Source organism: Cobetia sp. 3AK (assembly GCF_029846335.1).
Taxonomy (GTDB): Bacteria; Pseudomonadota; Gammaproteobacteria; order Pseudomonadales; family Halomonadaceae; genus Cobetia; species Cobetia marina.
In genome coordinates, this window is the sequence record NZ_JARWKR010000014.1 from 1 (window position 1) to 57,671 (window position 57,671).

General features: G+C 62.3%; 51 protein-coding genes and 1 pseudogene. 33 read left to right on the forward strand and 19 right to left on the reverse strand.

Annotated elements, in window-relative coordinates:
• Positions 1–195 (forward strand): UDP binding domain-containing protein (locus QD228_RS15965; protein WP_279876038.1); only part of this gene is annotated, 195 nt, incomplete at its 5' end.
• Between the two features lie 236 nt (positions 196–431).
• Positions 432–2,384 carry a glutamine--fructose-6-phosphate transaminase (isomerizing) gene (gene glmS / locus QD228_RS15970; RefSeq protein ID WP_279876039.1) on the forward strand — a complete coding sequence of 651 codons (1,953 nt, stop codon included), beginning with the start codon at positions 432–434 and terminating at the stop codon, positions 2,382–2,384.
• Between the two features lie 124 nt (positions 2,385–2,508).
• Here the strand turns inward: glmS and QD228_RS15975 are convergent, their stop codons facing one another.
• Both QD228_RS15975 and QD228_RS15980 read right to left on the reverse strand, forming a co-directional pair.
• Positions 2,509–2,820, reverse strand: a complete 312-nt coding sequence (locus QD228_RS15975; RefSeq protein ID WP_279876040.1) for a hypothetical protein — start codon at positions 2,818–2,820, stop codon at positions 2,509–2,511.
• The gene (locus tag QD228_RS15980) at positions 2,820–3,581 is read right to left on the reverse strand and encodes a sulfite exporter TauE/SafE family protein (protein WP_167592983.1); all 762 of its coding nucleotides are present in this window, start codon (positions 3,579–3,581) and stop codon (positions 2,820–2,822) included. The genes QD228_RS15975 and QD228_RS15980 overlap by 1 nt, the downstream gene beginning before the upstream one ends.
• 500 nt (positions 3,582–4,081) lie before the next feature.
• Here QD228_RS15980 and QD228_RS15985 point away from each other — a divergent pair, with 500 nt between their 5' ends.
• From QD228_RS15985 to QD228_RS16060, 16 genes are all read left to right on the forward strand, one after another.
• Complete coding sequence (locus QD228_RS15985; RefSeq protein WP_077374088.1) at positions 4,082–5,086, forward strand: glycosyltransferase family 2 protein; 1,005 nt, start codon at positions 4,082–4,084, stop codon at positions 5,084–5,086.
• Positions 5,083–6,264: a glycosyltransferase family 4 protein gene (locus QD228_RS15990; RefSeq protein ID WP_279876041.1), complete on the forward strand. Its 1,182-nt coding sequence runs from the start codon at positions 5,083–5,085 to the stop codon at positions 6,262–6,264. The genes QD228_RS15985 and QD228_RS15990 overlap by 4 nt, the downstream gene beginning before the upstream one ends.
• A gap of 113 nt (positions 6,265–6,377) precedes the next feature.
• The gene (locus tag QD228_RS15995) at positions 6,378–7,487 is read left to right on the forward strand and encodes a glycosyltransferase family 4 protein (RefSeq protein ID WP_077374081.1); all 1,110 of its coding nucleotides are present in this window, start codon (positions 6,378–6,380) and stop codon (positions 7,485–7,487) included.
• 1,028 nt (positions 7,488–8,515) lie between these two features.
• Positions 8,516–8,806, forward strand: a complete 291-nt coding sequence (locus tag QD228_RS16000; protein WP_139345440.1) for a hypothetical protein — start codon at positions 8,516–8,518, stop codon at positions 8,804–8,806.
• Positions 8,807–8,845: 39 nt separating this feature from the next.
• A complete protein-coding gene (locus QD228_RS16005) occupies positions 8,846–9,967 on the forward strand; it encodes a polysaccharide export protein (protein WP_103751396.1) in 1,122 nt (373 codons plus the stop codon).
• A 5-nt stretch (positions 9,968–9,972) separates the two neighbouring features.
• Complete coding sequence (locus QD228_RS16010; protein WP_084208242.1) at positions 9,973–12,192, forward strand: polysaccharide biosynthesis tyrosine autokinase; 2,220 nt, start codon at positions 9,973–9,975, stop codon at positions 12,190–12,192.
• 54 nt (positions 12,193–12,246) lie between these two features.
• Positions 12,247–13,557 carry an exopolysaccharide biosynthesis polyprenyl glycosylphosphotransferase gene (locus tag QD228_RS16015; protein ID WP_240499685.1) on the forward strand — a complete coding sequence of 437 codons (1,311 nt, stop codon included), beginning with the start codon at positions 12,247–12,249 and terminating at the stop codon, positions 13,555–13,557.
• Positions 13,558–13,653: 96 nt separating this feature from the next.
• Entirely contained in the window at positions 13,654–14,796 is a 1,143-nt protein-coding gene (locus QD228_RS16020; RefSeq protein ID WP_077374068.1) for a DegT/DnrJ/EryC1/StrS family aminotransferase, read from the forward strand.
• A 3-nt stretch (positions 14,797–14,799) separates the two neighbouring features.
• Positions 14,800–15,633 (forward strand): WbqC family protein, encoded by an 834-nt coding sequence (locus QD228_RS16025; RefSeq protein WP_084208243.1) that lies wholly within the window; start codon positions 14,800–14,802, stop codon positions 15,631–15,633.
• Positions 15,624–17,102: a lipopolysaccharide biosynthesis protein gene (locus QD228_RS16030; protein ID WP_279876042.1), complete on the forward strand. Its 1,479-nt coding sequence runs from the start codon at positions 15,624–15,626 to the stop codon at positions 17,100–17,102. The genes QD228_RS16025 and QD228_RS16030 overlap by 10 nt, the downstream gene beginning before the upstream one ends.
• Entirely contained in the window at positions 17,092–18,213 is a 1,122-nt protein-coding gene (locus QD228_RS16035) for a glycosyltransferase (RefSeq protein ID WP_077374058.1), read from the forward strand. The genes QD228_RS16030 and QD228_RS16035 overlap by 11 nt, the downstream gene beginning before the upstream one ends.
• Positions 18,210–19,226 (forward strand): phosphoribosyltransferase family protein, encoded by a 1,017-nt coding sequence (locus tag QD228_RS16040; protein WP_279876043.1) that lies wholly within the window; start codon positions 18,210–18,212, stop codon positions 19,224–19,226. The genes QD228_RS16035 and QD228_RS16040 overlap by 4 nt, the downstream gene beginning before the upstream one ends.
• Positions 19,227–19,278: 52 nt before the next feature.
• Positions 19,279–20,076 (forward strand): glycosyltransferase family 4 protein, encoded by a 798-nt coding sequence (locus QD228_RS16045; protein ID WP_077374051.1) that lies wholly within the window; start codon positions 19,279–19,281, stop codon positions 20,074–20,076.
• Between the two features lie 8 nt (positions 20,077–20,084).
• Positions 20,085–21,203: a hypothetical protein gene (locus tag QD228_RS16050; protein ID WP_077374048.1), complete on the forward strand. Its 1,119-nt coding sequence runs from the start codon at positions 20,085–20,087 to the stop codon at positions 21,201–21,203.
• Between the two features lie 118 nt (positions 21,204–21,321).
• Positions 21,322–22,494, forward strand: coding sequence for a glycosyltransferase family 4 protein (locus tag QD228_RS16055; protein ID WP_279876044.1), 1,173 nt, complete (start codon positions 21,322–21,324; stop codon positions 22,492–22,494).
• Positions 22,495–23,353: 859 nt separating this feature from the next.
• Entirely contained in the window at positions 23,354–24,460 is a 1,107-nt protein-coding gene (locus QD228_RS16060) for a glycosyltransferase family 4 protein (protein ID WP_084208248.1), read from the forward strand.
• A 28-nt stretch (positions 24,461–24,488) separates the two neighbouring features.
• Here the strand turns inward: QD228_RS16060 and QD228_RS16065 are convergent, their stop codons facing one another.
• The 3 genes from QD228_RS16065 to QD228_RS16075 all read right to left on the reverse strand — a co-directional run bounded on the left by QD228_RS16065 (position 24,489) and on the right by QD228_RS16075 (position 27,912).
• A complete protein-coding gene (locus QD228_RS16065) occupies positions 24,489–25,745 on the reverse strand; it encodes an FAD-dependent oxidoreductase (protein ID WP_176494388.1) in 1,257 nt (418 codons plus the stop codon).
• A gap of 201 nt (positions 25,746–25,946) precedes the next feature.
• On the reverse strand, positions 25,947–26,519 hold the full coding sequence (locus QD228_RS16070; protein WP_279876045.1) for a carboxymuconolactone decarboxylase family protein: 573 nt from the start codon (positions 26,517–26,519) through the stop codon (positions 25,947–25,949).
• 64 nt (positions 26,520–26,583) lie between these two features.
• Positions 26,584–27,912 carry an aspartate aminotransferase family protein gene (locus tag QD228_RS16075; RefSeq protein WP_279876046.1) on the reverse strand — a complete coding sequence of 443 codons (1,329 nt, stop codon included), beginning with the start codon at positions 27,910–27,912 and terminating at the stop codon, positions 26,584–26,586.
• A gap of 165 nt (positions 27,913–28,077) precedes the next feature.
• Here QD228_RS16075 and QD228_RS16080 point away from each other — a divergent pair, with 165 nt between their 5' ends.
• The 4 genes from QD228_RS16080 (at position 28,078) to eat (ending at position 33,099) form a co-directional block, all read left to right on the forward strand.
• A complete protein-coding gene (locus QD228_RS16080) occupies positions 28,078–29,010 on the forward strand; it encodes a MurR/RpiR family transcriptional regulator (RefSeq protein ID WP_279876047.1) in 933 nt (310 codons plus the stop codon).
• Positions 29,011–29,305: 295 nt separating this feature from the next.
• Positions 29,306–30,712: an ethanolamine ammonia-lyase subunit EutB gene (locus QD228_RS16085; protein ID WP_279876048.1), complete on the forward strand. Its 1,407-nt coding sequence runs from the start codon at positions 29,306–29,308 to the stop codon at positions 30,710–30,712.
• Positions 30,709–31,596: an ethanolamine ammonia-lyase subunit EutC gene (eutC, locus tag QD228_RS16090; RefSeq protein WP_279876049.1), complete on the forward strand. Its 888-nt coding sequence runs from the start codon at positions 30,709–30,711 to the stop codon at positions 31,594–31,596. The genes QD228_RS16085 and eutC overlap by 4 nt, the downstream gene beginning before the upstream one ends.
• 96 nt (positions 31,597–31,692) lie before the next feature.
• Complete coding sequence (eat, locus tag QD228_RS16095) at positions 31,693–33,099, forward strand: ethanolamine permease (RefSeq protein WP_279876050.1); 1,407 nt, start codon at positions 31,693–31,695, stop codon at positions 33,097–33,099.
• Positions 33,100–33,192: 93 nt separating this feature from the next.
• Here eat and thiE read toward each other — a convergent pair whose 3' ends face one another.
• Entirely contained in the window at positions 33,193–33,816 is a 624-nt protein-coding gene (gene thiE, locus QD228_RS16100; RefSeq protein ID WP_084208256.1) for a thiamine phosphate synthase, read from the reverse strand.
• Complete coding sequence (thiM, locus tag QD228_RS16105) at positions 33,806–34,633, reverse strand: hydroxyethylthiazole kinase (protein WP_338080383.1); 828 nt, start codon at positions 34,631–34,633, stop codon at positions 33,806–33,808. Before thiM ends, thiE begins: the two co-directional genes overlap by 11 nt.
• Positions 34,634–35,135: 502 nt before the next feature.
• Between thiM and QD228_RS16110 the strand changes: the two are divergent.
• Together QD228_RS16110 and QD228_RS16115 are read left to right on the forward strand one after the other, a co-directional pair.
• Positions 35,136–35,777 (forward strand): annotated as a pseudogene (locus QD228_RS16110) (endonuclease/exonuclease/phosphatase family protein); the annotation flags it as partial.
• A gap of 30 nt (positions 35,778–35,807) precedes the next feature.
• Complete coding sequence (locus tag QD228_RS16115; RefSeq protein WP_279876061.1) at positions 35,808–36,104, forward strand: helix-hairpin-helix domain-containing protein; 297 nt, start codon at positions 35,808–35,810, stop codon at positions 36,102–36,104.
• Between the two features lie 162 nt (positions 36,105–36,266).
• On the opposite strand, the gene yghX is transcribed toward QD228_RS16115, so the two are convergent.
• On the reverse strand, positions 36,267–37,154 hold the full coding sequence (gene yghX / locus QD228_RS16120; RefSeq protein ID WP_176494380.1) for a YghX family hydrolase: 888 nt from the start codon (positions 37,152–37,154) through the stop codon (positions 36,267–36,269).
• A gap of 220 nt (positions 37,155–37,374) precedes the next feature.
• On the opposite strand from yghX, the gene QD228_RS16125 reads away from it, so the two are divergent.
• From QD228_RS16125 to QD228_RS16135, 3 genes are all read left to right on the forward strand, one after another.
• Positions 37,375–37,551: a hypothetical protein gene (locus tag QD228_RS16125; protein WP_157109441.1), complete on the forward strand. Its 177-nt coding sequence runs from the start codon at positions 37,375–37,377 to the stop codon at positions 37,549–37,551.
• A gap of 181 nt (positions 37,552–37,732) precedes the next feature.
• Positions 37,733–38,146 (forward strand): Lin0512 family protein, encoded by a 414-nt coding sequence (locus tag QD228_RS16130; RefSeq protein WP_077374004.1) that lies wholly within the window; start codon positions 37,733–37,735, stop codon positions 38,144–38,146.
• Entirely contained in the window at positions 38,143–38,520 is a 378-nt protein-coding gene (locus QD228_RS16135; protein WP_191237380.1) for a Lin0512 family protein, read from the forward strand. Before QD228_RS16130 ends, QD228_RS16135 begins: the two co-directional genes overlap by 4 nt.
• A 144-nt stretch (positions 38,521–38,664) precedes the next feature.
• Here the strand turns inward: QD228_RS16135 and QD228_RS16140 are convergent, their stop codons facing one another.
• Positions 38,665–39,696, reverse strand: a complete 1,032-nt coding sequence (locus tag QD228_RS16140; protein ID WP_279876051.1) for an HlyD family secretion protein — start codon at positions 39,694–39,696, stop codon at positions 38,665–38,667.
• Positions 39,697–39,718: 22 nt separating this feature from the next.
• Entirely contained in the window at positions 39,719–41,257 is a 1,539-nt protein-coding gene (locus QD228_RS16145; RefSeq protein ID WP_279876052.1) for an MFS transporter, read from the reverse strand.
• Positions 41,258–41,381: 124 nt separating this feature from the next.
• On the opposite strand from QD228_RS16145, the gene QD228_RS16150 reads away from it, so the two are divergent.
• Positions 41,382–42,131 (forward strand): IclR family transcriptional regulator, encoded by a 750-nt coding sequence (locus QD228_RS16150; RefSeq protein WP_279856100.1) that lies wholly within the window; start codon positions 41,382–41,384, stop codon positions 42,129–42,131.
• A 150-nt stretch (positions 42,132–42,281) separates the two neighbouring features.
• On the opposite strand, the gene QD228_RS16155 is transcribed toward QD228_RS16150, so the two are convergent.
• On the reverse strand, positions 42,282–42,977 hold the full coding sequence (locus tag QD228_RS16155; protein WP_279876053.1) for a haloacid dehalogenase type II: 696 nt from the start codon (positions 42,975–42,977) through the stop codon (positions 42,282–42,284).
• 290 nt (positions 42,978–43,267) lie between these two features.
• Positions 43,268–43,786: a lactoylglutathione lyase family protein gene (locus QD228_RS16160; RefSeq protein WP_077373992.1), complete on the reverse strand. Its 519-nt coding sequence runs from the start codon at positions 43,784–43,786 to the stop codon at positions 43,268–43,270.
• Between the two features lie 221 nt (positions 43,787–44,007).
• Between QD228_RS16160 and QD228_RS16165 the strand changes: the two genes are divergently transcribed.
• A complete protein-coding gene (locus tag QD228_RS16165) occupies positions 44,008–44,883 on the forward strand; it encodes a LysR family transcriptional regulator (protein ID WP_279876054.1) in 876 nt (291 codons plus the stop codon).
• Positions 44,884–44,909: 26 nt separating this feature from the next.
• Here QD228_RS16165 and QD228_RS16170 read toward each other — a convergent pair whose 3' ends face one another.
• From QD228_RS16170 to QD228_RS16190, 5 genes are all read right to left on the reverse strand, one after another.
• The gene (locus tag QD228_RS16170; protein ID WP_141392023.1) at positions 44,910–45,878 is read right to left on the reverse strand and encodes a LysR substrate-binding domain-containing protein; all 969 of its coding nucleotides are present in this window, start codon (positions 45,876–45,878) and stop codon (positions 44,910–44,912) included.
• Positions 45,879–46,112: 234 nt separating this feature from the next.
• On the reverse strand, positions 46,113–46,589 hold the full coding sequence (locus QD228_RS16175) for a GFA family protein (RefSeq protein WP_077373983.1): 477 nt from the start codon (positions 46,587–46,589) through the stop codon (positions 46,113–46,115).
• Between the two features lie 124 nt (positions 46,590–46,713).
• Positions 46,714–47,040 carry a gamma-glutamylcyclotransferase family protein gene (locus QD228_RS16180; RefSeq protein WP_077373980.1) on the reverse strand — a complete coding sequence of 109 codons (327 nt, stop codon included), beginning with the start codon at positions 47,038–47,040 and terminating at the stop codon, positions 46,714–46,716.
• Between the two features lie 261 nt (positions 47,041–47,301).
• A complete protein-coding gene (locus tag QD228_RS16185) occupies positions 47,302–47,901 on the reverse strand; it encodes an HD domain-containing protein (RefSeq protein ID WP_077373977.1) in 600 nt (199 codons plus the stop codon).
• The gene (locus tag QD228_RS16190) at positions 47,901–49,070 is read right to left on the reverse strand and encodes a TauD/TfdA family dioxygenase (RefSeq protein ID WP_279876055.1); all 1,170 of its coding nucleotides are present in this window, start codon (positions 49,068–49,070) and stop codon (positions 47,901–47,903) included. The genes QD228_RS16185 and QD228_RS16190 overlap by 1 nt, the downstream gene beginning before the upstream one ends.
• Positions 49,071–49,829: 759 nt before the next feature.
• Between QD228_RS16190 and QD228_RS16195 the strand changes: the two genes are divergently transcribed.
• The 4 genes from QD228_RS16195 to QD228_RS16210 all read left to right on the forward strand — a co-directional run bounded on the left by QD228_RS16195 (position 49,830) and on the right by QD228_RS16210 (position 55,998).
• On the forward strand, positions 49,830–51,566 hold the full coding sequence (locus QD228_RS16195) for a transporter (RefSeq protein ID WP_255304538.1): 1,737 nt from the start codon (positions 49,830–49,832) through the stop codon (positions 51,564–51,566).
• 116 nt (positions 51,567–51,682) lie between these two features.
• Positions 51,683–52,261, forward strand: coding sequence for an acyltransferase (locus QD228_RS16200; RefSeq protein ID WP_176494370.1), 579 nt, complete (start codon positions 51,683–51,685; stop codon positions 52,259–52,261).
• Positions 52,262–52,624: 363 nt separating this feature from the next.
• Entirely contained in the window at positions 52,625–54,475 is a 1,851-nt protein-coding gene (locus QD228_RS16205; protein WP_279876056.1) for a heparinase II/III family protein, read from the forward strand.
• Between the two features lie 461 nt (positions 54,476–54,936).
• On the forward strand, positions 54,937–55,998 hold the full coding sequence (locus QD228_RS16210; RefSeq protein WP_157109442.1) for a hypothetical protein: 1,062 nt from the start codon (positions 54,937–54,939) through the stop codon (positions 55,996–55,998).
• A 171-nt stretch (positions 55,999–56,169) separates the two neighbouring features.
• Here the strand turns inward: QD228_RS16210 and QD228_RS16215 are convergent, their stop codons facing one another.
• Both QD228_RS16215 and QD228_RS16220 read right to left on the reverse strand, forming a co-directional pair.
• On the reverse strand, positions 56,170–57,141 hold the full coding sequence (locus tag QD228_RS16215) for a methylenetetrahydrofolate reductase (protein ID WP_279876057.1): 972 nt from the start codon (positions 57,139–57,141) through the stop codon (positions 56,170–56,172).
• Positions 57,138–57,602, reverse strand: a complete 465-nt coding sequence (locus QD228_RS16220) for a methylenetetrahydrofolate reductase C-terminal domain-containing protein (RefSeq protein WP_279876058.1) — start codon at positions 57,600–57,602, stop codon at positions 57,138–57,140. Before QD228_RS16220 ends, QD228_RS16215 begins: the two co-directional genes overlap by 4 nt.
• Positions 57,603–57,671 lie beyond the last annotated feature (69 nt).

The following is a 57,671-nucleotide window of genomic DNA, read 5'->3' on the forward strand; positions in this document are numbered from 1 at the left end:
GGCGCGGATGCGCTGGTGATCTGCACCGAGTGGAAGGAATTCCGCACGCTGGATGCCGGCTGGCTCAAGACCCAGCTGGCCTTCCCGGTGGTGGTGGATGGCCGCAACCTCTTCGAACCGTCCGCCATGAAATCTGCCGGCCTGATGTATTACGCGGTCGGCCGTGGCGACACCCTGGCGCTGACGCGCGACTGACCCAGGCGGCGGCCTGCGACACGTGCGGTTGCAAGCCGTCGTCGCGGCATCCCGACTCAGTCTTTGACTCAGCCCTCTGGCTCAGTTCTGTGGCTCAGTTCTGTGGCTCAGTTCTCTGACTCAGCCTCTCGGCAAGGCGGTCGCGTCCGTGACCTCTGCAAGGGCACCGCCTTGCCCCCCATTCGTTCGAACCGCTCCGTGCCTGGCACGGGGCGGCAGCAGACAAGGAGCTTTCCATGTGTGGCATCGTTGCCGGCCTGGCTCAGCGTGACATCAGCAAGATTCTCATCGAGGGGCTGCATCGCCTCGAATACCGGGGTTACGACTCCGCTGGCGTGGCCGTGATCGACCCCGCCGGTGAACTGCGCCGTGCGCGTGCCGTCGGCAAGGTCCGCGCGCTGGAGGACGAGCTGCGTGAAGCGCCGCTGTCCGGTGCCATCGGCGTCGCCCATACCCGCTGGGCCACCCACGGGCGTCCGGCCCAGCACAACGCGCACCCGCACCTCTCGAGCGAGCGCGTGGCCGTGGTGCACAACGGCATCATCGAGAACCACGAGGCGCTGCGCCGTGAGCTGGAGCAGGAGGGCTATGACTTCACTTCCGAGACGGACACCGAGGTGGTCGCGCATCTGGTCGACCGCGAACTGCGCGCTGGCCGTGCGCTGCCGGAGGCGGTCAATGTGGTCACCGCGCGTCTGGATGGCGCCTTCGCGCTGGCGGTGATGGAACAGCAGAATCCCGAGCTGCTGGTCGGCGCCCGTCAGGGCAGCCCGCTGGTCGTGGGTGTGGGAATCGAGGAGCACTTCATCGCTTCTGACCCGCTGGCACTGCTGCCGGTCACCGACCGCTTCATCTATCTGGATGAGGGCGACATGGTGGCCATCAGCCCGAGCGGCATCCAGGTGCTGGAACGCGGCGCCGAGCAGGATGAGCTCACGCCGGTGACCCGCGAAGTGGTGCGCTATGAGCACAGCGTCGAAGCGGCGGGCAAGGGTGAGTATCGCCACTTCATGATGAAGGAGATCATGGAGCAGCCCACCGTGCTGTCGCGTACCCTGGCCGAGCGTCTCGACCCGCAGGGCGTACGCCTGGAGGCCTTCGAGGTCTCGCGCCATTCCTTCCTGGCCGCGGATGACGGCGCCGAGAAGGGCAGGGAAGTCGTCGATGTCGAGCGACTGACGCAGCTGCTGGCCGATGTGCGTCAGGTGCAGATCATCGCCTGCGGGACCAGCTATCACGCCGGCATGGTGGCGCGTTACTGGCTGGAAGAGGTCGCCGGCATTCCGGCGCAGGTCGAGGTGGCCTCGGAGTTCCGTTACCGCGAGCGTGTCGCGGCCCCGGGTACGCTGTTCATCACCCTGTCGCAGTCCGGCGAGACCGCCGACACGCTGGCGGCCCTGCGGGATATCCAGAAGCTCAACCGCGAGGGGCCGCAGGCAGGGCATTACCTGGCGAGTCTGGCCATCTGCAACGTGGCGGGAAGCTCGCTGGTTCGTGAGTCGGATCTGTCACTGCTGACCCATGCCGGGCCGGAGATCGGGGTGGCTTCCACCAAGGCCTTCACCACCCAGCTGGTGGCGCTGATGCTGACCACGCTGGCCCTGCGCCAGAGCCGTCGACAGCCGCAGGACGAGGAATATGACCTGCTCACGCGTCAGCTGCTGATGCGTCTCAAGGACCTGCCGCATGTCATCGAACAATCGCTGGGGCTGAACGGGGAAATCGCCCAGTTGGCCGAGAAGTTCATGCATCGCCATCACACCCTGTTCCTCGGGCGCGGCAGCCAGTACCCGATCGCGATGGAGGGTGCGCTCAAGCTCAAGGAAATCTCCTATATCCACGCCGAAGCCTATGCGGCGGGTGAGCTCAAGCACGGCCCGCTGGCCTTGATCGATGAGGACATGCCAGTGGTGGCGGTCGCGCCGATGGATGACCTGATGGAGAAGCTGAAGTCCAACCTTCAGGAAGTCCGCGCGCGTGGCGGCCAGCTGTTCGTGTTCGCCGACCCGGAAGTCAGCCTCAAGGCCGGTGAGGGCGTGCACGTCGTCACCGTGCCGGGGGTGTGTCGCTTCCTCGCGCCGATCGTCTATGCAGTCCCGCTGCAGCTGCTGTCCTATCACGTCGCCGTCCTTAAGGGCACCGATGTCGATCAGCCGCGCAATCTCGCCAAGAGTGTCACGGTAGAGTGATCCCGCGCGGGCACTGAGTCGTGTCCCGCATGAAGACGAAAGGGACTGCCCATGGGCAGTCCCTTTTTTCGTGTGCGCGCATCATGCCGCCGGCGGTTGCCTGACGCTGCCTGCTTGATGCAGCTCAGTCCGGCAGGACCCATGACGACAGACGGCGCCACCAGCTGCGCCGCCCGGCTGTGGTGTCCGTCTCGCAGGTATTCGTCTCGCAGGTGTCCGGGGGCTCGGGGGTGGGGCCCTGATGACGAATGCAGAAACGATCTCCCCCCGGCCCCGTGATCCAGCGTGAACTGCCTGAGCTGACACGCCCCGCCTTGACGTCATCGTCGAGTTTCCTGCCCGCCGCCTTGATGGCCTCCAGTGTGCCTGGCGCCAGTTCGATGAAGCCTTCCTCTCCTGGCGCTTCCTCGGCCTGTGACGGTGGAATCTCGCGCATCAGATCAACCCCTTGAGGATCAGATTGCCACTGGAGACCAGCAGGATGGCGTAGGCCACCTGGCGCAGGTGATGGTCACTGAGCGGGGGTGGGAAGCGGCGTGCGAGCTCCGTGAAGGCGATGACCACGAACACGCCTGCGGCACCGATCATCAGCAGCTCACTCAGGTGCTCGCCGGCGCGTCCGGGAGAGATGATCGAGAGTCCCATGCGCATGGCGCCCCCGACCAGAAAGACAGCGAACAGGGTGCAGCGGATCGCCACCAGCGTCATCGGCTGGCGGTAGAGCATTACCACCAGCGGCGGCCCGTTGGCGGCGAACAGCCCGCCCATCAGGCCCGAGAGCCCGCCGGCGGCATGGAAGTGCCAACGGGGAGACAGCGTCTCACGCGGCTTGGGTTGCATCAGCAGCGCCAGGCAGGCGATCAGGATCACGCATCCCAGCAGCATGCCGAGCAGGGGCGCGCGCTCCTCTCCCAGCCAGGTGGCCAGGTAATAGCCGACCGGCAGCAGCGGCAGGCTGGTGACCAGCAGTCGCCGCGCGAGGCGCAGATCGATTTCCCGCCAGTGACCCCGCAGTGCCATGCAGTTGTTGAACAGGCTCAAGAGGGCGCAGAGCAGGGCGGCGCTCTCGATGGGCAGGACATCGAGAGTGGCCAGCAGGCCCATGACGATGAGCCCGAAGGCAAAGCCGGTGAGAGTCTGGATGTAGCTGGCCAGTGCCAGGCTCAACAGGATGGCAGCGAGTTGCCAGAGGGTCATGGTGACTCCGTTGGGTGGCCCCGTTCGGCGCGAGGGGAGGGTGGAGGCATTGCGCTGCCATGATAGCGCGGGCCAGCCGCAAAAGGGCGACAGTCTCGTGGCTGCCAGCCGGCGAGGGTGAGTCATGTGAGCTTTCGCGGATGAAGCGTGTCAGCAGCTCGGCCCATCCTGCTCAAACTTGCATAGGTAATTTAGTGGTCTTGAATTGCTTAGCTTACGCATGAGATGCAAGGAGTTTGCGACATGAACCCTCATGAATTCGGTTTTTGGCGACAAGTCGCCTTGTTTGAATATCAGCAGCTTATTAGTCTGTGGTGAACAAGGGGGCATGAAGTGTCGCCATTTGCGGCCACATGATGTCGCTGGTGGCTTGGGCCGGGCTTTGGCAGGGCAAGCCAGCCGACAGATTCATTGGCCTCCTTGCTTGATGCCTGGCAGTGATGAACACGGCCTGAGCGTGAGCCCCTGATGGACAAGCACCGCCACATGGATATCCGGGCATGGAACGCAACGCAGCACAATCTCCTTTCTTCACCATCGTGACGCCGAATCACAATTCGGGTGACGGGCTCGAGCGCTGCATCGCCAGTCTCGCGGCCAACGACACCGCTTACGAACACATCATCATCGATGATGCCTCTTCGGATGATTCCTTTCTGCGGGTGGAGCGCAGTCACGCCGCCCGGCCACCGACCTCATTGGTACTGCGCCGCAATGCCGAGAATCTCGGGCCCGGGCCGACCCGCAACCATGGCCTGAGTCTGGCACGTGGCCGCTATGTGCTGTTCTGCGATGCGGATGACACCTTCGTGGCCGGCGCCCTGGATACGCTCAAGGCGCAGATCGTGGCCTTCGATTGCCCGCAGGTGGTGGTGTTCCGTTATTGCCTGCAGGGGCCACAGGGAGAGCGGGAGAGCACGCCACTGTGCAGCCAGCCCCTTGAGCGCACCCAGATGCAGGCCTTCACCGATTTCATGCACGACCGCATCGTCTCCGCTCCCTGGGGCAAGGCGATCCGTGCCGATCTCGCCTGCGCCCTGAGCTTTCCTGACCTTCCTGTTTCCCAGGATGGTCTCTACAACCTCGAGCTGTTCGGTCGGGCGGCACGCGTTCTCTATCTGCCCCAGGTGCTGTATCGCTTCGACAAGCGCAGCGACGGTTCTCTGACTCGCAAGCCCTTCGGCAATCGCGAGCTGGCCCGATTTCACCGCAGCTGGCAGGTGTTCGATTCCCGCTACCGCGAGCAGTTCGCGGCCGCCCACGGCCTGGCACTGCTGGAGATTCGCGCCCTGCGCTTCGTCGGTGTGAGCTTCATCATGCGCCAGGCCATCAACAAGACCCACGACGATGACCAGGTGAGGCAGGTGGTGATGTCTCAGCTGCGCCAGTCATCCTGGGCGGCATTGCGTCAGCTGTCGTTGAAGGAAAAGGCGTTGCTGATGAGCTATGCGTTCAGTCCTTCCCTGTCCCGGCAATTGATTCGGCGGAGCCAATACGCGTCATGAGCACTCGCAAGCATATCCTGTTCTACACCGGCGCCCAGTCGCGCACCGGCGGCACCGAGCGTGCCTGCGCCGATACCGCCAACATGCTGGCGGCCAGCGGTGACTATCAGGTGGAGGTGGTCAGCGAGCATGGCCCTGCCGACAGCCCCTATCCCCTGCACGAGGATATCGTGCATGAATCGCTGTATCCAAAACGTCAGCATCTGGGGGCGCTGCGCGGCGTGCTGCTGTTCCTGCGGCTTTTCTGGATGGTGCTGCGCAAGCGACCGGACGTGGTGATCGTGGTCGAGAGCATCGGTTTCCTGCCATTCTTGCTGCCCAGCTATCTGCTGCGGCGCACGCGCTATCTCTGCTGGGAACACTTCAATGCCACCTCGGATCTCGGCGTGCCACGGCGCAATGCCGCGCGGCGTCTCGCGGCCAGGCGGGCCGATCGTATCGTGGTGCTTTCCCATGAGGACCGCGAATACTGGGAGCAGCTGCTCCCCCAGTCCACCGAGCGTCTGAGCGTCGTGCCCAACCTCAATCCGCTGGAGCACGAGATCCTCCAGCGTCAGGCCCGGCTGCAGGACGCCGCCGCCGCGCCGCCCGCAGTGGCGCCTTCTGAGACCGTCGCGCCGAAGGTGGCGGTGGCGGTGGGGCGTCTGACGCACCAGAAGGGCTTTGATCTGCTGCTGGAGGCCTGGGCGGCGATTCCCGCCGAATCGCGTGATGGCTGGGTGCTGCGCATCGTCGGCGAGGGCGATGCACGCGAGGCGCTGGAGGCGCAGGCGGAGCGGCTTGGCATCACGCGCCAGCTTCAGATGCCCGGCCAGTGCAGCGACATCCGGCGCGAGTACGCCGCGGCAGACCTGTTCGTGCTGTCGTCACGCTTCGAAGGCTTCGGGCTGGTACTGGTCGAGGCGCTCAGCTGTGGCGTGCCCTGCATCAGCTTCGCCTGCCCGGCCGGGCCCCGCGAGATCCTCAAGCATGGCATCAATGGCTATCTGATCGAGCAGGGCAATGTGGCAGCGTTCAGTCAGCAGTTGGGCGCCGTGCTCGGTGATGATGAAGTGCTTGCGCGCCTGCGTGCCAATGTCGATTACGGCCTGGAGCGGTTTTCGCGCCGTACCGTCGAGGCCAGTTGGCAGGCCGTGCTGGAGGGACTGGAAGCCCCGGCACTGCTGCGTGTCATCTGACCTCCATCAGGCACCAGACATGTGACTTGCGAGCCCCCCTTTCGGGGCTCGCGTTCGCGCTATCGGATACGAATCTTCAGGTACGACAGCAGGAGGCTATCGCCGTGAGAATCATGCATGTCATCTCGACCCCCGCATCAGGAGGTGCCGAGGTCTACGTCAAGGACCTGAGCCTTGCCATGGTCGCGGCGGGGCACAGCGTTCATGTCACGTTTCTGGAAACCGCTGAGCAGTGCGGGCGAGATCTGGACTATGAAAGGCACTTCCTGGCCCAGCTGAGTCAGGCGGGCATCAGTCATTCGTTTCTGGGCGCCGACACGCGTCGCCGTCCCTGGCGGGGCGGCACGCGGCTGCGCGCGGAAGTGAATCGATTCGCCCCGGATGTGGTGCATTGCCATCTCTACTACGCGCTGATGTTCGCCTTCCTGCTGCCACGAAAGCTTGCGGTGATCATGACCGTGCACAGTATCGAGCTGGGGGCGCCCAACTGGCTGTTTCGACTGTTCGATCGTCGCGTCAGCGCCTATGTCGGCATCTGTCACGCCTGCACGCGCAAGCTTGCGCCGCTGGTCAGGCGGCCAGTGGTCCAGATCGACAATGCCGTCTCGGGGGCGCGCCTCAAGCACAGCGGCTGGCAGATGACGGCGCTGGATACCCCGGTGAAGCTGGCAGCCATCGGACGTCTCACCGAAGCCAAGCAGTATCCCTTGATGCTCGAGAGCTGCCGCCGCCTCAAGGCACAGGGGTTGAATGTCACGCTCAGCATCGCCGGGGAGGGGCCGCTCAAGGCCGAGTTGGTCACGCAGATCCGTGACGCCGGGCTCGAGGATCAGGTCACCTTGCTGGGCAACATCTCGGATGTGGCGGGGCTTCTGGCCTCATCGGACATCTTCCTGATGTCGTCTGCCTGGGAAGGACTGCCGATCTCGCTGCTGGAAGCCACGCTGAGCGGGCTGCCGGTGCTGGTCACTAACGTCGGTGGCTGCGCAGAAGTCGTGCATCGGGTCGGCAACGGGCTGGTGGTGGATGAGCAGACGCCGGCGCGCTATGCCGATGCTCTCACCCGCCTGGTGGCTGACGAGGAGCTGCGACGCAGCTGTGCGCGCAACGCGCGACGCCACGGCGGTAGCTACCACATCAACACGGCGCTGGCCGGGCATCTGGAGCTCTACACCAGCCGGCTGCAAGGCGAGCTGGATGCGGCACCCGAAGTCTCGGTCTGAACGCGCAGGGCGAGGGTGGCGAATGGGAGAAGAGTGCGCATGGGGCCCTGCGGGTCTGAAGAATGAGCCTGCGGTGCGGACCTGAAAGGTGCGCTTGAAAAGCGGGCTTGAGATGCGAGGTCTGGTGCTGGACATGGCAGTCAGAAGAGTGGGCAATCGATGCGATGATCGGTTGCCCTTTTTCTTGTCCTGGAAATGGGGAATGGCGCTATGCGGCCACCTGAATGAGACGTCTCATGCCAGATGATGGGGAGTGCTGGGTCATGAGGTTCATGCGGATGTCAGTCAGGTGTGGCATCAGGATGAGTGGCTCTCAGCGGTTGGCGATTCATTCATGTCATCGCTCTACTAATACTTGAGATGAGAGAAAGCAGTCTAAAGTGAAGTGCGGCAATACAATCGTCGTGAAAGAGAGTTTACGCCTTGCTGTTGTGGTCGATTAATTTATTATCAAGTCCGTAATCAGACATTGAAAATCAAGCAGATCGCCACCTCATGAAATATCGATGATGTCACGCCGATTAAGACGTGATTATTCACGATTCATCGTAGGTGAGAGGGTGATTTGATGATGGTCAAGTGCCGAATCCATCACGAAATCCCTGTGACGTTCTGATCGCTGCTGTCAGTCTCGATGGCGCCAGTTCGTGGCATGGGAGAAGAGAATGGAAAGGCCGACAGGAAGTCAGGCAGGTACGAACTGGTCGCAAGTTGCTGTATTTCATTGTGTCTCACTACTCCAGAATACGTGAATGTCATCTTCTCCTGATGCCGGATGCAGAGGGTTCGCCCTTGCTCATCCGGTGATGCAATGCGGAGATTGACGTTTCACGATTCACCCAGGCCTTCTCGTGATGCGTTGTTGATACTCGGGAAAGTGTCGAGAGATCTCTGAAATACCGGCGAAAATGAGTCCTCATTTTCGTTCTGATGCCCTCCTGTAATGGCTGATCATGCTATCAGTCATCCTTCAATGACGATACTGATGATGTCGAGCATGAGAGTCATGAGTCATCGATGAAGATGCCGTGATTATCTTTCATGTCGTCATGATGAGTTGTGCTGATTCTTCGGGCCGTGTCATGGATCAGGATGGTCTGATGCCGTTGGATGATTTTCATGATCCGGTACATGTCGGGATTGGGTCGATCCTGACAGGTCACCGTTCGTTCAACGGCGCGCTGGCGGAGGCAGGGAATGATTCGCGCCTGTCTCGCAAGGGAACGTCACAGAATTTCCACGTGCTGCAGGGGAGAAAGCCGATTCCTCGGGGCGGTAGCGTGTCCGGATACACGATGAATGCGCCGATCAGGATGTGATCGAGCAGAGCGCAGGGCTTACAGGGGATGACAGAGGTTATGAAGAGATCGACCAGATCGACGCTACGGGGAGTTTCCCTGGCGATAATGCTGGCCGCCTTGGGAGGCTGTGCCTTCGCCCCTGGCGGCCATATGGACTATGAGGTCGAGACGGCGCCGCTGTCGGACCATGTCACGGTCAGCCCGATCACGCCGGCCTTGATCAGCAGTTATCGCGCACTCCCGGCTCAGACAGCCCCGGCCGATGACGCTCTGGTGGATGACATCAAGCGCTACGTCTACCGCGTGGGTGGCGGTGACATCCTGGCCATCAATCTGAGCACGCCGCTGGATCTGGCCCAGGAGACGGGCGTTCAGCGCCAGACGGTGGAAGCGCTGACCTACATCGTGCAGCCGGATGGCACGCTGTATTACCCCTACGTCGGGCGCATCAACGTCAAGGACATGACCGTGGATGAGGTGCGCGCCTCGCTGGTGCGTGGCCTGTCACGCTTCATCACCGACCCGCAGGTCAACGTCTCCGTCGCCCAGTTCCGCTCGCAGCGCGTCTATCTGAGCGGTGCGGTCCGTGAGCCGGGCTTCGTGCCGGTCACCGATGTGCCCCTGACCCTGATCGATGCCATCAGTGCCAGTGGTGGCGTCACCGAACTCGCCAATACCCACGACATCACCCTGACCCGCGACGGCCACCAGGAGCACCTGAGCCTCTATCAGCTGCTGCAGCAGGGCAACATGCGTGAGAACCGCCTGCTGCACGATGGCGACGTCATCAATATCCCGGTGGCGACCGACCAGAACGTCTTCGTGCTGGGGCAGGTCCTCAAGCCCGGCAACATGCCGGTGGGCAACGAGCGTCTGAGTCTGACCGATGCCCTGTCACGCGCCGGTGGCGTGGATGAGGACCGTGCCGACCCCTCCGGTGTCTTCGTGGTCCGGGAGAACGGCCCGGACGCTGACAAGCTCGCCACCGTCTATGTGCTCGATATCTCCGATGCCACCTCGCTGATGCTGGGGGCACGCTTCCCGCTGCAGCCCAGGGATGTGGTCTATGTCACCGCGGCGCCGGTCAGCCGTTGGAACCGCGTGCTGAGTCAGTTGCTGCCGTCGGTCACCAGTACCGGGGCCTTCGTCTCGGTCATCGACGACATCGAGGGAGATTGAGGTCCATGAATCAGTTCACTTCTCCCATGCCGCCATCTTCCGGTGACGCTGGCCGGGACGCGACGCGTCGCCTGGACTTCAGCACCCTGCTGGCACTGCTCTGGCATCGTCGCTGGTGGTTGATCGCCAGCACCGTGCTGTTGACGCTGATCGGCATCTATGTGGTCGGCAGCCAGCAGCGCATCTATCTGGCTGACTCGCTGATCCAGATCGAGGACAAGGGCGGCAGCGCCAGCCTGCTGGGCACGCTGACGGGTCAGTCCGGAGGCCCCGAGGAGGGCAGTACCAGTGACGAGCTGGAGATCCTGGCCTCGCGGCTGGTGCTCGGGCAGGCCGTGGCGCGTGAGCGTCTCAACATCGTCGTCACACCGGTGCGCTACCCCGTCATCGGCGACTGGCTGTCCCATCGCGGAATGCGTCTGCCGGAGAGTCTCGGCGGCAATGAATATGCCTGGGGGGATGACGTCCTGAAGGTCACCACGCTGGAGCTTGGCGGCCAGTGGCAGGGACAGACGCTGACCCTGGAAGTGGTCGATGAGCAGCACTATCGCCTGCTGGACGCCGAGGGCAACCTGCTGATGCATGGCACGGTGGGCGAGAATGCGCTGTCCGGTGACATCAAGGTCTTCGTCCAGCGCATGGAGGCCAGCCCCGGGGCGCGCTTCGCGCTGACCAGCATCTCGGACCTCAGTGCCATCAACTCCATCAAGTCGCGTTTCACCGCCGAGCGCAACGGCAGCGATACCGGCGTGGTGACCCTGAGTCTGTCCGGCAGCGACCAGCAGGCCATCGTCAGCACCCTGGACACCATCACCGACGTCTTCCTGCAGCAGAACATCGAGCGCGAATCCGCCGAGGCCGACAACCAGCTGGGCTTTTTGGGTGACCAGATCCCGACGCTGCGCGGCCAGCTCGATGAGGCGGAATCCGCCCTCAACGACTATCGCCGCCGCCGCGATTCCGTGGACCTGACCGCCGAGAGCCAGCAGGTGATGGAGAACCTGGTGGGGCTGGACAACCAGCTGACCGAGATCAAGCTGCGACTGGCGGAGCTGTCGCGTGCCTACACCCATGAGCACCCGGCCTATCGGGCACTGGTGGCGCGTCGTGACTCCCTCAATCAGGAAAAGGCGCGGGTCCAGAAGCAGGCGGAACAGCTGCCGGCGGCGCAGCGCGAAGCGCTCAATCTGAACCGCAACGTCAATGTCAGCCAGGAAATCTACGTCGCGCTGCTCAACAAGCGCGAAGAAGTGCGCCTCAAGAAGGCCGGTACGGTCGGCAACGTGCGGATTCTGGATCCCGCCGTCCTGCAGCCTGGCCCCATCTCGCCGAGAACCTCGCTGATGATGGTGGTCTTCGCGATGGCCGGTTTCCTGCTGGGCGTGCTGGGCATCCTGCTGCGGCATTCCATGCGCAAGGGCATCGACAGCGCCGAACAGATCGAGTCCCTGGACCTGCCGGTCTACGCCACCATCCCGCTCTCGCCGCTGCAGCAGGGCATGATGCGTCGCGTGCGCCTCAAGGGCGAGAAGTCCGGGCGCGAGATCTATCAGGGCGTACTGGCGACCTCGCAGCCTTCCGACATCAGCATCGAGGCGCTGCGCAGCCTGCGCACCAGCCTGCACTTCGCGCTGCTGGACAATCAGCGCAAGTCGGTGATGTTCACCGGCCCGAGTCCGGGCATCGGCAAGAGCTTCGTGAGCCTCAACCTGGCCGCGGTGAGCGCCGAGGCCGGCCAGCGCGTGCTGCTGATCGATGCCGACATGCGGCGCGGACATCTTCACCACGCCTTCCAGCGCACCTCCGAGCAGGGCGGCCTCTCGGATGTCCTCAGCGGCGCAAGTCCTCTGGAAGAGGTCATCTATCACACGCGCATCGACAACCTGGACTTCCTGGGCCGTGGGGTGGCGCCACCGAATCCGTCCGAGCTCCTGATGCAGGAAAACTTTGCCCAGTTGCTGGAGCAGCTGGGAGAGCGCTATGACCTGATCATCATCGATACCCCGCCGGTACTCGCCGTCACCGAGGCGCTGATCATCGGGCGCCATGTCGGCGCGAGCCTGATGGTGGCGCGTTTCGGCATGAACCAGGTGCGTGAGCTGGAACATGCTCGCAAGAAGCTCGAGAACAACGGCATCCACGTCAAGGGCGCGATCTTGAATGCCATCGAGCAGCAGGCCGGGGATAAGCAGCACTACGGGTATTACAACTACAGCTATACCTGATGCCGTGTCGCGGCACGGCTCTCATGACGCTTGAATCACGGAGGAGATGGCACGATGAGCGGTTTACCCTTATCGATGGAGCACCAGCGTCGTTACTCGCATCATTACGAGCGCTTGATCGCCAGCAAACGCCTGCAGCTGGTCTTCGGCATGCTGGTGGTGGTGATCGCGCCGGCACTCTACCAGGCGGGGCTCAACGAGCTGGTACCCGGTGACCACGGCTGGTGGCTGACCAGCGATGCCCAATGGCACGCCATGATCGGCACGGGGGTGGCCTATACGCTGTCCATCACCGCCGTCAATCGCCTGTCGCGCCTGCCGGGGACCCGCTCCTACCTCTACGTGGTACCCACCATCGTCATCTGCTATCTGATGCTGATGCTGGCGCTGGGGGTCTTCGATCTCGACTACTCGCGCCATCAGGTCGGCCTGTCCTTCCTGCTCGCCGTGAGCCTGTGCACGGCCTACTACTACATCGACACCCATGTCCGGCGCATGCGCTTTGCCGTGGTGCCGTTCGGCAAGGCGCCGGCGCTGTGTCAGCGTCGCGAGGTCGAGTGGCTGACGCTCAAGGGGCCGGACCTCGTGGGCATGCGGCGCATCGATGGCGTGGTGGCAGACCTGCGTGCCGAGATGCCCCGTGAGTGGGAGAGCTTCCTCGCTGACTGCACCATCCACCGCATTCCCGTCTATCACGCCACCCAGGCCCACGAGATGATCACCGGCCGCGTGCTGCTCGATCACCTCTATGCCAATGAATTCGGCTCGCTGATGCCGCGTGAGGATTACGAGGTCATCAAGCGCTGGATGGACTTCAGCGTGGCGCTGGTGCTGCTGCCGCTGCTGGCACCGGTGATGCTGCTGACCGCGCTGGCCATCCGACTGGACAGCCCGGGCCCCGTGGTCTTCCGTCAGCCACGCATGGGCTTTCATTGCCGTCCCTTCACCGTCTACAAGTTTCGCAGCATGTATGACGGCATGAAGGGGGCCGGCTTCACCCAGGAAGGCAGTGACCCGCGCATCACCCGGGTCGGGCGCTTCATCCGCAAGTGCCGTCTCGATGAACTCCCGCAGCTGTTCAACGTGCTCAAGGGTGACATGAGCCTGATCGGGCCGCGTCCGGAATCGATGAATCTGGCGGACTGGTATCGCAAGGATGTGCCGTTCTTCCATTACCGCCATGTGGTACGCCCGGGCATCACCGGCTGGGCGCAGGTCGAGCAGGGCTATGCCGCGGAAGTCGAGGGCATGATCCGCAAGCTTGAATACGACTTCTTCTACATCAAGCACTTTTCCTTCTGGCTGGATCTGCTGGTGGTGATTCGCACCATCCGGATCGTGATCAGCGGGAACGGGTCGCGCTAGCCGACCCTCCTTCCTCCGGTTACCCCTGGCACTCGCGACCTGACAGGGGCCCATGAGCTACCACCCATTGTCTGATGCACGAAAGGAGTCGAGATCATGATCACGGTGACGCGCCCCTATTTTCCCGAGCGGAAGAATTTCGATCGTTATGTGGATGCCATCTTCCAGAGCCGCTGGTTGACCAATCATGGCCCGCTGGAGCAGGAGCTGACCCGGCGCCTGGAGACCTATCTGGGCGTCAAGCATCTGCTGCTGGTCAGCAATGGCACCCTGGCACTGCAGGTGGCCTATCGCGCGCTGGGGATCAACAACGTGGTCGGGCAGCGCGAACCCGCCGAGGTCATCACGACTCCCTTCACCTTCATCGCCACGGCCAGCAGTCTGAAGTGGGAAGGGATGCAGCCGGTCTTCGCGGACATTGATCCTGCCACCCTGTGCCTGGACCCCGCACAGGTCGAGGCAGCCATCACGCCGCGTACCCGCGCCATCGTGCCGGTGCACGTGTTCGGCAACGCCTGTGACGTGGAAGCCATCGATGCGCTGGGGGAAGAGCACGACCTCAAGGTCATCTATGACGGCGCCCATGCCTTCGGCGCGACCTACCGTGGCAACAGCCTGCTGTCGTACGGGGATGCCAGCACCCTGAGCTTCCATGCCACCAAGCTGTTCCACAGCATCGAGGGCGGCGCGATCATCTTCAAGCGCAAGGAAGACCTGGAGCGTGCCCGCAAGATGATCAACTTCGGCATCACTGGCCCCGAGTGCATCGAGGAGCTGGGCATCAATGCCAAGATGAACGAGTTCCAGGCCGCCATGGGGCTGTGCGTGCTCGACGAGATCGAGGGCAACCTCGAGAGCCGCGCGCTGGTCTGGCATGCCTATGCCCAGGCGTTTCAGGGCAACGTGCAGCTTCAGGCACGTCAGCCGGGCGTCAGCCTCAACTACGCCTATTTCCCGATCATTCTGGAAAGCGAAAGTGTCCTGCTGGAGGTGATGCAGCGTCTGGAGCGGGAAGGCTACCAGCCGCGGCGCTATTTCTGTCCGTCGCTGGAGTCACTGGCATTTCTGGGGCGACCGGCGGCAGACCTGCAGGACGCGGACTTCCAGCAGCCCGAGATCGTGCATTCCAGAGACATCGCCAGCCGTATCCTGTGTCTGCCGTTGTTCTCGGGACTTCAGGTCAGCGAGATTCTCGCCGCGGTGCGCGTCATCGTCGATCGGCATCAGAAGGCAGCCTGAACGATGAACATCGCGATCATGCAACCCTACCTGTTGCCGCATCTGGGCTACTTCCAGCTGATGCACGCCTGTGACGAATTCCTCATCTATGACGACGTCGCCTACATTCCGCGTGGCTACATCAACCGCAACAGCGTGCTGCTGGGCGGCAAGGCCCATCGCTTCACGCTGTCGGTGCCGGATGCCTCACCCAATCGGCGCATCAGCGAGCTGTCGTTCGCACCGACCCCCCAGTCACTGTTGACCACTCTGCACCATGCCTATGCCAAGGCGCCGCATTACGCAGAGGTCATGCCGCTGCTGCAGACGATTCTCATGCATGAGGATCGCCGCATCGGGGCACTGTGCCAGTTCAGCTTCGAGACGATCTGCCGCTATCTGGGGCTCGAGTGTCGCTTCGCGCTGACCAGCGAGATGGACTACGAGCGCAGCCAGTCGGCGCAGGACCGTCTCATCGAACTTTCCCGCCAGCGCGGCGGGCGCGGCTACGTCAACAGTATCGGCGGGCGCAAGCTCTACCGGGGGGAGGCCTTCGAGCAGGCAGGGCTGCGTCTGTCCTTTCTCTCCAGCCATCCGCGTGATTACCGCCAGGCAGCGCCCGGCGCGCGTGAGGGCGAGTTCGTCGGCAGTCTCTCGATCATCGATGTGCTGATGTGGTGCTCACCCGCTGACGTCGTCTCGCGGCTGGCGGAGTACACCCTGCTGTCGGGAGATGCACCCTGGGGGCCCGCCGCTGAGGGCATGGATCAGCTCTGGCAGCCGTCGCTTGCAGAGCCTGCTTCGCGCCCGCGCGCCTCTTCACGAGAAGCAGCCGGAGGCGTCGCCGCGTGTCACTGACCCACAAGACGACCATCGGCATCCTGTGGAATTTCATGGATCAGCTGTTGCGCCGTGGCATGGCCAGCATCGTCACCTTGCTGCTGGCCCGTCTGCTGCTGCCGGAAGACTTCGGGCTGCTGGCCATGGTGCTGGTCTTTCTGACCATCGCCTCGGCCATGATGGATTCGGGCCTGCAGCAGGCCATCCTGCGTCTGCCGACTCTCGGCCCGCGTGATGCCAGCACCGCCTTCTTCAGCAACATCGGCTTCGGGGTGGTGGCCTATGCGCTGCTGTACTTCAGCGCCCCGTTGATTGCCGATTTCTACGCTGAACCACGACTTGTCGTGCTGGTGCGTATCGGCGGGCTGGTGGTGTTGATCAACGCCTTCGAGGTGATCCAGGGCGCGATGCTCAACCGGGCGCTGGATTTTCGCACCCGCATGAAGGCCGGCATCCCCGGCAGCGTGATCTCGGGCAGCGTCGCGGTGTTGCTGGGCTGGCTGGGCTTCGGGGTCTGGGCGCTGGTGGGCCAGATGCTGACGGCGGCCTTCGTGACCACGGCACTGATGTGGTGGTGGGGCAGCTGGCGTCCGCACCTGACCTTCGACATGGACGCCTTCAAGGCCATGTTCAGCTTCGGCTACAAGATGTTCCTGTCGCGCATGCTGGACGTGGTGTTCGTCAATCTCTACGTGCTGGTGATCGCCAAGCTGTTCGCGGCTTCGGTGGCGGGACTGTTCTTCTTTGCGGATCGCCTCAAGGAGCTGGTGCTCAATCAACTGGTCGCCGCGATCCAGAACGTGACCTTCCCGGCCCTGGCCAGCATCCAGCATGACCCGGTGCGGCTGAAGGATGCCTATCGACGCATTCTGCAGCTGATGGTCTATCTGCTGTTCCCCGGGGTGCTGCTGATGGCGGCGCTGGCCCGTCCGCTGTTCGAGGCACTGTTCCCCGACCGCTGGCTGGACGCCGTGCCCTATCTGCAGTTGATGTGCATTGCCGCCGTCATGTATCCGCTCAGTTCGCTCAACCTCAATGTGCTCAAGGTCAAGGGGCGCTCGGACCTGTTCCTGGGGCTTGAGGTGATCAAGAAGCTGCTGATCTGCGTGGTGCTGGCGCTCACCTGGCAACACGGCGTGATCGCGATCCTGATCGGTCAGATCGTGGTGGCGGTGCTGTCCTACATCCCCAATGCGTGGTTCTCGCGAACGCTGATCGATTACAGCATCCGCGAGCAGTGCGTCGACTTCCTGCCGAGCCTGATGCTGTCATCGATCATCGCGCTTTGCTGCTGGCTGGCGGTGGAGCATCTGGCGGCATCGCCAGACTGGTCTCCGTGGGCGGCGCTGCTGGGACTGGGATGTCTCTCCGGCGCAAGTTACCTGTTGCTCTCTTGCCTGCTGCGCTTTCCGGCCTGGCAGTCGGGTGTTGGTCTGATACGAGATCGTCTTTCACAACGGAAAGTGGAGAATCTTCATGCTAGCTGAATTGAGCTATTCCCAGGCGCAGGGTACCCCGGTGACGGGGGGCGCCCTCGAGGAAGGGCCGATTCCGGTTCCCCCGGCGCCGGCGGATGAAGCCACCATCATGGCGGACTGGGAGGGGAATCTCTCCACGCCGCGTGTCTCGGTGATGTGCTTCGCCTTCAATCACGGCGACTACATCGCGATGGCGCTGGATGGTTTTCTGATGCAACGCACGCGGTTTCCCTTCGAGATCGTGGTGCATGATGATGCCTCCACCGACGGCACGCGCGAGATCATCGAGGAGTATGCCGCGCGTTACCCCTCCATCATCCGGCCGATCCTGCAGGACGTGAACCAGTACTCGCAGCACGTGTGGCCCATCACCTTCTGCATGCCGGTGATGCGCGGCGACATCATCGCCTACTGCGAAGGGGATGATTACTGGGTCAAGGCCGACAAGCTGGCGCGTCAGGTGGCGCTGTTCGATGCCAACCCGCGTGCCACCGTGTGCTTCCACCCGGCCATCGAGTATGACGAGCATCGCGATGAGCATTCGATCATCTGCCGCTATGCCGACAGCGTCGCGCGTCTCTCCCCCGAGGCCATCATCGGGCTGCGGGGCGGCTCCATTCCGTCACCGGCGCTGACCTTCCGCCGCGTGGAGTCGCATGTGGACGCCATGCTGGAATCCTACCGTGGTGCGCCGATCATGGACTTCTTCCTGCAGGCCTACATGGCGCTGCTGGGTGAGACGCTCTATTACGAGGATGCCGCCTGCGTCTATCGTCGCAACGCCAAGGGCTCCTGGACCTCCCAGCAGCAGGATCATGAGGTCGAGCAGCGCTACCAGCGCGACATGCTGGCCGCCATCGACACCTTCTATGGCGCCACGCGCACGCTGCCGGAAGCCGACACCCTGTATATCCCGCTCTATCACTATTTCAAGCAGTACGTGATGGCGCCCGGCACCACCCAGCAGCGCCTCGCCAACTTCCGCCGCGGGCTGGGCTATCTGCACCACATGCAGCGCAACAAGGTGCTGTCGCTGGTCCGCCGCGACATGTTCGCCAAGCTGACGCGTCGCAAGGCTGCCACGCCCGGGCAGGCGAAGGACACGGAGGCAGCGGCATGAACTATCGCAGCTACGGCGATCTGGGCCGTGACATCGCCAGTCAGATGTCACGCCTGCAGGCAGGGGACTTCGACCTGATCGTCGGCATTCCGCGCAGTGGCATGGTGCCGGCCTACATGATCAGCGCGATGCTCAATCGCGCCTGTACCGATCTCGATACCTTCCTGGCGGATGGCGTGCCCGGCAAGGGCATCACGCGCAAGTTGCGCGAGTCCACCGCCGGCGAGGTGTCCGAGGAAGGCACACGTTCCGCCTGGGCCTGTCGTCGCGTGCTGCTGGTGGATGACAGCCTCAACAGCGGTGCCTCGCTCAAGGCCTCCCTGGCGCGCATCCCGGCGGATTGCCCCTGCGAGATCATGACCTGCGTGATCTACGCCAACCCTGGGGTCACCAATGAAGTGGATCTGGCGCTCGTCGAGCTCGAACACCCGCGCGCCTTCCAGTGGAACCTCTTCCACCATCCGGCACTGGAGGATGCCTGCGTGGATATCGATGGCGTGCTGTGTCTCGATCCTTCTCCCGAAGACAACGATGACGGCCCGCGCTATCGCAGATTCCTGCTCGAGGCGACCCCGCTGCATCTGCCCACCTACCGGGTGCACTCGCTGGTCACCAACCGTCTCGAGAAGTACCGCCCCGAGACGGAGGCCTGGCTTGCGCGCCATGGCGTGACCTATGAGCGACTGATCATGCTGGATCTGCCGAGCAAGGAAGCGCGACTGAAACTGGGCTGTCATGCCAGCCACAAGGCCGGCTATTACCGCGAGTCGGGCTGTCGGCTGTTCATCGAGAGTGAAGTGGGGCAGGCCAGCAGCATCGCGCAGATGACCGGCAAGCCGGTCTACTGCGTGGATGCCCAGCAGATGGTCAACCCCGAATGGCTGGCCATGCTGAAGTTGCAGCGTGGCAAGTGGATGACACGCCAATGCAAGCGTGGCATCCGCCGGGTGATGAAGCTGCTGCCGGCCTCCTGGGAGCGTCAGGCACGGGGCGTCTTCCAGCGAGTGGCATGAACCTCGCGCGGATACCCCCTCGGGGGTGTCCATCCACTGCAAAGGAATCGTTATGAAAACGCACAGGATGGCGCTATTCGTCTCGGCCGGCTCCGATCATGGCGAGACTCGTCAGATGCTGGCGCTGGCCGCGGGTCTGACCCGCCTGGGACACGAGGTGGATGTGGTACTGCCGCATGCCGAGGAAGACGTCGTCACGTCGCTGGCGCATGGCGTGCGTCTGGTGGAGCTTGGCAGGCAGGGGCCGTTGGCCCTGTCATTGGCCCTGACGCGCTACCTGGCGCGCCACAAGCCCTGTGTGCTGATGTCCAGCGGTCTGGAAGCCAACCTGACGGCGCTCAAGGCGGCGCGCCTCAATCGGCGACGCGTGCCGGTGGTCATCCACCACGTCGCGGCGCTGGCGCAGGAGCTGGCAGCGGCGGGGAATCGTCGCGACGCGGCAAGACGTGCGATGGCGCTCAAGTATCCGCAGGCGGCATTGGTGATCGGGGCCAGCGAGGCGATCACTCAGGCACTGGCCAGCGAGGCAGGCATCCCGCAGGCGAATACCGCGCAACTGGATCTCGCGCCACAGCGCATCGGTGGCGCGGCGCACGCCGGGGAATCGTCTGCGGAGCTGGAAGAAGGGCCCTTGATGCGGTGTCTGTGGCTCTTGATGCAGGCGGCAGGCATGAACACGCAAGAGCTGGAAGACAGCCCGTCAGTCGCGTCCGCGACTCCCGCACGCGTGCAGGGACGGGACACGCAGACCGTGCCGGTCACCGCGTTTGCGGGTGACAGGGCATCGGCGACGTATCGCGTCACGGCCAATGCCGGCCTGTCTGCTACACACACCGACGTCAGGGACTGAGCCGTTTCATGGAAGCCATACTGCTCGACCTGCCCAATCTGCTCGTCTGTCTGGTACTGGTGATGGTGGGCTTCGTGCGCGGGTGGGTGACCCGCAACGTCGCGATCATCCTGAGTCTGAGCAGCCTGGTGCCTTACCTGCTCAACAATGTGCTGTTCTCGCCGGAATACATGCCGGACCAGTTCCGTTACTGGGAGCAGGTACTGGCCATGCGCAGCATGGACTGGGACTCGATGGATCACTCGCTGACCGTCTCGTTCTCCTCGAGCCTGCTGGCCCTGCTGCCATTGCCGCTGGTGGAGACGATTTCCAGTCTGGGATTCTTCAACAAGTTTCTCTACATCGGCGGGCTGATGGTCATGCTGCGCCGCGGGATCATCTCGCATGCGGTGCTGCTGTTCCTGCTCTGCTACCCGAGTCTGGTGCTCTACAGCTCGCTGAGTCTGCGCGACACCCTGGTGACGGGCTTCATGCTGGCCAGCTTCCTGCTGGCCATCGAACGGCGACCGGGCTGGGCACTGCTGATGCTGATGCCGCTGTGGCTGATCAAGTTCCAGAACATGCTGATCATGCTGGTGTTCCTCGGCGTCTACGTGGTCTACGACGTCAGCCGCCGTGGCCTTTCCACCAAGCGCTTCTGCTGGTTGCTGGTCGGTCTGGTCGCCAGCGTACTGATCATCTATCCGCTGGCGGTGGACCAGATCAACTTCTTCCGCGCGGCCATGTACATCGAGGATGGCGGCAAGAAGGAGGATGTCGAGATCATCCAGGGCTTCGGCGACTTCGTGGTCACGGGCATCCAGGGGGCGCTGTACTTCCTGATCAAACCGCTGCCCTGGGAGGCGGCCAACCCGCTGCAGCTGATCCAGGCCGGCGAGAATCTGCTGGTGGTGGTCTTCCTCGTCTGGCTGACCCTGCAATGCTGGCAGGTCCAGCGCGAGAAGACGCTCTTCTGGCTGCTGTACCTGATCGGCGCCTTCACCATCTATGGACTGGTGGTCTTCAACTACGGGACGGCAGTGCGCTACCGCTTCCCGTTCCTGGTCATCTACGTGGTCTGCATGGCCTACGACACCGGGCTGATTCGCCGCTGGCAGCAGGAACGCCGCCCGGCCTTGCTCGACTGACGCCTCGCGCTGATCGCCTGCCCGCACACTTCCCGCCGCTCATGTGGCTGGCAGATCACCGGGCAGGCGATCCGTGCCCCTCGCTTGTTCCTCTGCATCACATGCCAAGGATAGCCACATGCCGACATCAGATTCCCGGCCCGCCACGGTGGTGCTGGTCTCCAACTCGTCCTTCTTCCTCTACAACTTCCATCGCGGTGTCATCGAGGGCCTGCGCGACACGGGCTATCGCGTGGTGTGTCTTGCTCCCACCGATGCACACAGTGCGCGCCTGGTCGATGAGCTCAAGGTCGAGCATCGGCCGCTGGGGATGGAAGGCAAGGGCACGTCACTCGTGGGTGAGGGCAAGAGCCTGATGGCGCTGTTGATGACGCTGCTCAAGCTCAGGCCACGCTATGTCCTCAACTTCACCATCAAGGCCAATATCTACTCGGGGCTTGCCTGTCGCCTGCTCAACATCCCCTACACCAACAACGTCTCGGGACTGGGCACCGCCTTCCTCCACGACAGCTGGCTGTTCCGCCGGGTACGGGCGCTGTACGGCATCGCCAATCGCGGCGCACGCTGCGTGTTCTTCGAGAACCGGGATGACCAGGCGCTGTTCCTGCGCATGGGGCTGCAGAAGTCGACACCTTCCGTGGTGCTGCCCGGTGCGGGGATCGACCCTGAACGCTTCGCCTTCACCGAACAGCCCCAGAGCCCGCCGCTGACCTTCGTGATGGTCGCGCGGCTCATTGCCGACAAGGGCGTGCGGGAATACGTGGCAGCGGCGGAACGCCTGCATGAGCGTTATCCCCAGGCACGCTTCTGGCTGATCGGGCCGTCGGGCATCAGCAACCGCACCGCGATCAGTGACGAGGAAATCGCCCAGTGGCGTGCGCGGGGCGTGCTGCATTATCTGGGGGAACAGCGTGATGTCAGGCCGTTCCTGGTCGAGTCCAACATCCTGGTGCTGCCGTCCTACCGAGAAGGCATGCCGCGTACGGTACTCGAAGCGGCCTCGATGGGGCGTCCCGCCATCGTCAGCGACGTGCCCGGCTGTCGCAGCTCGGTGCTGCCGGGGGCCACTGGCTGGCTGTGCGAGGCCGGCAGCATCGACTCTCTCGAGCAGCACATGCAGGCCTGCCTGGAAATGCCCCGCGAGGCCCTGGAGGCGGCGGGGCTGGCCTCACGGGAGCGTATCGAGCGCGAGTTCGATCAGGCCATCGTGGTACGGGCCTATCTCGGGTGCATGCAGCACACCCTGGCGCCGGAAATCGGACGGGGGCGCGGTGCGATGTCACCGGCCTGAGCGGCGAAAGCATGACGGATTTGCTGCTATGCAGTGCGGCGAATATCGGAAACGGCGTGCGCGCGAGAGGCGCATAATGGACAGACCACGTTACCTGTCAGGCCGTCATCCTTCTGGTGCCTGCGCCGCCGTTACCTTCACGTCGTCATCGCCTTGTCGTTACCACGCCCACACGGCGCGAGCCTGCGGTGTCAGTCTGCCGAGTAGAGGGCAGCGCATGATGGCGATTGCGCCATTTGACTGTCCTGCCAGTTGCCATGCACGTAATGGAAGCATCTCGGGGTCGTGCCCGGGATATCTGAGAATACATGGAGTAGAGAGTCATCATGCGTGGATATCGTTTCTGCACCCAATGTGGCGGTGCCAGCGTGCACCGTATCAAGCGCCACTGGTGGCAGCGGCTGATCGGGCTGCCGCCTCGCTATCATTGCGAGGACTGTGGCGTGATTGACCAGGTCTCCGACAGGGAGCATCACCCAGCTCTGCATGAGGCGAAGCCGGGCGGTAGAGCCTCCTCCTGAGCGACGCATGATGTCTGGTGACACCGCGATCGTGGGCAGAGCTCGCGATTGTCAGGCGAGACAGCGCGATGGCCATGCGTGATCGACCCTCGCCAGAGCCCCCGGACATGGCTTCTCGCCAGGGCCCCTCGAACTGGCTTACGAGCTAGCCTTTCGAAATGGCTCACTCGATATCGTCCACTCGAAATAGCCCTTCAAAATAGACCCCGCCATCGACACTCGTCGGTGGCGGGTTTTTTCTGCGCCGGAGATTGTCATGTCTGGTGCACCGCGCCCCTGGCTGCGCCTGCCGGACACGGCTCTCCTGCGTGAATTTCCCTGCACGGAGCGCATGAGAAATGAAGATCCTGTTCATCGTCGGCAATCTTTCCAGTGACGGCGGTACGGAACGCGTGACCTGCGAGATCGCCAGTGGACTGGCACGCGCGGGACATGATGTCACCATCGCCAGCCTGTTCGGTCCCGCGACCACCTCCTTTCATCTCGATGACGCTGTCATGACCAGTGAGCTCAAGCTCAAGGAAGCGCGCGGTGGCGTGCGCCGCTTCATGGGCATCAGCTCGGGTCTGCTTGCCAAGGTGCGCCGCCATCAGGCGGATGCGGTGATTCTGGTGGACTCCATCCTGTTCGCCTTCTGTGCGTCATGGGCACCTTTCGTGCGTTCGCGACTGGTGTGCTGGGAGCACTTCAATCTCGGCACGCATCATGGCTCGCACCTGCGCACGGTGGGGCGCTCGACCGCGGTGCGTCTGGCGGATGCCATCGTGGTGCTGACCGAGCGGGACGCCACGGCGTGGCGTGCACGCTATGGCATCACTGACAAGGTGCAGGCGATCTGGAATCCGGTGCCGCGCATCCCCCAGGAGGATGCGCCGACTCAGGCATCGCGCACCGTGCTGGCCGTCGGCCGCCTCACCGAGCAGAAGGGATTTGATGTCCTGCTGGAGGCCTGGGCCAGGGTCGCCCGTCAACATCCGGACTGGCGACTGCGCATCGTCGGCTGGGGAGAGGATGAGAACGCCCTCAAGGCCCAGGCCTGGACGCTGGGACTGAGCGAGAGCGTGGTCTTCGTCGGTCGCACCTCCCGGGTGGAAGAGGAGTATCAGCGGGCGGCGCTGTTCGCGATGAGTTCGCGCTGGGAGGGATTGCCGATGACGTTGTTGGAGGCGCAGTCCTTCGGTCTTCCCGTGGTCTCCACCAACTGCGAGACCGGCCCGGCGGAGATCCTTCAGGGCGGCAGTGGCGTGCTGGTGGATGTGGAAGATGCTGCGGCACTGGCGCGTGAGCTCTGCCTGCTGATCGAGGACGCGCCGCGGCGCCAGCAGATGTCCCTGCTGGCGCGCGAGAACGCGGCACGCTTCGATGCCGACGTCCTGTGTGACGAGTGGCAGCAGCTGCTGGCGCGCATGCTGCCCGGGCAGCGGGTGCTGGACAAGGCATCCTGAGGCTCGGCCTCGAATGCCTCGCGCAATATCAGAAACGTGCCGGGGAGCAGGGTGCCAGCCAGTCCGGTAAGCCTTCGGCTAAACACTCGCTGACAAGTCGCCCGGTCACGCCTGCCAGGGTCACGCCGATATGCTGGTGGCCATAGGCATGGATCACGCGTGGCTCGTTGGGTGACGGGCCGATCACCGGCACGGAGTCCGGCAGGGTGGGGCGAAAGCCCAGCCAGCGCCGGGCTACCGGGGCATCCAGTCCCAGCACCCTGCGCACTCGGGTTTCCAGATAATCGAAGCGGGCCGGGTTGGCGGGCCCCGCAAGCGAACTCAACTCCACGGTGCCTGCCACTCGCAGACGCGGCCCTTCGGCGCCTCGCAGAGGCGTCATGTAGAAGGCACTCTCCACCGGACAGGTCGGGCGGTTGAGCGGCGAGTGCTCGAGATCGAATTCGATGTGGTAGCCACGCTCGGTATCCAACGGAATCCTGTCGCCGATCTGGCGGGCGAGATGTGCCGACCAGGCCCCGGCCGCCAGTACCACGCGGTCCGCCATCAGCCGTCTGCCGTCGGCGTACTCCAGCAGCATGCCGGAGGCCTGAGAGCTCAGGCGGGTGACCTCGGCGGTGACGAGTCGGCCCTCCTCACGCAGCGGAGCGGCCAGGGTATCGATGAACACCTGCGGGTCATCCAGATGACAGGAAGAGGGGAACAGCACGCCGCCGGCGGTATGGCCTGCCATGGCGGGTTCCAGCGCGATCAGCTCGTCCGCTGTCAGTACCTGCTGCTGGATGCCGAGCTGGTCACGCAGCCGGATATCGCCCTGTGCGGCCTGCAGGTTCTCGGCCTTGCCGTAGGCATATAGACAGCCCTTGCGCTGGATCATCCCGGCCGCCGCCGGGGCAGCGTCCAGCAGCGGCTGATAGTCCTCGTAGGTGTGACTGAGCAGACGCGCCAGCATCTCGCTGTTGGCTCGAAAGCGCGTGGCGTTGCACTGACCCATGAAGCGCATCAACCACGGCGAGAGCCTCGGCAGGCACTTCCAGTCGATGACGAAGGGGGAGTCAGGTGACAGCAGCAGCGAGGGCATGCTGCGCCAGATCTCGGGGCGAGCGATGGGCAGGCAGCCATAATCCGCGAGGGTACTGGCATTGCCGAAGGAGGTGCCGCTGGCGATGCCCTCGCGCTCGATCATCGTCACCTCGTGGCCGCTGCGCCGCAGCCACAGGGCGCAGGCGACACCGACGGCGCCCGCGCCGATCACGGCCACTTCCGTGTGTTCGCTATCACTCATCGAATGCTCACCATGTTGTCTTGTCGTTGTTGTCGGGGTGCTTGCGCCGCAATGCATCGCGCCCCGGAGTCAGCCGGGGCGCAGAGTGTGACAACCCGAGCATGCCTCGCAGGGGAAATCTCGGCAAGGGCGTCCTGCGTCTCGACAGCGTGTCCGCCAGGGCGATGGGCGCCAGGCGATGAGCGACTTGCGGCGAGCGGTTCAGGAGCCGTTCGGCTCCTCGAAGGGCAGCGGGATGTCATCGCCACGCCGCACGGCGAAGACATTCAGCGTCATCGCCACCAGAGCGTAGTAACCCAGTATGCCAACCAGTTCGACCACGACCGTCTCGCCGAACATCGCGACGGCCTCGGCATACAGCGCATCATCGATACGTCGCTCGGCGTAGAGTGCGCGGGTGACGCGATAGATCAGTCGTTCATCGTCTTGTTCAAACACGGGCTCACGCTCCTCGCGCAGTGCCGTGATGACATCCGGCGAGAGACCGGCCTGCTCGGCGATCGGCGCGTGGATCTGCCATTCCGCCTGGGATTTCCACCACACCGCCGTGGTGAGAATCGCCAGCTCGCTCAGGCGCAGCTCAAGGCCGGTGGCGTAGCGGCAGAAGGCGCCGAGGCGCTGGGCGTGATTGGCAAGCTCCGGACTGTGGACCCAGGCCAGAAACGGGCCGTCGAGGTTGCCGCGCGGGCCGCTGAGAATCTCGGCGATCACCTCACGTTGGGCTGCGCTCATGCTGGCCTCATCCAGTTCGGTCAGGCGCGATGTGATCGCCATGAAAGTCACTCCATTCAAATCCATTCAAAGATCGTGGGTAGTCAATGCGCCTGCAGCTGAGCCGTCACAGGCTGGCCAGGGTGGTGTCGATGGCACGCCCCAGCCTGTCGGTGATCTCGTCCAGATGCGACTCCTGCAGAATAAACGGCGGCGCCAGCAGGATGTGATCGCCCTGGCGGCCATCCAGGGTGCCGCCCATCGGGTAGCACATCAGGCCTTCGGCCATGGCGGCCTTCTTGAGGCGTGCATGCAGCTTGAGCGCAGGGTCGAAGGGCAGCTTGGTGTCGCGGTCGGCCACCAGCTCCACGCCCTGGAAGAGACCGCGACCACGGATGTCGCCGATGTGGGGATGGTTCGCGAAGCGCTCGCCCAGGCGTGCTTGCAGTCCCTCGCCGAGGACGTTGACACGTGTGAGCAGGTCGCGGGACTCGATGGCCTGCTGGACGGCCAGCGCCGCAGCGCAGGCGGTGGCATGGCCGATGTAGGTATGGCCGTGCTGGAAGAAGCCGGAGCCATTGGCGATGGCGTCACGAATGCGCTGGCTGACCAGGGTCGCGCCGATCGGTTGATAGCCGGCGCCCAGCCCCTTGGCGATGGTGATCAGGTCCGCCGTGACACCTTCCTGCTCGGCGGCGAACAGGCTGCCGGTGCGTCCCATGCCGCACATCACCTCGTCGAGAATCAGCAGCACGCCGTAGCGGTCACAGACCTCGCGGATGCGCGTGAAGTAGCCCGGCACCGCCTTGACGGCCCCCAGGGTGGCACCCACGACGGGCTCTGCCACGAAGGCCATCACGTTCTCACCGCCCAGCCGCAGGATTTCCGCCTCAAGCTCGGCGGCGAGACGCACGCCCATCGCCTCGGGCGTCTCGTCGGGTTGCTGGTCCCGATAGGCGTAGCAGGGGCTGACGTGACTGACGTTGATCAACAGCGGCTCGAACTGCTGGCGGCGCCAGGCGTTGCCGCCAGTGGCCAGCGCGCCCAGCGTATTGCCGTGATAGCTCTGGCGCCGCGCGATCAGATGCTTGCGCTGGGGCTGGCCGATCTCGACGAAATACTGGCGGGCCAGCTTGAGTGCCGCCTCGACCGCTTCCGAGCCACCGGAGACGAAGTAGACGGACTCTAGCCCCTCGGGGGCGCGCTCGATGAGGAAGTCGGCCAGCTGCTCCATCGGCTCGCTGGTGAAGAACGAGGTATGCGCGTAGGCCAGTCGGCTGACCTGCTCCTTGATGGCCTGCGCCACTGCCTCGTCGCTGTGGCCCAGGCATGACACGGCAGCGCCACCGCTGGCATCCAGATAACGGCGACCCTCTCGGTCGACGATGTAGGGGCCATCGCCCTGCACGGCGGTGGGGTAGTCCTGATGGAGGTTGCGATGGAAGACGTGGCTCATGGGGGCTCCGTGGGGCGGGTGCGCGAAGGCGTAATGCAAATATGTAGTGCATTTGTCGTTTATGCAATCAATAATTGCATGCGGTCGCTTGTGCCTTCGGACTCTACCCGCCAGAGATGCTACCGTTGCCGCCATCTGTCCTGTCCCTTGCCAAGGAGGCATCCCATGCCCCCATCCTCCCTAGCCCCCGGGCCCGCATCCCCTGACTCGCCGCCGGAGACCCTGGAAGGGTTGAAGCAGCTGCTGGTGGCGATCGATCGTCGTGAGGTGGAGATCCGCCTCGGCGCGAGTTCCCGACGCGTGCTGGCCGTGCTGATCGAATCGCCGCAGCGCACGGCGGTATCTTCCATCAGCCAGCTGGCGGAGATGACCGGCGTGAATGCCTCGACCTTCTCGCGTCTGGCGCAGCGCCTGGGCTATGAGGGCTTCAGCCGGTTTCAGGCTGTCTTCCGTCAGGCCGTGACGGATGGCCAGCATTTCTTCAGCGCCCAAGCGGCGCAACTCTCGTCACGTGATGCGGATAGCACCGCCATGGCGCAGCTGGCGCGGTTGGGGCGACAGGAAAGCGCCAATATTCTCGGCATGTTGGAGAGGATGGACGCCGCGGCCTTCGAGGCCGCCACCACCTTGCTGGCCGAGGCACCGCGCGTGCGCCTGCATGGCATGCGCCAGTTCAATTCTCTGGCACTGTTCATGGCCTATGGACTTGGCATGCTGCGCCCGGACGTGGCGCCGCTGGATGCCAGTCGTCAGGGCGTGGCGGATGCGCTGGCCCAGCTGACGGCCGGCGACGTGCTGGTGGTGGCCAGCTGCTTCCCCTACACCCCAAGCGTGGTGGCCTGCGCCGAGGTCGCGGTGAAACGCGGTGTCGTGGTGATCGCGTTGACCGATTCGGCCAGCTCCCCGCTGGCGCCGCTGGCGCGCCACAGTTTCCATGTGCCCAATCACAGCCTCTTCTACAGCAACAGCATGAGCGCCTTCATGTTTCTCGCCGAAGGCCTGCTCAGCGAGGTGGCCAGCAAGCTGGGAGAGGCAGGCGTGGCCTCGCTCAAGCAGCGCGAGGCGATCATCACGGAGCTGGGTGGCGCACGTCGCTGATCTGGCGCCGATGCACTTGTCCCATCTCATGCGACATGGCTGGGCGGGCGCACCAATTGGCAGCATCTGTCTGCTCGCCTCCGTTCGCGAATGACTGAAGGCGCGCCAATCTGGTGCGAGGGTGTCGCCGCGGTGATGTTCACTCTCGCCGTGCAGGCGTGTCAGTCATGAAGGCACGCCTTGCAGCGTGGGGTCTGCAGGCATGTGCAGGACCAAAGAGGGACCTGAAGAAATTGGCGTGATTCCTGCAAAACGACTGAGATGAAATGACATCTGTCAGTGCAAGGAATCACCCATGAGTCGCGAATACCGTTACACCCTGGGCAGTCAGGTCCATCGCTTCGCCAGTCTGGCCGAGCTGATGGCCAAGGCGACCCCCGCCCGCTCCGGAGATCGCCTTGCTGGCGTGATCGCGGAAACCGCCGAAGAGCGAGTGATCGCTCAGCTGTGTCTGGCCGAATTGCCCCTCAAGACCTTCCTGGACGACGTGCTGATTCCCTACGAACAGGACGACATCACCCGCCTGATCATCGATGAGCATGATCCGGTAGCCTTCCTGCCGATCGCCCATCTCACCGTCGGCGACTTCCGCAACTGGCTGCTGAGTGACCTCGCGACGCCGGCGGTGCTGGCGCAGGTGCGTGCCGGCATCACCCCGGAAATGGCCGCGGCGGTCAGCAAGCTGATGCGCAATCAGGACCTGATTCTGGTCGCGAAGAAGTGTGAGGTGGTCACGGCCTTTCGCAATACCATCGGCAAGAGCGGCCATCTCTCGACCCGCCTGCAGCCCAACCATCCCACCGATGATGTCACCGGCATCGCTGCCAGCATTCTCGATGGCCTGCTCTACGGCAACGGCGACGCCGTGATCGGCATCAATCCGGCCACCGACAACGTGGCCCAGAGCATCAAGCTGATGCGTCTGATGGATGAAGTGATCCAGAAATACGAAATCCCCACCCAGTCCTGCGTGCTCACCCACGTCACCAACACCATTGAATGCATCGAGCAGGGCGCTCCGGTGGATCTTGTCTTCCAGTCCATCGGCGGCACCCAGGCCACCAACGAGAGCTTCGGCGTCGAGCTTTCCGTGCTGGCGGAGGCCCAGCAGGCCGCACTGTCGCTCAAGCGCGGCACGGTGGGCGACAACGTGATGTATTTCGAGACCGGCCAGGGCAGTGCGCTGTCCGCCGATGCCCATCACGGCCTGGACCAGCAGACCTGCGAGGCGCGTGCCTATGCGGTGGCCCGCAAGTACTCGCCGTTGCTGGTGAACACCGTGGTCGGCTTCATCGGCCCCGAGTATCTGTTCAATGGCAAGGAGATCATCCGCGCGGGGCTTGAAGACCACTTCTGCGGCAAGCTGCTGGGGCTGCCGATGGGCTGCGACATCTGCTACACCAATCATGCCGATGCCGACCAGAACGACATGGATACCCTGCTGACGCTGCTCGGGGTGGCCGGCTGCAACTTCATCATGGGCATCCCCGGCTCCGATGACATCATGCTCAACTATCAGACCACCTCCTTCCACGATGCTCTCTATGCCCGGCGGGTGCTGGGCCTGGGCCCGGCGCCGGAATTCGCCGCCTGGCTCGAGGAGATGCAGATCTTCACCGATGTCGCCCAGCAGAAGCTGCCCGCTGACATGCCGTCCTGCTTTGCCGATTCCTTGCGTCAGGTATCCGGAGGTGATGCATGAGCCATGACTCTTCCGCCAGTGATGCGTCATCCACGGCTCGCGAGGGCCAGCAGGGAACGGCTGTCAGCGAATCGCCCGCCATCGTCACGCCCAATGCCTGGCAGTTGCTGGGACAGTTCACGGATGCGCGCATCGGCCTGGGCCGCGCCGGCATCAGCCTGCCGACCCAGCGCTCGCTGGAATTCCAGCTGGCGCATGCCCGCGCGCAGGACGCCGTCCATCTGCCGCTGGAGATTCCCCGACTGATCGAGGATCTCAATCAGCTACCTGCCCTCGAGAACGCCCCTGACCTTCAGCGCCTGCACAGTCGCGCCGTGGATCGCACCACCTATCTGCAACGCCCCGACTATGGGCGACGTCTCGATGCGGCCTCGTGTGAGCAATTGTCCAGCCTCGCACCGGAGCCTGCGGATCTGGCCATCGTGATCGTCGATGGGCTGTCGTCTCTGGCGGTCCAGAACAACGCCGCGCCCTTCATCGCGGCATTGCTGGAAACGCTTGCCGAGGAGGGTCCGGATGCCTGGACGCTGTCACCCATCAGCGTGGTGGAGCAGGGACGGGTCGCGATCGGCGATGAAGTCGGTGAACTGCTCAGGGCGCGGGCGGTGCTGGTGATGGTCGGCGAGCGCCCCGGTCTCAGCTCACCGGACAGCCTCGGCCTCTATCTCACCTGGCAGCCGCGCGTCGGACTCAGTGATGCCAGTCGCAACTGCATCTCCAACGTGCGCCCGGCAGGGCTCGACTTCGCCATGGCCGCCCAGCGGCTGCATTACCTGCTGTGCGAGGCCCGCAAGCTCGGCCTCACCGGGGTGGGGCTCAAGGACAGAAGTGGTGACAACTCGCTGGAGAGCGGGGGCGGTATCCAGAACTTCCTGCTGTCCTGACGGGATGGCAGCGCATCAGCGGGAATCTCCCGATCCAACAATGACAATGCTTGACGGAAACTAGGCGGCACCATGACTCGCGACACGAATCACGACATGAATCACGACACCAACGAGCAGGACTATCTGGCCAGACGGCAGTTGAAGAAGGGCACGGCGGGCTGGATTCTGCTGGCGGGACTCGGGGTCTCCTATGTGATCTCCGGTGATTTCGCCGGCTGGAATTTCGGTATCGCGGAGGCGGGCTGGGGCGGCTTCGCGATCGCGGCGCTACTGATGGGCATCATGTATCTGGCGCTGGTGCTGTCGCTGGCGGAAATGTCAGCGGCGATACCGGCCGCCGGCGGCGGTTACAGCTTCGCACGCCAGGCCATGGGCCCGGCTGGCGGCTATCTCACCGGCCTTGCGGTATTGATCGAATATGCGCTGGCACCCGCAGCCATCGTCATCTTCATCGGCAGCGCGGTGGAGTCGCTGCTGGGCATCAATGGCCCGATCATCTACGCCATCTTCTACCTGGTGTTCATCGGCATCCACCTGGCGGGGGTTGGCGAGGCGCTCAAGATGATGATGGTGATCAGCGGCCTGGCGGTGTTCGCGATCATCGCCACCGCGGTCGCGCTGATCGGTGACTTCGACAGCAGTCGCCTGTTCGACATCGCGCCGACGGATGCCTGGGGTGCCAGCGATTTCATGCCCAATGGCTGGTATGGCATCTGGGCGGCGCTGCCCTTCGGCATGTGGCTGTTCCTGGCCGTGGAAGGGGTGCCGCTGGCGGCTGAGGAATCGCGCAATCCGGCCCGTGATGTCCCGCGTGGCATCATCGGCGCCATGCTGTTTCTGATGTTCACCGCCGTGCTCGTCGTCTTCCTGCTGGCCGGTGCCGCCGGTGCCGAGGCGATCGGCAGCAGTGCCGTGCCGCTGGTGGATGCGCTGAACGCGACCGGCAGCGAAGGGCTGGCGACGCTGGTCAACGTGCTGGCACTGGCCGGGCTGGTGGCCTCGTTCTTCTCGATCATCTACGGCTACAGCCGTCTGGTGTTCGCGCTGTCACGGGCCGGCTATCTGCCCAAGACGCTGTCGCTGACCAGCAAGCGCAAGGCGCCGACCTGGGCGCTGGTGGTGCCGGGCGTCTTCGGTTTCCTGGTCTCGCTGACCGGTGAAGGCGATCTGATCCTCGGCATGGCGGTGGTGGGGGCGACCGTCTCCTACGCACTGATGGCCGCCAGCCACATCCTGTTGCGCCTGCGCCAGCCGCAGATGGCGCGTCCCTATCGCACGCCGGGTGGCATCGTGACCTCCTCCATCGCGCTGGTGCTCTCGCTGATCGCGCTGACCGGGGTCTATGCCTTCGATCCGCGCGCCTTCAACTACACCGTGGTGCTGTTCGTGGTGGGCATCGCCTACTACGCCATCTTCAGCCGCCATCAGCTGGTGGCGAAGACCGCCGAGGAAGAGTTCGCGCTGGTGGCCAATGCCGAGAGTGATCTCGCGGCCAGCTGATCCGCTCAGGCAGACCCTTTAGCAAAGACGACAACGCCCGCCATGGCTGACCATGGCGGGCGTTGTCGTCTCTAGCTGATGGGCAGGATCAGCTCAGAAAGGATACTGCGCCAGAAATTGCTGGGCGGCGGCGGCGGGGTCCTCGGCACAACACAGCGCCGAGACCACGGCGAGGCCGTCAGTGCCGCTGCTCATGACGTCTCCCGCATTGGCCAGCGAGATACCGCCGATGGCGACCGTCGGCAGCGGGCTTGAGCGCACCAGCTGGGTGAGTCCTTCGATGCCCAGCGGTGCGGCGTGATCGGGCTTGGTCGCGGTGGCATAGACCGGGCCGAGGCCGAGGTAGTCGATGCGCTCGACATCGACGGCCTTGAGCTGCTCAAGCGTCTGGACCGACAGGCCGATCAAGGCGTCCTCGCCCAGACGGCGACGCGCCTCGACCGGGTCGCCATCGCTCTGGCCGATGTGCAGGCCATCGGCGCCACTGGCCAGCGCGACCTCGATGCGGTCATTGATGATCAGCGGCACCTCGTACTCGTCCAGCAGCGCCTTGAGGCGGATGGCCTGGGCGATCATCTCCTCGTCGCTGGCGTGCTTGTCGCGCAGCTGCACGACACTGACGCCGCCGCGCACGGCGGCCATCACGGTGGCTTCCAGGCCGCGCTCGGCGCACAGCGCGGGGTCGGTGACCAGGTAAAGGGATAGATCAAGTGACATCGGTCAGCTCCAGGCGAGAGGCAAGCAGAGTGGAATCGGCGTCGAGAGTATACAGGGCATCCAGGAAGCGTGGCACGAAGCTGCCCGGGCCCTCTACTGACTGGCCCGCCGTCTCACCGGCCTCGGCGTAACAGGCCAGCGCGGCGGCGGTGGCCTGCAAGGTGTCATCACTCCCGGCGAGGAAGGCGGCGACCACGCTGCTCAGTGCGCAGCCCATGGCGGTGACGCGGCCCATCAGCGCATGGCCGCCCTGAATCGTGATTTGCCGCTGGCCATCGGTGACGACATCGACGTGGCCGGTCATCGCCACCACGCAGTTCTGCGTGCGCGCCAGGGCGACGGCGGCGCGGCTGGCGCGCTCCAGCGCATCCTCACTGTCATCGCCGCTGTCCACGCCACGGCCCTGATTCATCTCGCCGGCCAGCGCCAGCACCTCCGAGGCATTGGCACGTATCACGCTGGGGCGATATTCCAGCAGCGCGCGGCACGCGTACTGGCGCAGGCTGGAGGCGCCGATGCCGACGGGGTCCAGCACCCAGGGTTTGCCATCGCGGTGGGCGCACATCGCCGCCAGCTGCATGGCCTCGATCCAGCTGGGCGACAGGGTGCCGATATTGATCGACAGCGCCGCACTGATGGCGGAGATTTCCTGGATCTCCTGCTGCGCATGCGCCATCAGCGGCGAGGCGCCAATGGCCAGCAGGGTATTGGCGGTCGGTGTCATGGCGACATGGTTGGTGATGTTGTGCACCAGTGGCGTGGTCTGACGCAGACGGCGCAACGCGTTGCCGGGGGAGTGGGATGGCGATGTCATCATGGAAGCTCGTGGTGAAAGACAGGGAAGACGCTGTGAGTCGAGGGTAAGAGCTTGCGCTGCAAGGTCAAGCGACGACCGTCGTGAGCGTGTGGCTGACCCGGTAGTCATCGAAAGTCGCGCAAAGGGTAATAAATAACATCATGGTTCTATAAACCTTGACGACAAGTCCATAAGATACAGGGCCTTACGGTCTTTTGTGTACGAGTCATCAGTCAAGGGTCATGCAGTGATACGCACAGGTCATCGCGGTAGCGTCAGCAATTCGAGCAGCAGTCACTCAAATATCGCCAGCAACAGCAGCACGAGTAGCATCAGCAAGAACGCGCGCGGCCGGCAGCCCTCTGATGGCTCTCGGCTTGAGCGGATTGTCAGGCGGGTGGTGACGGCGCTGGCAGTCCCCGTGCTGTTGGGCGCTGCGGCCAGCAGTCAGGCGAATGCGGTGATTGCCAGCTGGAATCTGAAGCATGCCGGCTAGAACAACGGCAAGCATCTCGAGCAGGTCGCGGCGGTGGCCAGCCACATGGATCTGATCGGCCTGCAGGAGGTGATGAAGGAGGAGGTCGTCAGCGAGCTCGAGCAGCAGCTGGAGGCCCTGACCGGCGACGAGTGGGACAGCCTGGTCAGCCATGCGGTGGGGCGCAGCACCTATACCGAGCGTTATGCCTATCTGTATCGCGACAAGACGATCGCCTATCAGGGCGGGGCTACCGTCTATCTCGATCCCGAGGATGTGTTCTCGCGCGAGCCGCTGCTCGCCACCTTCGTCGAGAAGGACACTGGGCGGGCCTTCAGCGCCGCCAACGTGCACATCGTCTATGGCGACAGCAAGGCGGATCGCTCGCCGGAAATCCGCGCGCTAGCCGATATCTATGACCTGATGAAGGAAATCTCGCCCGGCACTCCGGCGATCATCATGGGCGACTTCAACATGGCACCGGATGAGCCTGCGTGGGGAGATCTGCGTACCCTCGGCCTGCGCCCGTTGATCACCGAGGGTGCGACGACGCTCTCCAAGACCGATGGCCGCTATGCCTCGCTCTACGACAACATCTGGTATGTGCCGAGCGAATGGCCCAAGGCCAGCGGCGATGTGTTCCGCTTCCCGGACTATCTGGGCATCAGTCATGAGACAGCGCGTGCCGATGTCTCGGACCACGCCCCGATCTATCTGTCGGTGACCGGCGAGACACTGGCGTTGCTGCCGCTGGAGGGTGGTCAGCCGCAGGCAGCCGGGGCAGAGGTCGCCTCCCGCAGGGCGTCAAAGGCCTCCAGCTCGGCGAGTCAGACCTGCATCGACCTCAACACCGCCAACGCCGACCAGCTGGATCAGCTGCCCAATATCGGGCCGGCGCGTGCCGCAGACATCATCCGTCAGCGTCCGTGGAGTTCCAGTGGTCAACTGACCCGCATCAGTGGCATCGGCCAGGGCACGCTCAGCGAGATCGTCGCCAGTGGGCTGCTGTGCAGCTGAGCTTTTTTCAGAACTGGCCTGTGCTGAACTGATCAGGCCTGAGCCTGAAGGGGCATCGGCCCCGGTCACACGGAAATGACGAAGCCAGCCATCACGCAATCCAGGTGATGGCTGGCTTCGTCGTATCGAGGCTGGTGGCAGTTTCCCCGGTGCCGCCTGAGGTCAGCTCAGATACTTCTCGAACCAGGCAAGGGTTCTGTCCCAGGCGAGCTTGGCGGCCTGTTCGTCATAGCGTGGGGTCGAGTCGTTGTGGAAGCCGTGGTGGGTGCCGGGGTAGAGATAGGCCTCGTAGACCTTGTCATGCTCCTTCAGCGCGGCTTCATAGGCGGGCCAGCCGGCATTGACGCGCTCGTCATGCTCGGCGTAGTGCAAGAGCAGCGGGGCCTGGATGGCCGCGACTTCCTCGGCGCGTGGCTGGCGGCCGTAGAAGGGCACGGCGCAGGCCAGTTCCGGATAGGCGACGGCGGCCGCATTGGAGACCCCGCCACCGTAGCAGAAGCCGGTGATGCCGATCTTGCCGGTGGTGCGGTTCTCGGCCATCAGGTAATCGATGGCGGCAAAGAAGTCGTTCATCAGCTTTTCCGGGTCTACCTGTGCCTGCAGCTCCTTGCCCCTGGGGTCGTTGCCGGGATAGCCGCCCACCGAACTGAGGCCATCCGGCGCCAGCGCGACATAGCCGGCCTTGGCCACACGCCGCGCGACATCCTCGATATAGGGGTTCAGGCCGCGGTTCTCGTGCACCACCACCACGCCGGGCAACGGCCCGCTGGCATTGGCCGGTGTCACTCGATAGGCGCGCACCTCGCCGTGGCCTTCGGGAGAGGGATAGGTGATGTACTCGGCCACGATGTCGGGGTCGGTGAACTCGACCTGTGAGGCCAGCGCGTAGTTCGGGCTTAGGCTGGCCAGTATCGAGGTGGCCGTCATGCCCGCGACGGCAAAGGCTGCCGCGCGATCCAGAAACTGGCGGCGGGTGATCTGGCCATGCACATAGCCGTCATACAGCTCCAGCAACTCGGGGGCAAAATCCTTTGCGGTCAGGCGGGTCATGTCAGACTCCTGTGATCAAGGGAATTCTGAACATAGCAACCCTGAGGTGACGCCACCATGTCAGCGCGAGTCTTTTTGTCGGATAGGCGAAGGGAGGCTGAATTCGGCATTCTTCCTGTACTACGCTCACCAGAGCGGTGGCCAATCGCTTGAGGCAAGCAGCGGGTGAGCGGTGAGCCGCCTGAGAAGCGTGCTCAAGACGTCTGACGTGGAGGCCAGCATGACAGAGGCGGAGTATCAGAGATTGCGCTGGAGAAGCATCGCGCTCACCAATGCCCAGTTGGTGTCGGCCGGTCTGGCGGTGGTGAATCTGTTTCGCGGCGATTTCGCCTCGGTGGTGGTGCTCGTCGGGGTCTGCTGGGTGCTTGGCTGGTTCAAGCCCCGCTGGGATGTCTAGCGTCGATGGCGGGCCTATCGCGCCAGTTGTGGATAGATGTTCATGAAAGTGGAACGTATTGTATGGAAAAGTGATGTTTGATGGCGGATGATGGTGGAGCAGGCCGAGAGATTGCTCTGACTTGCCTTCATTTCCGTGCCATCGCCATGGCGCGGTGCACGACGTTTCTCAAGGAGGCCACATGTCCAGGACACGCATGGTGACCCAGTTCGGTATGGGCACTTCCATTCGCAGCCAGAACTACACCGAGGCGGCGGCCCGCGGGATACGTGATGCCCTGTGGCACAACTCCCTGAATGTGGCGGATGCCTTCGGCTTTCCCAAGGAGGCGATGCTGATCGAGGTCGAGATCGGCGTGCAGCAGCCCGACAAGGTCGACAGTGACGCCCTGCTGGGGATATTTCCCTATGGCCAGCCCAGCGTGAAGGTGGTCAAGGGCGGGTTAGACGTGACCAAGCCGGATGGCAGCGGGGTGAGCGTGATCGCCAATGTCGCCCTCATCGTGTCGTTTGACATGCTGGCGAGCGGTACCGACATGCCGGAGCACCCTCAGGCTTCGCGACAGACCCGCCATCCGTCAGGAGGTCAGGCATGAGCGAGCAGCGCATCATTCTCGAGATGGGCACCGGCAATGATCTCTACGGAGAGGACTACACCAAGGCCGCCTGCCGCGCAGTGCAGGATGCCCTGCATCATTCCTCCATCGTGCTGTTTCAGTCCCTGGGCATCGATCATCGTCAGATGCGTGTCGAGGTCACCATCGGCGTACAGACACCGGAGGCCGTGGATGTGGATGCCGTGACACGCGAGTTGCCACGCGGGCGCGCCGAGGTCACGGTGGTGCACGGTGGGCTGAATGTGCATGATGAGGCCAATGGCCAGACCCATGTCATCGCCTCGGCCGCCATCGCGGCAATGCTCGATATCGAGCACGACGACTGGCAGCTGTGCCCGCCATCGTCTGGATAGTCCGTAGTGTCCAGGCAGGCCGTATCGCCTGCATCGCCTGTCTGCAAGGGCACGCAAGACAAGACGCCCCATCTGTCACTGACAGATGGGGCGTCTTGTCTTGCCGGCTAGCCGGCCGTCGCGTCCGGGAGCGAGTCCCTTTGATCAGGAGGCGTCCCGAGTAGTGACGTGGGTGATCACCGACATGCCGATGCGCACCTTGTCGAAGTCGGGTTGATCGGGGTCAAACGCGATCTTGACCGGCATGCGCTGGGTGATCTTGGTGAAGTTGCCGGTGGCGTTCTCGCTGGCCACTGCCGAGAAGGCGTTGCTGGAGGCCGGTGCGATGCTCTCGACATGACCATGGAAGGTCTTGCCCGGCAGGCTGTCCAGCGTCATCTCCACCGGCTGGCCCGGCGCCATCTCGGCCATCTGGGTCTCGAGATAGTTGGCGACCACGTAGGCTTCCTTGTGTGGCACGATGGCCAGCAGCGAGGAGCCCGGCTGCACGTAGGCACCGACACGCAATGAGCGCTGGGTGACGATGCCATCCTTGGGGGCGCGGATGGTGGTGTAATCGACGTTCAGCGCTGTCTGCTCAAGCGTGGCGCGCGAGCGCTCGACCTCGGCGCGGGCCTCGACGCGCTGAGCCTGCAGGACACCGATCTGTTTCTCGGCCGAGCGCTGAGCGGCCTGATACTGCACGAGTCGTGCCTCCCAGATGCCCTGTTCCTCATCGGCCTTTTCCTTGTCCTGCTGGGAGGCGGCATTGGTCATGCGCAGGCTGCGATAGCGTTTGGCATCATTGCGTGCGTAACGCAGTGACGCCTCGGTCGCCTTCACTTCGGCGAGGGCTTGCTGCACCACCGCGCGCTGACGTTCGATGTTGGCGTCCAGATCTCCTACCGCCGCCTGACTGGCGGCGAGATCCGCCTGGGCGGAATGCAGGGAGGCCTGGTAATCACGGTCGTCCAGCGTGGCCAGTATCTGCCCCTCGTGAACCACCTGGTTGTCTTCCACCCGTACCGTGTCGATCTGGCCGGCCACCCGTGGGGTGACCATCACGCTATCGGCACGCACGTAGGCGTTGTTGGTGGCCTCGCGGCCATCGTGACCCTTCCAGTAGAGCGCTGCATAGAGAATCAGCAGCAGCAGGGCCAGTCCGCTCAGCAGCAGAGTCGTGCGTGTCTTGTTCATGGCAGTATCGTGTTCTCGCTTTTCAGGTCGCAGGAGAGTGGGTGTGCTGGCGGGCGGCAGGTGCCGGTTGCGGCGGGTAGGCGCGCACCGGCAACACCATGACCAGCACCAGCAGGGCCACCACGAAGGGAATGATGGCGAGGTAGGCATCCGCGTAGCTCATCACCGCGGCCTGCTCGGAGAGGCGAGTGGCGATATCGCGCGCGGCGTCCAGCGGGATGAGGCCGGCGGGCTGATTGCCCTGCAGGCCCAGCGCTTCGCTCAGGCGGGTCGAATGCAGGGCATCACGCTGGACGATGAAGCTGCCATAGACAGTGGTGGCCACCACCGTGAACAGCGCCCGCAGCGAGTTGACCATCGCGGTGGCAAAGGGGCCGTCCAGCGGACTGATGGCGCCGGTGGCATTCATCAAGAGCGGCACGACCACCATCGGTTGGCCCAGGGTATTGAGCACCTCGATGAGCAGGAAGTTGTCACGGTTCCAGTCGCTGGTGAGCTGCGAGCCCAGCAGGCAGCTGATCAGGATCAACACCAGGCCCGTGGCCATCACATAGCGGCTGTCGACGCTCCTGCGATTGATCAGTGTCGCCACCAGCGGTGCCAGCACGAGCTGCGGCAGAGCCATGGTCAGCATCACCGGGAACAGCTGCATGGGGCGATAGCCCTGTACCTCGCCCAGGAAGGCGGCGGGAATGGTGCCGGCGGCCAGGGTCAGGAACATGAAGGTACACAGGGTGAGAATGCCGAAGGCGAAGTTGCGATGGGCCAGGAGCTGCAGCTTGTAGAGCGGCAACGGGTGGAACCATTCATGGATCAGGAAGGCGGCGAAGGCCAGTCCGCCCGTGCCCAGCAGGGCGATGATCACGGGGGAGTTGCCCCAGTCGAGACGCTCGCCCTGGGTCATGCCGGCCACCAGAGCGCACAGGGCGGTGACGCCAAGCAGGGCGCCGAGCCAGTCGAACTGCTTGAGGCGCTCCAGCTTGAGCGGGTCCTGTGGCAGGCCCCAGGACACCAGCGCCGCCGCGATGAGACACATCGGCGCGGTTTCCCAGAACACCAGATTCCAGTCGCCCAGGTCGCCATAGAGCGCGGCCAGCGGTGCCGACAGATAAGGGCCGAAGGTGGCCGTCATCGCATAGGCCGACAGGCCATAGAGCTTGCTGTGCCACGGCAGAAAGCGCAGCGCCGACATCATCAGCAGCGGCAGGATGCTGCCGGATGCCAGCCCCTGGGCAACGCGCAGCCCCGCCATCAACGGGAAGCTCTCGGCCAGTGGCACCAGAAGCGAGAACACCGCCAGTGACAGGCAGGCACCGATGGCGAAGCGGCGCAGGCTGAAGGTGACGGCCAACCAGCCGGCCAGCAGCATCATCGAGACTTCAGCGGCGCTGTAGAGGGTGGTCAGCCAACTGCCTTCATCATGGGAAAAGCCGAAATGACCGACCACATCCGTCAGCACCGTCTGAGTGACTCGCTCGCCGACACCGGACATCAGCGAGGCGAGCAGGATACCCACGAGGCCGAGAGCGATTCGTAGATTGAAGGGTTGAGCAGCAGCCACTGGCAGGTTCTCGCGTCTGACGGAAAGGGCAGGAAGATATCGCGGTAGGTGTTTCGTTATGCGGTACACTGTACCATTCAGTGGTTTTGTTGAGCAAGTAGTTAGCTTGTTAAGGAGATGTGACTTGACCACACGTGAAGGCGGTGGCGTACAGGTCGTGGCCAGGGTCGCGGCGATTCTCAAGAGCCTGGAAGGCAATGAGCGGGGCATGAGTCTGGGGGAGATCGCGCAGCGCAGTGAGCTGCCGCGTTCCACCGTCAAGCGGCTGGTGGACGCGCTGGCGCAGGAGGATCTGCTGGAGATTCATGGGCATGGCGGTATCCGGCTGGGGTCTGCCTTGATGCGACTGGCGCGGCATAGCCAGCTCGACATCACCACGCACGCCAAGTCATTTCTGGAAGCCTTGAGTGTCACCACCGAGGAGACGGTGGTGCTCTGCAGCCTGAGCGGCAACGAGTTGCTGATACTGCACTCCGTATTGTCCCCGCAGCCCCTGCGGGTATCGCCGATGGCCGGCAATTTCCTCTCTCTGCACGCGACGTCCAGTGGCAAGGTCCTGCTGGCACACCTGCAGGACGCGCAGGTCAAGCACTTGCTGGGAACCGCGCTCACGGCCTACACGGACAAGACCGCGAACATGCCCGAGCTGCTCGAGCAGCTGGCGGAGATTCGTCGCTGTGGATACGCATACGACGCCGGTGAGCACACCCGCGGGGTCGCGGCCATCGCCACGGGTCTCGAGACCAGTCAGGGGCATTACGCCATCTCGGTTCTGGGCCCGGAATGGCGCATTGCCAGCCGGCATGCCGAGATCAAGACGGCCCTCGGCCAGACCCGTGACGAGATGCTCAAGACGTTCCGGTCACTGGAGTGAAGGCATCGACAAGAGGCAGGGGGCAGAAGAAGGCTGCAGATCACCAGGGAGGTGGAGGTGAGGCGGGGGGAAGAGGTAAATCAGACACGCCACGGGCCTTGAGTAGGCGCCGTGGCGTGTCTGTCATGCGGCTTTCACCGGCGGGGGAGATCAGGCGTGTCGGGTGGCGATCAGGTGATCGGCCAGGGTCATCAACTCATCGGCCACATGGTCCGGTGTCGGGACATTGCTTGCCGGCAGCACGGCATTGTGCGGACGCGTCAGGAGTGCACCCTGCATGCCGGCTGCCTGGGCGCCGATGGTATCCCAGACGTGACAGGCGACCATGCACATGTCATCGAGCTTGACCTCGAGTTGCTCGGCCACGTGCTGATAGGTCGCGGGCGCCGGCTTGAACTGTTCCACGGCTCCGACACTGAAGTGCTGCTCGAAGGCCTCGCTGATGCCGGCCTTTTCCAACGGTGTCGGTGAGGCACCGGCGGGAGAGTTGGTCAGGGTCACCAGGCGGAAACCGGCCTGCTTCAAGCGCTCAAGCGCCGGTGCGACGTCGGGGTGAGCCGGCATCTCGGCCATGCGCGACTTGAGCTCATCGATATCGCTGTCCTTGAGCGTGACCTGATGGATATCGGCGACCATCTTCAGGATACCCACGCCAAGCTCACCGAAGGGGGTATAGCGATGCGCAAGCGTCAGGGTCTGGGAATACAGCACCAGTTGCGCGAACCATTCACGCAGCACGCCTTCATCGCCGAAGACGCGCCCGAACAGCGGTGAAAGGGTGGTGATGTCGAGCAGGGTCTCGTTGACGTCGAATACCAGAACGGAGACGGGCTTTGGGGTGGACATGAACACTCCTGGACAGACTGGGTGTGGGGTGTGGGCCTGGGGAGGCAGTACAGCGGATGTCGGTGAAAGGAATCTCCCTGCATTGCTGGCCCGGTAGCGCCCATCGATTGCCTACCAGCTTACGCAAATTTGAATGATTGCTCAACAATCGACAGGAGGCGACCGTGATGGGGCCTGGCCATGACGAAAAAAGCCCCTTGCCCCCCTGATGACAGGGGGCAAGGGGCGCTGGTTCGATGCACGCATGCGCCGGTCATCGACTCATGCGTGCATCGCTGCCTGGGGCTTGATCAGTCGTTCTGATAGGCACCGGCGGCATAGGTCATTTCATAGCTGTGGCTGTAGACCTCGAGGATGTTGCCGAACGGGTCTTCCATGTAGACCATGCGGAACGGCTTCTCGCCCGGGAAGTACTCGCGTACCGGCATGCGCTGCTTGCCGCCGGCGGCCACGATGCGTTCGGCCAGCCCTTCGACGTCCGGGTCCTGAACGCAGAAGTGGAAGATGCCGGTCTTCCAGTACTCGAAGTTGTTCTCCGGCGTCTCGTGGTTCGGGAATTCGAAGATCTCGACCCCGATACGATCACCGGTGGACAGGTGGGCGATGCGGAAGCTGCCCCAACCCGGACCGAAGACATCGCTGCACATCACGCCGATGGCGGAGTCGTCTTCGGTGATGGTGGTCGGCTCCATCACCACGTACCACCCCAGTACCTCGGTATAGAACTTGACGGCGGCTTCCACATCACCGACGGACAGGCCGATGTGGGAGAAGGTGCGCGGATACGGTGTGTGCTTTTCGCTGCTCATGATTCACCTCGTGAAGGGAGTCGTGAAGGGAATTGGCTCAGTCACTGTCTGCGTGACGTTGGATGCCATCTTGGGTGTCATGAGCAATAATGAAAACTACGTAACTGTTATGATAGTGATAAGAGTTCGTTATGGCGGACCGGCGTCGTCGCCGATCAGGACTGCCGGCTGTCAGGCCAGACACGTCCCGGGCGCCATGACTGTCGCAACGAGGAGCCGACATGCTGCAACCCCAGTGGTTACGTACCTTCCGCACTCTGGTGAGTGTCGGCAATTTCACGCGCACCGCAGAGCAGCTCGATCTGACGCAGGCCGCTGTCAGCCAGCATGTGCGACATCTGGAAACCCAGCTGGGCAAGCTGTTGATTCGACATCCTCGCAAGCTCGAACTGACACCGGCCGGCCATGCGTTGCTGGATTACGCGCGCGAGATGGAGACGGCGGAGCAGCGCCTGGCCCAGCGCCTGGCCGGCAATGAAGACAGTCACGGGGATATTCGGCTGATCACGCCGGGCAGCATCGGGCTGGCGCTTTACCCCCGCTTGCTGGCGCTGCAGCAGGCGTCACCCGGTCTCAATATCCATCATCGCTTCGCCCCCACGCGCGAAGTGGTGGAGTCAGTGCTTGAGAATCGCTTCGAGCTGGGCATCGTCACCCAGAAGCCGGATGACCCGCGCCTGAGCGTGACGGAGCTGACCCGCGAGCCACTTGAGCTGGTGGTGCCGGCGGGTGTCGAGATCCATGACTGGCGCGATCTCGAGACGTTGGGCTTCATCGATCATCCCGATGGCCAGGACATGGCGTCACGACTGCTCAGTCGGCGTTTCCCGGGCAATCCGGGCGTCCGCTCATTGCCGCGCAGTGGCTCCACCAATCAGATCAGCCTGATTCTGGAACCGGTCGCCCGAGGGCTGGGCTTCAGCGTCGTGCCTCGCCATGCCCGTGAGGCCTTCCAGAATCCTCAGGCCATCAAGGTGGTGGCACCCGCAGACGGGGATGTCGAGGTGGTGGATACGCTGTGGTGGATCACGCGGGCGGAGTGGCCGCTGTCAGCGCGCGCCAGACGGGTACAGCGCGATCTTCAGGCCGGTCTCTGAGAGCCGATGAGTGAGGAGGGCGGGCGTCAGGCGTCAGGCAATGTCAGGCCTGAGAATTCGCGCATCAACCAGCGGGTGATGGGCTGGATCACGGCGCTGTTGGGATGGCGGACGCTCATGCGATAGCCATGACGGTCACGCGAGATATGCGGCGTCAGGGCGATCAGCGAGCCGTTGTCGAGCAGGTCCTGAATGACGTGACTCCAGCCCAGCGCGACCCCCTGATGGTTGACGGCGGCGTTCAGCGTCAGCGGAAAGTTGTTGAAGGGAAAGGCCTTGTCGAGACGCGGTACCGGCAATCCCGCATGACGACACCAGGTGGCCCAGTCCAGCCAGCGACTATCGCGCATGTCCAGATGCAGCAGCGTGATGCGCGACAGCGCCTCGGCATCCAGCCCCTTCTCCAGCCCATGACGCCGCGCGTAATCCGGGGAGCAGACCGGAAAGGCGCGCTCCGCGACCACCAGCGTATCGCGATGATCGCCCGTCAGCGGCGGGCCGAAGCGGATCGCGATATCGGCCTGCTGCATCTGCGGGTCTTCATCGCGATCGATCGGCAGCAGCGTGAAGTGACACTCCGGAAAGGCCTGCTCCAACCGCTCCAGCCGCGGGCGCAGCCAGACGTGGGCGAAACCGGCACCCGCGGCGATGGTGATGCGCGGTGTCGGCTTGTGCACCTTGCGACGTGCTTCCGTGACGGCGCTGCAGACCTGGCCAAGTCCGCCTGCCAGTTCGGCATGAAAGCTCTCGCCGTAGTGGTTGAGGATCAGCCTGCCGCCTTGGCGATCGAACAGCGGATGGCCCAGGTGCTCCTCCAGCGCGCGGATGCGCTGGGAGATGGTGGGCTGGGTGGTATCCAGCTCATTGGCCGCAGCCGTCATCGAGCCCAGGCGAACCGTCACGTCAAAGGCGACCAGCCCGCGCAGGGAGGGCAGGTCATCCAGAGGGCTGGCGGTATCGTCTGGCGCAGGGGAGCGTGTCTTTCGGGCCGGCACGGGAGTCCTCGCTGTGATGCACTGTCACGGCGGTCCTGTCCTGGAATATCCGGGCCTGCGAGAGGCTTCACGCCGTACACCGCGGATATCAGGCAAGAGCGCCGCCTTGTATAGGCGGCACTTATACGCGACGCAGCGAGTGACATCAACGCTCAGCCCGGCGAATCAGGGCGCGAGGTCGCACCTGATCCTGACCAGGGTCGCACCTGTTCCTGTTGGAGGGCGTCCCTGAGCTTACTGAGTGCCGCGCTCGGCAATTCGCGCATGCCAGGCCGCGATGCTCTCGTCGGGATACTCGGCGTGATGGGCATCACGCGCCTCGTGCGCGACTTCCACCCAGTTGGCCTTGCTGTCGAGCATGATGTGGACATGCTCCGGTGGCACGGGCAGCGGGGTGTCTATCGCCCCCGCCTGCGGGTGGATCAGTTCTGGCCAGCGGGCATCGTAGAGCCACAGTGCACTGCCGCAGTGCTTGCAGAAATGACGTTCCGCCGGGCTTTCGACCCCGTCGATCACCGCGTGATAGATCGAGATGTGCTCGCGGCCTTCCACCTTGAGGGTGCCGGCGTCGCCCGCCAGGTTGATCGCATGGCCGCCGCTGCCTGCCGTCTTGCGACAGATCGAGCAGTAGCAGCGCTGGTACGGGTAGGGATGCGGCGACTCAAGCTGGAATGTGACGGCCTTGCAGTGGCACGAACCTTCAAGCTGCATGAGAAATTCTCCTTGTGATGCCTGGGCGAGGGCGCTGGCGAGGCTGGGGCCGAGAGGGTGACTCAATCCAGAGGCAGGGGGATCGCTCTGTCACTTGTCGCTCTGCCTGCCCGGCAGGAGATTCTCACATCGCCAGCGCATAGACATAGACCTCGAGCTCACGATTGTCGTCGAGAATGACGGTGGTGACGCGACGCTGATAGATGGGGCCCTCGAAGTCATCGAGAGCGTCCCAATGCTCGGGCAGCTGCGGTGAGGAAAAGACGTGACCGCGTATCACCTGCCCCGTGTTGTCGACCACCAGCCCGGGGAAGTTGTGCTCGGTACCCTGATCGCTGTTCTCGAGTCGGCCGCGCAGATAGGCCGGGCGCCATTCGCCATCGATGTTGGCGATGACATGTTCGTTGAGTCCGCCTGGCCCCAGCGGGCCATAGATGAAGAGGTGTTCCATGTGTCTGCCTGTCGGGTCGGGGAGGGGGAATGCGTCTCAAGGAGCGAGACTGCCGCATCATCAGGGACAGTCTTCATGGATACTTGCCTTGCCCCACGATGATGAAGGCTGAGTGGCGAGGTTCAACCCCCTGTTGGCGTGGTGCGCTCAACGCAACGCCCACAAACCACATTGCCCCCACTGGGTGGGCCAGTGGGGGCAATGGTCAAGCACAGGAGTGGAGCAGGTCAGGCGCGATTCATGCGCCCGCCATCCACACGTTCAGACGCGGCTGTCGAAACCGCCGGCGGGCTCTTCGCCGATCACGTCCGGATCGAAGGGCTTGCGTGCGAAGACGCGACGCAGAGCCGGCTCGAAGTGCTCCAGCGGCGGGGTCGGATAGTCGGGGTCGAAGGCCGCCTGATCATAACGCTCGCAGAAATCCACACACTTCTGATACCAGGGGTGATCCTTGTAGATCTCGCGCTCGTTGCGGTCCTCGCCGTAGAAGTGACCGTAGTAGAACTTCTGGAACAGTCCATGGTGGTGGATGATCCAGGTCACTTCGGCACGCACATACGGGCGAATGATGGCGGCGGCCAGCTGCGAGTGATTGTAGGGCGCCAGCTCGTCACCCAGGTCATGCAGGAGGGTCGCGACGACGAGATCATCATCGCCACCGTCGGCTTCGGCACGTGCCGCTGACTGCAGGGAGTGCTCCAGACGGCTGACCTTGTAGCCGCTCAGACCATCATCGAGCTTGCGCAGGGCAAGCTTGAGGCGCTCCACCAGCCCTTCATTGAACTGGTCTTCAAGACGCTCGAGCAACGCATAGTCTTCTGCGGTGCCGTCCTTCATCTGGGTGAATGAAACCTGATCCATTACGCCATTTCCTCACGGTTTTCTTGTTGTGCCTGCTGCTGACGCTGACGCATCAGGGTCGTGGCGAAGCGCTCACGCGGGCCGTCGCTGTCCATGTAGCAGCCCTGCAGGTGACGATGCCCCTCATTGGTGTCGAACGCCGTACGGCCATGCAGCACGCGGGTGTTGTCGAACATCATCAGCTCACCGGACTCGAGCTGGAAGCGAATCTCGTTGGCAGGGTCCTGGAACAGCTGTCCAAGACGCTGGCGGGCCTGATGGTAGCGGCGCGTGTTCTCCAGCGACATGTGCGGCAGATGATCAAGACGCGGGCTGTAGTTGACGCCGATCGGCTCACCATCGGAATTCTCGCGAATCACGCAGCGACGCGTGGTCAGCTCGGTACCGGCATCCAGGAAGCGGAAGCCCACCGGGGTGGTACGCAGCAGTTCATAGCCTTCCGGCATCTCGGCCTTGAGCTGCTTGAGCGCATTCAGGCTGTCGACCAGCGTGGACAGGCCGCCAGTGGTCTCGTTGACCAGGCAATGCAGCATCTGGATGCCCGGCACCGGATCACGATACGGATTATCGGTGTGCGGTCCAAGTGCCACGCTGCGATAGGCGAGATCGTTGCCGGTCGGGCGCGAATACACCTCGAAGTAGCTGCCGAAGTTGGTGTCCTTCACGTAACCGAAGTGACCGGCCACTTCCAGAATGCGCTCCGGATCGGTCGGCACGTTCTGCACGATGATGTAGCCAAAGCGCAGATAGGCCTCCAGTGCCTTCTGGAAGTCCTCATTGTTGCCCATCTTCTCCCAGTCGACGCGCTGCGCCTGCTGATCGATGCCCGCATCCCAGCTCTCGGCCTTGGGGAACGGCGTGATGCCCTGCAGCTCATGCGCCAGCAGGGTGAGGTCATACACCTCGCAATGCCCGTCACTGAAAGTGAATTCCACGTGCGCCTCATCGACCGGGCGCGCCGCGGTCAACTCGAGATTGACGTCGATGGCATGCGAATCGAACAGGCGCTGGGTGGTGACCTCATCGAGCTGCTCCGGGTCCTGGGTGCGCTCGCGCAGCCACAGCGGGCTGACCGGCTCGTGGCCTTCAGCGGTGATCAGGTTCAGTGACAGCGGCGACTCGCTCAGGGTCAGCGGCAGCGCGTCGGACAGGGCATTGGTCAGGGACATGCAGGCATCTCTCCATTAGCACGGTTGTATATCGTGGCCATTATGGGAGCGAGGCATGGGACCTAAGTAGGGGGTGAGTGTTATCGGAGGGTATGCATTTTTCTTATGGAGTGAGTCGTGGCGAGATGACGTGAATGCTCAGCCTGAAGATGCTGACGTCACTGGGCGGTTGACGTGTTCTCGTGACTGCCGGGCGTGGGGGGGAGCACTCCCTTAACTACCACTCATACCAGGGACTCTCGGCTGCGATGGACGATGATATTGACATGCCATTGGTCGCATATAGGAGGTCTTGCGTGTCAAGAAATCCAGCGAATCACTCCTGTAAGACCAAAGGATAAATTCGATTTTATTTTTCTATATCAATGACTTGTATTTTAAGCGGGGCGCTCGAAAAGAGAATTTTCGTGAAATTGACTGCGTATAATCATGGTTTGTCGAACCCGTAATATGAATACATATTTATATATTAAACAAGAATTAAAACGACATTTCATATTTTTGGTGTGCTTGCTAGCTTTGGTGAAACGCCATTTCATTCGCTTGATTCAAGGAGAGGCGTGACGCTACGGGGTCCTGCTCGAAAAGTGCTCGTCAGGTGATGAGTTACGCACTGCCCCCCCCCCTTAAGACCGGAAGTCATCGGAGTGCCCTGCCGCGGCACGGCGCTTCATCTCTGCACGCCATACGCCAAATAAATACAAGAGGCACAAGATGAGCATCGATATATTGATCGTCTTGGTATATTTTGCATTTCTAATGTTGCTGGGGTGGCTCTATCGCTCCGCGACTCGTTCGACAAACGATTATTTCCGAGGTGGCGGTCGCATGCCGTGGTGGATGGTCGGCGCCACGGCATTCATGATGTCGCTGAGTGCCATGACCTTCACCGGACTGATGGGCAAGGCGCTGACGGGCGGGATCTCCATCGTCATCGTCTTCGTGGCCAATGCCACGGGGTATTTCATCAACTACCTCTTCTTTGCCGCCAAGGCTCGGCAGATGCGAGTGGTCAGCCCCATCCAGGGGATTCGCCTGCGCTTCGGTCGCGTCAACGAGCAGGTCTTCACCTGGGCGAATGTGCCGCTCAACGTGATGCAGGCTGCCATCTGGCTCAATGGCCTCTCTGTCTTCGTCAGTGCCGTGCTGGATATCCCCATCGAGCAGACCGTGGCAGGGGCTGGCTTCGTTGTCCTGTTCATGTCCCTGGTCGGTGGCAGCTGGGCGGTCATCGCCTCCGATTTTCTGCAGATGGTGCTATTGACGGTGATGACCTTCGTCGCGGCGGTGGTGGCGGTCGTCAAGTCGGGCGGCGTGGAGAATCTGATGAGCCGAGGCCTGCCGGAGCATGCTTTCCTCGGGGATGGGTACAGTTATGGATATCTGTTCGTCGGCTGGTTCATCTGCATCTTCGTGAAACAGTTCTTCAGTACCAACAACATGATCGATTCCTATCGCTATGTGGCCGCCAAGGACACGCGTCATGCGCGCAAGGCAGCACTGCTTGCCTGTGGCCTGACGCTCTTCGGCACCAGTATCTGGTTTCTTCCCGCGTGGTATGTGGCTGGGAATTACCCTGACCCGGCCAGCTGGGGGCTGGCAGATCTCGGCAGCAATCAGGCGGACGCGGCCTATTACATCTTCGTCAAGCGCGAGCTTCCCCTGGGCATGGTGGGACTGATGCTCTCGGCGATGTTCGCGGCCACCATGTCGTCCATGGACTCCGCCCTCAATCGCAATGCCGGGATTCTGGTGAAGAGTGTGTATGAGCCATATTTCTGCAAGGACGGTGATGAACGCAAGCTGATGCTGGCAGGCAAGATATTCACGGCGATGTTCGGGTTGATCGTGATCGGCGCGGGACTGTTCTTGACCACGCTGCAGGAGTTCGGGCTGTTCGATGCCATGATGATCGTCGGTACTCTGGTCGGGTTCCCATTGCTGATCCCCGCCATTCTCTGCTTCTTCGTACGCAAGACGCCTGACTGGGCCGGCTGGGGCACCATCTTGGTCGGTATGTGCGTGTCGGCCATCATCGCCTTCGGTGTCACGCCGGAGCTTGTGCAGTCCGTGATGGGCATGTCCGAGCCGATGGAGGCACGCGAGTTCGCCGAACTCAAGTCAGTCACCCTCGGGGTAGGGGCACACATGTTGATCACGTTGCCGTTCTTCCTGCTCACCACACTCTTCTACAAGGTGCCCTCGGCTGAACGTGCCGCGGAGATCGCCCGGTTCTTCGACAACGTGGATACCCCGGTGGTGTCCGAGGATACTGCCGAGACACTCGAGCTGGATCGTCAGCCCTACCAGCTGTTGGGGAAATTGCTGATGGCCTCAGCCTTGGGTGTCCTGCTGCTGGTGCTGGTGCCCAACGAGATGACGGGACGTCTCATCTTTGTCAGCATCGCCGCGATTCTAGGCATCCTGGGCTTCTTCATGAATCGGTTCGGTCAGGAAAAGGTACAAAAAGCAGCATATCGGCCTTCTCATTCGTAACCCCTTGGACAGCAAGTGACTGTTACCAGCATGGGGGAGAGGATGTCTTCTTTTCCCATGTTCTCCCATGCTGAGTGACTCGACCCGAAAATCGTCATGTTCCATCAGGAGCCATCATGCCCGAGCGACCTAGGTCCGCCATTCACGCCACGCCATCGGTTCAGGCCCGGCATGGCGGCATCTTGAGCGAGGAAGAGTTCGAGAAGTTCACGCTCTATCTACAGGCGAGCAACAACCGCGAGGATGACCAGGCACGCGCCCGTATCCTGGGATTCACAGGAGAGGGCATCCGCATTGCGCCGGGAGCCATCGTGCGCCCTCATGATAGGAGTGCCATTCATGAGCAGGTCTATATCGGCCTACAGGCTTACATCAATGGGGATGTCACCATCTATCCGCATGTACTCATCGGCCCCAATGTCTCGATCGTGGCCTCCAACCATCAATATTCTCCACGGGATGACCGTTTCAGTGATCGCTCGGATGAGGTGAAAGGTCGCGTCATCATCCAGCATGGCGCGTGGTTGACCTCTGGCGTGGTCGTGACACCTGGGTGCGTGCTGGGCCGTTGTTGCCTGATCTGTGCCAACTCCGTGGTCACGAGCGATGTGCCGGACTATGCCATCTTCGCTGGTATGCCAGCGCGTCAGATTGGTCATATTGACCGTGACACCGGCGAATATCATTGGATCTGAAGGAGAGGCTGGATGCTGCTGTTGACACGAGATCACGATTTTCAGGTCTTCCTCTCGCCCTGCGAGTCACTGCCGGCCTGTACCAACCCGCCCGCTTTTACCTGGCCAATGGCCACGACCGACAGCGTCTACACCTTTGAGCTGGTGAGGACGGAATCGGGAGACTCACTCTGTCGTGAGCAGGTCACCTCCCCGGTGCTTCTTGAGGATATCCTCGAGGTCGGGGGATATCGGTGGCGTGTCTCTGACGAGATGGGGGAAAGCTCGCAGTGGGTCGAGTTCACCCTGACCGGCCGAGAGCCTGAGTATCTCCCGCCACGTGCAGAAGTCTTGTTTGCCGCCTGCGAAGCACAGACGCAATGGATGCTGTATCTCGATGCCGACCTTCCACTGGTGAAGCAGGTCGCTGCCGAGGATATTCCCCGTATGCGGGCGACAGCCAGAGTCGCGCTGGATAACGGGTTGCCGGAATATCCTGACCACCATCGCCGGGGGCGTGAACGTTACAAGCGTCTGGCCATCCATCGGATACGCGAATGGGTGGATCGTGACCTGATGGCACTGTGCCTGCTCTATCGCATCGAGGGGGATGTCGCGGCAGGCGAGGCTGCCGTCGAGCGATTGCTCACGTTGGCGGAATGGAGCACGGATGGCCCTGCCACCCTGGAGAGACCTTGCCAGTGGGGTGATGAGGTCGGGTTGTCTCTGGCGCGAAATGTCTTCCTGGCCTATCACTGGCTGACGCCGCTGCTGGCGGATGGAGAGCGTTCCTTTGCCCGAGCGCTGCTGGTACGTGTCGCCGAGCAGATGATGCATCGTCTCGAGCAGGATGACTTCGTGCAATATCCCGGTCATTCACATACGTCGCGGTTGCCAGCCTATCTCGGTGTGGCAGCGCTGGTGCTGCACAAGGAACACGACCGCACCAGGTGCACGCAGTGGTTGCAGTGTGCGCTCGACCTCTATCGAGGCGTATTGCCGTTCTATGGCAGTGCGGATGGCGGATGGGCAGAGGGTGCCTTCTATTCGTCTTCCTATACCAAGTGGTTTCATCCGTTCTTTCTTGCGGTGGAGCGGTTATCCGGCTTCTCGTTCTATCAGCATCCCTTCTACGTCAACTATCTGACGTACTGCCGCGACTTCGTCGTGACGGACAATGACCTGCATCCCTTCGGAGATGGTTTCTGGTGTTATGCCGATGGCAAAGAGTGGCCAGGGTTCTTCGCTCAGAATCCGCTGCGGATCTACGCCCAGCGTTTTGGCAGCCGGGACGATATGCATAAGAGCCGTCAGCTGGAAGAGTCGATCGAGATCCATGCTCTGCATCTGCTGGATGTCATCCCGACGCTGGATCAGATACGTCTTGCACACGAACGTAGTGAGCAGCAGACAGGATCTCGGCATAAGTCTCCTGATGACTCCCGTCATGCTTTCTACCCGCATGCCGGGCATGGTCTCGATCGTTTCGGCAAGCTGGAGCTGCGCTACCGCTGCAGCCCCTTCGGCAACAGCTCTCACCGCCATGGTGATCAAGGCAATGTGAGTTTCATCGATACCGGTCGCTCCGTTTTATGTCCCACAGGAAGTTACGGTTATGCTTTCGGCAGCCAGCATCACCGTGAATGGACGCGCACCTCACTTGCCCACAACGTGCCATTGATCGATGGAGTGGCGCAGTCTCTGGATGATCCAGCAGCGATAGCTCGCGTTATCTCGAGTACCCGAACGGGTGGAATGGTGGCTCATCGGCTGGACTTGAGCGCTGCCTATACAGGTGATATCCGCTATGTACGCACCATCGTGTTATTGGAAGGTGTCGGCATCGTGATATTTGATGATCTCTCAAGTCAGCAGCCATTTACTGTGCAGTGGCAGCTGCATTCTTCACTGAAAGCTGGCCTTCAATCCGACGAGCAGGGCAAAGCAGTAACACTTTGCGAAGGCCAGCGTGACTACCGACTGCGCCTGGAAAGCCACCCGGAACTGACTCCTGAAGTGACTCATGGCTACGCTGAAGAGCGAGAAGAGCACATCATCATCGACAGCGATGCAAACCCCGATGTCGCTCACATGACGTGGACAATTCCTGCCCAGCGACAGCATTGCATCCTTGCCAGCTGTGTCAGTCAGGAGGTCATTCTGAAGCAGGAGGAGGGAAGGTTGCGTATCGTCTGGGAGGGTAAGGAGATGGTGGTGGAATTGATTGATTATTAATGGGAGAGGTTTTCTCTATTGTTATCATTCATTTTCAATCTCTACTTTATTGTCACACATTGAGTGTCCCGGCACTAGAATATGGTCCTTATTCAAGGAGGTTATAAATGACTATCCGTAGTGGCCGGGTTTGTACTCGCTTCAATTCAGTGTGGATAAATTTAGCTTCCTGTACTGGCTTGTTTTCTCTACTGGAGGGCATAAAAACCAGCAGAAATAGTGTATGGATATCCATCGGGCCTGGTCTGAAAGGGAGAGATGAATGTATGGTGATTATCTTGATTCAGTCATAGGTCATAAGATGATCTTACTATCTATTGTTATTGTAATATATCAGAAATCACCTTCCGATTTAGCCCTTTGTATAATGTGGATAGCATGCTCTTCTTGATCATGAAGTGTAGAGTTCTCATTACTGCAATGCTATGATCAGCGTTCTGAAAATATATAGAGAACATGGGATGTCAAACGATAGGGAAGTTGTTTCTCGGAAATATCATGTTGATGACTTGCCGGGTACAAAATTACCCGCCACCAGAATTACTGGTATCTTGGAGCGGCTTCAGCAGGGAGAACCCATATCTCAGCTATCATTACGATACTTGGATAGTCAGGGTCTGCTGGCCCTAAAGAAATTTATCATGCAAGACATCCCTTTTGATCAGTTTCATCAAGAAGCAGAAGAAGAGCAGATTCTCAGAATACGGAAAGCCAAGCTAGACAGGATCGCAAAGGAAGAAGAAGCACGGTTGATAGAGGAAGCAAGACAAGAGAGTGTCCGAATAGCACAACAAAAATCCTTGGAGAAACGAAAGGCGCTAGAAAAGACACCTCAATATAAAGCCAGGATGAAAAATCGATTTCTGAGAAATAAGTATGCTATCGACTGTTACATTGAGAAAATCGACTTTCATCGTTTGATGGATATATTGCGTCGAATTGATGAAGACAATCGTCTTTTCGAAAATGATTTGCTGTGGCTTTCTACACATGGCCGGGATTATTTCAGCAAAGAGTTGAGGTCAGCCTATCATCATGCAGAGGCCAGGTTTTACGAGGAACATTTCAATCGTAGTCAAGATGTATGGATGGCGATTAATGCCAGTAGCCACTATCGAAAATGCGGAAAATCTCTCAGAGCTGCTGAAATTCTCAAGGCTATTGATATTGTAAATATGGCATCAAGAAAAATGAAAACCGCATTTCATACAACATTTGGTGGTGTACAACGTGACCTCGGACACCGAGACGAGGCTATTGATCTAGCAATGATCGCTCACGGGCTCATGAGTAAAGACTTCAGACCATGCACATTGTTGGGTGCAATTTATATGGAAGGTGGACAGGTCAGTCTCGGTCATGAGTGGTACGAAAAAGCGATTGAACGTGGTGCGAGTGAGGAGGCTATTGATAGTGAGCTAAGAATCATCTTCAATCGCGCCAACCATAAGGACCGTCAGGATATTCGCAAGTATCTTCTTCAGGTTGATTCAAGACGTTTTTCCTGGGTCAAGAATAGATGAGACGTTATTGAAGACCGTGGCCATTCCAGACCCTGTGCGCAACATCTTTAGGGATTGGACGTGGTGCGTAGATAGCCGAGCAAATATCCATTCCGTAGCTTCCTGGAGTCTGACGCTATCAGTCATATGTCAGCGGGTTTGCGGAGAAGGGGTTGGATGAGGTTCGGGTGTTCATGGCACTCGTTCCCCCAGAATGCCTGCGCGCTGGATGATCTCCGGCACAGACGCTTCCTGACGATGCGCCATGATATGCACGCCACTCACACCCTCGATCTCCCGCAACTGCTGAATCATCTCGATGCAGATATTTCGCCCCTCGGTTTTCTGGTCCTTGGCGCCTTCCAGGCGTTTGAGAATCGCGTCGGGAATATGCACACCCGGGACATGATTGCGCATCCATTCGGCGGTACGTGCCGAGGCCAGCGGGCCGACGCCGGGCAGGATGAAGCACTTCTCCACCAGGCCCAGATCACGAGCGCGATGCATGAAGTCCTGAAAGCGTGGAAGGTCGAAGCAGTACTGTGTCTGGATGAACTGGGCACCGGCGGCGATCTTCTTGGCCAGACGATGAGGGCGAAACGCGAAGGGCGGGGCGAAGGGGTTGGCGGCGGCGCCCAGAAATACCTGGGGAGCAGAGGTCAGTGATCGGCCGCTGGCGAAGGCGTGCTTGTCACGCAGTCCGGCGACGATTTCCAGCAGCGACAGGGAATCGAGGTCGAACACCGGCTTGGCCTCGGGGTGATCCCCGACCTGCACACCATCGCCGGTCAGACACAGCAGGTTGCGGATGCCCAGCGCTGAGGCCCCCAGCACATCGCCCTGGATGGCGATGCGGTTTCTGTCACGACAGGAGATCTGCATCACCGTCTCATGGCCTTCGCGGGCCAGCAGGGCACACATCGCCACGCTCGACATGTGGCAGTTGGCGCCCGAGCCATCGGTGGCGTTCATGGCATCGACATGGCCGGCAAACAGCTGCGCGCGTGCATGGACGTCCTGTGGGTCAGCCGAGTCGGGAGGCGCCAGCTCGGCGGTAACGGCGAACTGACCGCTTCTGAGCACTCGCTCCAGGTGACCGACGTTGCCATCGCGCTCGGCAGGTGGCGCCTGGGTGTTGTCCGGGATAGTGAGTCTGGAGGTCATTTCAGGCTCTCTCGACGCTCAGCGGCTTGCCGAGCCACACGCAGCCAGGATGAAGTGCCCTGCAGGCGGTGGTCCACCGGCACCTGCACGACCTGGATCGCGTCGCTGTCCTTCATTCGCTGGCTGCCTTCCCAGGCTTCCACCCAGACACAACGCTTGTCCGGTTCGACTTCACAGTTGCCATTCTGCATGACACCGCCGCAGGGACCGTTGCGCAGATTCTTGGGGCAGTTCATGGAGCAGGACATGCCGGTAGAACTCAGAATGCACTGGCCACACATCTGACAGTCAAACAGCAAACCCTTGCAGGCTTGCTCCAAGCTGGCGACAGGCCTCTCGGCGCGTGCGTAACCGACGGACTTCCACAGCGGATGCAGTTTGATGATCACCGGCTCGATGGCCCGATAGGTGAGCTCCAGCAGTCGCGCGTGACGTGCGGCCCACAGACGAATCGAATACAAGGATGTCTCCTGCAAGAAATCTTTCAGGTGAAGGCTTGGACATGCATGCAGGGCAGTAAGGGAGCCGGT

Bases quoted from the DNA above. Each gene is read 5' to 3' on its own strand.
- glmS (WP_279876039.1), top strand. From the start codon at position 432: ATGTGTGGCATCGTTGCCGGCCTGGCTCAGCGTGACATCAGCAAGATT.
- QD228_RS15975 (WP_279876040.1), bottom strand. From the start codon at position 2,820: ATGCGCGAGATTCCACCGTCACAGGCCGAGGAAGCGCCAGGAGAGGAA.
- QD228_RS15980 (WP_167592983.1), bottom strand. From the start codon at position 3,581: ATGACCCTCTGGCAACTCGCTGCCATCCTGTTGAGCCTGGCACTGGCC.
- QD228_RS15985 (WP_077374088.1), top strand. From the start codon at position 4,082: ATGGAACGCAACGCAGCACAATCTCCTTTCTTCACCATCGTGACGCCG.
- QD228_RS15990 (WP_279876041.1), top strand. From the start codon at position 5,083: ATGAGCACTCGCAAGCATATCCTGTTCTACACCGGCGCCCAGTCGCGC.
- QD228_RS15995 (WP_077374081.1), top strand. From the start codon at position 6,378: ATGCATGTCATCTCGACCCCCGCATCAGGAGGTGCCGAGGTCTACGTC.
- QD228_RS16005 (WP_103751396.1), top strand. From the start codon at position 8,846: ATGAAGAGATCGACCAGATCGACGCTACGGGGAGTTTCCCTGGCGATA.
- QD228_RS16010 (WP_084208242.1), top strand. From the start codon at position 9,973: ATGAATCAGTTCACTTCTCCCATGCCGCCATCTTCCGGTGACGCTGGC.
- QD228_RS16015 (WP_240499685.1), top strand. From the start codon at position 12,247: ATGAGCGGTTTACCCTTATCGATGGAGCACCAGCGTCGTTACTCGCAT.
- QD228_RS16020 (WP_077374068.1), top strand. From the start codon at position 13,654: ATGATCACGGTGACGCGCCCCTATTTTCCCGAGCGGAAGAATTTCGAT.
- QD228_RS16025 (WP_084208243.1), top strand. From the start codon at position 14,800: ATGAACATCGCGATCATGCAACCCTACCTGTTGCCGCATCTGGGCTAC.
- QD228_RS16035 (WP_077374058.1), top strand. From the start codon at position 17,092: ATGCTAGCTGAATTGAGCTATTCCCAGGCGCAGGGTACCCCGGTGACG.
- QD228_RS16040 (WP_279876043.1), top strand. From the start codon at position 18,210: ATGAACTATCGCAGCTACGGCGATCTGGGCCGTGACATCGCCAGTCAG.
- QD228_RS16045 (WP_077374051.1), top strand. From the start codon at position 19,279: ATGAAAACGCACAGGATGGCGCTATTCGTCTCGGCCGGCTCCGATCAT.
- QD228_RS16050 (WP_077374048.1), top strand. From the start codon at position 20,085: ATGGAAGCCATACTGCTCGACCTGCCCAATCTGCTCGTCTGTCTGGTA.
- QD228_RS16055 (WP_279876044.1), top strand. From the start codon at position 21,322: ATGCCGACATCAGATTCCCGGCCCGCCACGGTGGTGCTGGTCTCCAAC.
- QD228_RS16060 (WP_084208248.1), top strand. From the start codon at position 23,354: ATGAAGATCCTGTTCATCGTCGGCAATCTTTCCAGTGACGGCGGTACG.
- QD228_RS16065 (WP_176494388.1), bottom strand. From the start codon at position 25,745: ATGAGTGATAGCGAACACACGGAAGTGGCCGTGATCGGCGCGGGCGCC.
- QD228_RS16070 (WP_279876045.1), bottom strand. From the start codon at position 26,519: ATGGCGATCACATCGCGCCTGACCGAACTGGATGAGGCCAGCATGAGC.
- QD228_RS16075 (WP_279876046.1), bottom strand. From the start codon at position 27,912: ATGAGCCACGTCTTCCATCGCAACCTCCATCAGGACTACCCCACCGCC.
- QD228_RS16080 (WP_279876047.1), top strand. From the start codon at position 28,078: ATGCCCCCATCCTCCCTAGCCCCCGGGCCCGCATCCCCTGACTCGCCG.
- QD228_RS16085 (WP_279876048.1), top strand. From the start codon at position 29,306: ATGAGTCGCGAATACCGTTACACCCTGGGCAGTCAGGTCCATCGCTTC.
- eutC (WP_279876049.1), top strand. From the start codon at position 30,709: ATGAGCCATGACTCTTCCGCCAGTGATGCGTCATCCACGGCTCGCGAG.
- eat (WP_279876050.1), top strand. From the start codon at position 31,693: ATGAATCACGACACCAACGAGCAGGACTATCTGGCCAGACGGCAGTTG.
- thiE (WP_084208256.1), bottom strand. From the start codon at position 33,816: ATGTCACTTGATCTATCCCTTTACCTGGTCACCGACCCCGCGCTGTGC.
- thiM (WP_338080383.1), bottom strand. From the start codon at position 34,633: ATGATGACATCGCCATCCCACTCCCCCGGCAACGCGTTGCGCCGTCTG.
- yghX (WP_176494380.1), bottom strand. From the start codon at position 37,154: ATGACCCGCCTGACCGCAAAGGATTTTGCCCCCGAGTTGCTGGAGCTG.
- QD228_RS16125 (WP_157109441.1), top strand. From the start codon at position 37,375: ATGACAGAGGCGGAGTATCAGAGATTGCGCTGGAGAAGCATCGCGCTC.
- QD228_RS16130 (WP_077374004.1), top strand. From the start codon at position 37,733: ATGTCCAGGACACGCATGGTGACCCAGTTCGGTATGGGCACTTCCATT.
- QD228_RS16135 (WP_191237380.1), top strand. From the start codon at position 38,143: ATGAGCGAGCAGCGCATCATTCTCGAGATGGGCACCGGCAATGATCTC.
- QD228_RS16140 (WP_279876051.1), bottom strand. From the start codon at position 39,696: ATGAACAAGACACGCACGACTCTGCTGCTGAGCGGACTGGCCCTGCTG.
- QD228_RS16155 (WP_279876053.1), bottom strand. From the start codon at position 42,977: ATGTCCACCCCAAAGCCCGTCTCCGTTCTGGTATTCGACGTCAACGAG.
- QD228_RS16160 (WP_077373992.1), bottom strand. From the start codon at position 43,786: ATGAGCAGCGAAAAGCACACACCGTATCCGCGCACCTTCTCCCACATC.
- QD228_RS16165 (WP_279876054.1), top strand. From the start codon at position 44,008: ATGCTGCAACCCCAGTGGTTACGTACCTTCCGCACTCTGGTGAGTGTC.
- QD228_RS16175 (WP_077373983.1), bottom strand. From the start codon at position 46,589: ATGCAGCTTGAAGGTTCGTGCCACTGCAAGGCCGTCACATTCCAGCTT.
- QD228_RS16180 (WP_077373980.1), bottom strand. From the start codon at position 47,040: ATGGAACACCTCTTCATCTATGGCCCGCTGGGGCCAGGCGGACTCAAC.
- QD228_RS16185 (WP_077373977.1), bottom strand. From the start codon at position 47,901: ATGGATCAGGTTTCATTCACCCAGATGAAGGACGGCACCGCAGAAGAC.
- QD228_RS16190 (WP_279876055.1), bottom strand. From the start codon at position 49,070: ATGTCCCTGACCAATGCCCTGTCCGACGCGCTGCCGCTGACCCTGAGC.
- QD228_RS16195 (WP_255304538.1), top strand. From the start codon at position 49,830: ATGTTGCTGGGGTGGCTCTATCGCTCCGCGACTCGTTCGACAAACGAT.
- QD228_RS16200 (WP_176494370.1), top strand. From the start codon at position 51,683: ATGCCCGAGCGACCTAGGTCCGCCATTCACGCCACGCCATCGGTTCAG.
- QD228_RS16205 (WP_279876056.1), top strand. From the start codon at position 52,625: ATGCTGTATCTCGATGCCGACCTTCCACTGGTGAAGCAGGTCGCTGCC.
- QD228_RS16210 (WP_157109442.1), top strand. From the start codon at position 54,937: ATGTCAAACGATAGGGAAGTTGTTTCTCGGAAATATCATGTTGATGAC.
- QD228_RS16215 (WP_279876057.1), bottom strand. From the start codon at position 57,141: ATGACCTCCAGACTCACTATCCCGGACAACACCCAGGCGCCACCTGCC.